Consider the following 56,491-nt stretch of genomic DNA (forward strand, 5'->3'; position numbering starts at 1 on the left):
GAACTATTCGGCGCGTACCCATCCCGTGAAGTGCGGCCGCCGGCGCTCGGCCGACCAGCCCATCACCTCGACGAGCCCTCCGCCGACGCCGGCCCCGCGGTCCTGCTGCTCACGCGTGAACGAGGTCGTCACGGTCCCGGGGAGCAGGACCGGCGTGGTGAAGTCGATCCGCCAGTCCAGCGCCCCGGACGGCGCCGGTACGGCCTCGTCCACCATGCGGGCGGCGAGGTACATGCCGTGGGCGATGGCCCGCTTCATGCCCAGCGCCCTGGCGGACGTCGCGCTCAGGTGGATGGGATTCCAGTCCCCGGACACCGCGGCGTACTGCCGGCCCGTCCCGGCGTCGAGCCGCCAGAGACCCGTCGGCACGGGCGCCGCGAACGGCGGGCGATCCTCGTCACCCCGGGGCTCCGCGGTCCCGCCGTCGAACCGCACGCCGCGGGCGAGGTAGACCGAGCGGCCGGTCCAGACACGCTCGCCGTCCACGCTCGTCTCCACGACGACGTCCACCTGCGTGCCGGCCGGGTGGGGACGCAGGTCCTCCGCCCGGGCCATGACGTCGAGGTGCTCGAACGCCCCGACCTGCCGGTCCTGGTGCACCTCGTTGCTGAGGTGGACCATGCCCAGCAGGGGCAGCGGGAAGTCCGCCCGCGCGAGGACGCTCATGGCCACGGGGAAGGCGAGGGTGTGGAGGTACGCCGACGGCAGGCGGTCCCGCGCCGTGGAACCGATCAGGTGCTGGAACCGCGTCAGGGCGCCGAGGTCCACGGCGACGCCGTCGGCGCGGTGCCGCACGGCCGGCAGGACGGTGGGCAGGGCCTCCCTCCGGATCCTGCGCCGCACGGTGAGCGCCAGCGCCTGACGGTAGAGCTGCGGGAGGTTCGGCACACCGTCGAGGGGAACGTCCTCCGTCAGCGCCCCGCTCACGCGCCCACCAGGTTCTGCCCGCACACCCGGACCACCTGCCCGTTGATGCCCGCTGCCGCGTCGGAGGCCAGGAAGGCGATGGTCTCGGCGACGTCGACGGGGAGCCCGCCCTGCTGCAGGCTGCTCAGGCGCCGCGCCACCTGACGGGTGAGCGGCGGGATCTTCGCCGTCATCTCCGTCTCGATGAAGCCCGGCGCCACGGCGTTGATGGTGCGGCCGGCGCCGTCGAAGGCCACGGCCTGTGCGCGGACCATGCCCATCACCCCTGCCTTGGAGGCGGCGTAGTTGCTCTGCCCTCGGTTGCCCGCGATGCCGCTCGTCGAGGCGAGGCTGATGATCCGCCCCGTGTCCGAGAACACGGGCGAGGCGAGGAGCTGCTCGTTCATCGCCAACTGGGATGCGATGTTCACGGCGATGACCGAGTCCCAGAGGGACGCGTCCATGTTGGCGAGCAGCTTGTCCCTCGTGATGCCCGCGTTGTGCACCACGATGTCCAGCGTCCCGAAGCGCCGGCCCACGTGGTCGAGGATGCGGGCGGCTGCATCGGGGGCGGTGATGTCCACCTGCAGGGCGGTGCCGCCCACGTCGTTGGCCACCCTGGCGAGCTGCTCGCCCGCCGCGGGGACGTCGACGGCGACCACGCGGGCGCCGTCGCGGGCGAGGACCTCGGCGATCTTCGCGCCGATGCCGCGCGCGGCGCCGGTCACCACGGCGGTCCTGCCCGCGAGGGGCTGGTCGGGGACGCCCTCCCACTCCGACATCGAGCGGTTCGCCGCGGCGAGGTCCGCGACCCCCTCGGCGGGAGCGGAGGTCACCTCGATGAACTGGCCGTCCACGTAGGCGCTCCGGCCGGACAGGAAGAACCGCAGGGCACCGAGGGCGGTGGGGTCGGTCGTCGGGGTGGTGCCGCGCAGCACGATCCCGTTGGCCGTCGCGCCACCGCGCAGCTCGTGCGCCACGGACCGGAGGGCGCCGTCGATCCCCTGGCGGGCCGCGGCCTCCGCGGGATCAGTGGTGTCGGCGGCGGATCGGAGGAACCCGACGACGCGCCCGCCCGGCACGAGCAGCCTCACGGCCTGCCCGAGTTCGAGCATCGGGGCCGCGAGGTCGGCCGGGGTGCCCGCGCGGTCGAGGACGACGACGGCGGCGCTCAGCTTCTCGCCGGGCAGCACGTGCCGCCGGACCTCGACGTCCCAGCCCAGCAGGGCATCGGCGAGCGCGTCGGCTCCGGCGCCAGCTCCGGTCACGAGGACGGGTTGCGGGGCGAGGACCTCCACCGGGAAGTAGCGCCGCAGTACCGAGGGCCGCGGCAGGCCGAGGGCCTTGGCGATCCTGCCGGGCAACGGCGTGTTGACGAGGTCCAGGTAGGCGTCGGCCATCAGTTCCTGCCCTCGAGGATCGCGACGACGCCCTGGCCGCCCGCGGCGCAGACGGAGATCAGCCCGCGGCCGCCCCGCTCGGAGAGCATCTTGGCGAGGGACGCGACGATGCGCCCGCCGGTCGCGGCGAAGGGGTGCCCGGCCGCGAGGGAGGAGCCGTTGACGTTGAGCTTGGAGCGGTCGATGCTGCCGAGGGCGCCGTCGAGCCCGAGGACGCGCTTGCAGTAGTCGGCGTCCTCCCAGGCCGCGAGCGAGCTGAGGACCGTCCCGGCGAAGGCCTCGTGGATCTCGAAGAAGTCGAAGTCCTCGAAGGTGAGGCCGTTGCGCTCGAGCAGGCGGGGCAGTGCGTGCACCGGGGCCATGAGCAGTCCCTCGCCCCCGTGGACGAAGTCCACGGCCGCCGCCTCGGCGTCGACGACGTTCGCGAGCATGGGCAGGTTGTTGGCCGTCGCGTACTCCTCGCTGCCGAGCAGGACGACGGCCGCGCCGTCGGTGAGCGGGGTCGAGTTGCCCGCCGTCATGGTCGCCGGCGTCCCCAGGGACGTGCCGAAGACGGGCTTGAGGCTCGCCAGCTTCTCGAGCGAGGTGTCCGCGCGGAGGTTGGCGTCCCGGGTCACCCCGCGGTACGGGGTCATGAGGTCGGAGAAGAAGCCGCGGTCGTAGGCGGCCGCGAGGTTCCGGTGGCTGCGGAAGGCGAGCTCGTCCTGCGCCTCGCGGGTGATCTCCCAGGCCGCCGTCGTGAGGGCCTGGTGCTCGCCCATGGACAGGCCCGTGCGGGGCTCGCCCGTGCTGGGGGCATTGGGTGCGAGGTCCTTCGGGCGGAGCTTGGCGAGGGTGGTGAGCTTCTGCTGCGTCGTCCTGGCGCGCGAGAGGTCGAGCAGCACGCGCCGCAGTCCCTCGCTCACGGCGATGGGGGCGTCGGAGGCGGAGTCGACGCCGCCGGCGATGCCCGACTCGATCTGGCCGAGCCTGATCTTGTTGGAGAGCCCCACCACCGTCTCGAGCCCCGTGGCACAGGCCTGCTGCAGGTCGTAGGCGGGGGTCTCGGGCGAGAGTGCGGAGCCGAGCACGGCTTCCCGGGTCAGGTTGAAGTCGCGCGAGTGCTTGAGCACGGCGCCTGCGGCGACCTCGCCGATGCGCTCGCCCTGGAGGCCGAAGCGGGCGACCAGTCCGTCGAGGGCCGCGATGAGCATGTCCTTGTTGGACGAGTAGGCGTACGCCCCGCCCGAGCGGGCGAAGGGGATGCGGTTGCCGCCGATGACGACTGCCGTGCGGGGTGTGGGGGCAGCGTTGCGCGCCCCGTGCTGATCTGCCATGGAGTGCTCCTGGTGCGAGAGGGTGGATTACCGATACCTAGCGTACCTGATACGCTAGGTATCATGAAGCTGCGCACTGCCCTCAAGAGTGCCTCCACGGTGCCCGACGGGCAGACGGCCCCCGACGGACGCTCCAGCCGCTGGGAGAAGCACCGTGCCGAGCGGCGACGGCAGCTCATCAAGACCGCGCGGCGCGCCGTCAGCTCCCTCGGCCCGAAGGCGTCGATGGAGGACATCGCCGCCGCCGCCGACACCTCCAAGTCGGTCTACTACCGCTACTTCGGCGACAAGACCGGTCTGCAGCGGGCCATGGCGGAGGTGGTCATCGGGCAGATGCAGCAGAAGGTGATCGACGCCGCGAAGGCCGCAGCCACGCCCCGCGAGGGCCTCCATTCGATGGTGCTCGCCTACCTGCAGATGGCCCAGACCTCGCCCAACGTCTACGCCTTCGTGACGCGGGTGGGGATCGCCGAATCCGCGGCGGCCGACGACGGCGACCAGGACACCCTCGCCCATTTCCTCGCCGCCATCACCGAGATGGTCGCGCGGCCCATGCGCGCCTACCTGCTCTCCCCGGACCGGGCGGCCGGCCCCGACGACGCCGCGCCCCGGTACTGGCCCGCGGCGGCGATCGGCATGGTCCGCGCCGCCGGCGAGCACTGGCTCTGCACGCCCGACGGACCCGACAAACCGAGCGAGGAGCAGATGGCCCGCCACATCACGGACTGGCTCTTCGACGGCATCAGCCGCTACGAGGACCTCGTAGCGCCGGCCGCCCGGCACTCCCCTGCCGCCCCCTCCCGGACCTCCCCCGCAATCCGCCGACCAGCGAAGGACACGCCATGACCGACACCATCTCCAGGCCGCAGCAGATCCCCGCGACGGCCGACATCAGGGACGACGACCAGGCCACCGTCGACGTCGCGGAGCTCGGGGAGCTGCTCCTCGGCCGCTGGGCCCATGTCCGCCGGATCGCCCGGGAACTCGCCGGACGCCCGGAGCTGCACAAGATCGAGGGCCTCACGCACACCGAGCACCGCCTGCGCTGCTTCGACCAGCTCCACTACCTCGTGGGACAGAAGGCCGTCCACCGCGCCTTCCCGAAGGCTTTCGGCGGCGACGGCGACAACGGCGGGAACATCGCCGGGTTCGAGGAGCTCGTGGTCGCCGACCCCTCGCTGCAGATCAAGGCGGGCGTCCAGTGGGGCCTCTTCGGCTCCGCCGTGCTGCACCTCGGCACCGAACGGCACCATGAGGCGTGGCTGCCGGGCATCATGGACATGGAGATCCCGGGCTGCTTCGCCATGACCGAGACCGGCCACGGCAGCGACGTCGCGAGCATCGCCACCACCGCCACGTTCGACCCTGCCACCGACGAGTTCGTCATCGACACCCCCTTCCGCGCCGCCTGGAAGGACTACATCGGCAACGCCGCTGTGGACGGTCGCGCCGCCGTGGTCTTCGCACAGCTCATCACCAACGGCGTGAACCACGGCGTGCACGGCCTCTACGTGGAGCTGCGCGACGCGGACGGCACCTTCAAGCCCGGTGTGGGCGGCGAGGACGACGGCGTCAAGGGCGGCCTCAACGGCATCGACAACGGGCGGCTGCACTTCACCGGCGTCCGGGTCCCGCGGACCAACCTGCTCAACCGCTACGGCGACGTCGCCGAGGACGGCACGTACAGCTCGCCCATCGCCTCGCCGGGGCGCCGCTTCTTCACGATGCTCGGCACCCTCGTGCAGGGCCGGGTCTCGCTCGACGGCGCCGCCGTCGCCGCCAGCAAGCTGGCCCTGACCGCGGCCATCACCTACGCCACGCAACGCCGCCAGTTCAACGCGTCGTCGAACCTGAAGGAGGAGGTGCTGATGGACTACCAGCGGCACCAGCGCAGGCTCCTGCCCCGCCTCGCCGCGACGTACGCGGCGTCCTTCGCGCACGAGGAACTCCTCGAGAAGTTCGACGGCGTCTTCTCCGGCGAGCACGACACCGACGAGGACCGCCAGGACCTCGAGACCCTCGCCGCAGCCCTGAAGCCGCTCAGCACGTGGCTGGCACTCGACACGCTGCAGGAGTGCCGCGAGGCGACGGGCGGGCAGGGGTTCCTCATCGAGAACCGCTTCGCCTCGCTCCGCGCGGACCTCGACGTGTACGTGACCTTCGAGGGCGACAACACCGTCCTGCTGCAGCTGGTTGCCAAGCGCCTGCTGACGGACTACGCCCGCGAGTTCAAGGGCGTGGACTTCGGGGTGCTCGCCCGGTATGTCGTCACCCAGGCTGCGGGCAGGACCCTGCACCGCTCGGGGCTCCGGCGGGTCGCCCAGACCGTCGCCGACTCCGGCTCGGAGAAGAAGTCCGCGATCGCCCTGCGCGACGAGGACACGCAGCGCGAACTGCTGACGGACCGCGTGCAGGCCCGCGTGGCCGAGCTCGCCGCCGTCCTGCGCGGAGCGAAGGGCATGTCGCAGGAGAAGGCTGCCGCACTGTTCAACGAGCACCAGGACGAGCTCATCGAGGTGGCCCACGCGCACGCCGAACTGCTGCAGTGGGAGGCCTTCACGCGCGGACTGAAGAAGCTCGAGGACCCGGGCACGCGGGAGGTCCTCACGCGACTGCGCGACCTGTTCGGCCTGTGCCTGATCCAGAAGGACCTCGCCTGGTTCCTGATGAACGGCCGGTTGTCCTCGCAGCGCGCCCGGACGCTGGACGGTTACATCAACCGCCTGCTGGTGAAGATCCGCCCGCACGCCCTGGATCTCGTCGAGGCGTTCGGCTACGGCCCGGAGCACCTGCGCTCCGCCGTCGCCGGTGGCGCCGAGCAGGAGCGCCAGGAGGAAGCGGCCGAGTACCTGCGACGCCACCGCGCCAGCGGTGACGCCCCGATCGACGAGAAGACGCTCCTGGCCCGCGAGGCCAAGGAGAAGAAGGCCAGGAAGGCCAGGAAGGCCACGAAGACCGCGAAGGTACGCGCGCCGCGCTGACCGAAGGGTCGGGTGGAGGAGCCGGGATCGGCAGCCCGGCTCCGTCGGGTCGCTCCCGGCACGAGGAAGGCCCGGGACGTCACGTCCCGGGCCTTCCTCGTGTCGTGGGCTTTCCTGCCCCGGCGAGACGGCCGCGTCAGAGGACGCTGCGGTACACCCCGAGCGTCGTCTCCGCGATGGAGTCCCAGCCGAAGTGCTGCTCCGCCCGCTGCCGCCCGGCCTCGCCCATGGCGCTGGCCCGGGCCGGATCGGCGACGAGGGCGTTCAGGGCCGCCGCGAAGTCGGTCACGAACCTCTCGGGATCGAGCGGGGTGCCCGTGCCGTCCTGCACCTGCTCCAGGGGCACGAGGGTGCCGGTCACTCCGTCGTCGATGACCTCGGGGATCCCGCCGGTCGCGGAGGCGACGACGGCGGCGCCGCAGGCCATCGCCTCGAGGTTCACGATGCCCAGGGGTTCGTAGATGGACGGGCAGGCGAAGACCGTGGCGTGGCTGAGGATCTGGATGACCTCGCGCCGCGGCAGCATCTGCTCGATGAGGACCACGGAGCCCCGCCGCTCCCGCAGGTCCGAGATGAGCACCTCGGTCTCGGCTGCCAGCTCGGGGGTGTCCGCGGCGCCCAGGCAGAGGACCAGTTGGACGTCGGCGGGCAGGTGCGCGGCCGCCCGCAGGAGGTAGGGCACACCCTTCTGGCGGGTGTTGCGCCCTACGAAGATCACGCTGGGCCGGTCGGGGTCGATGCCGTGGGCGCGCAGGGCGTCGTCGTCCTCGTCGCGCGCCCACAGGGAGACGTCGATGCCGTTGTGGACCACGTGTACCTTGCCGGGGTCGACGTCGGGGTAGCTGCGCAGGATGTCCGCCCGCATGCCGGCGGAGACGGCGATCACGGCGGCCGCCGCCTCGTAGGAGGTCTTCTCCACCCAGGACGAGAGCGCGTAGCCTCCGCCGAGCTGCTCGGCCTTCCAGGGGCGCAGCGGCTCGAGGCTGTGGGCGCTGAGCACATGCGGGATGCCGTGCAGGAGCGAGGCCAGGTGGCCCGCCATGTTGGCGTACCAGGTATGCGAGTGCACCAGGTCCGCGCCCGCCACCCCGCCGAGGATCTGCAGGTCTGTGCCCAGGGTCTGCACGGCCGCGTTGGCGCCCGTCAGGCCTTCCGGGACTCCGTAGGAGAGCACCGTGGCGCCGTGGTAGTCCTCCGGGCGTGGCGCGCCGAACGCGTGGACCCGCAGGTCCACCTGCGGCGCGAGGACCCGGCTCAGCTCGGCGACGTGCACCCCCGCTCCACCGTAGATCTCGGGCGGGAACTCCTTGGTCACAATGTCTATTCGCACCACCCCAACGTAGTGCAGTGCGTCGGAGTCCTCTAGTGTGAGGAGACCGGAAGGCTTCCGGAGGCATGGACCGGCCCCTGGCCGGCCGCCGCCCGGGCACGCAGAACACTCGAGGAAGAGCGGGGGGTCAGAAGTGGCACCGAAGAAAGTACTAGCCGTCGTGTTGGCGGGCGGGGAGGGCAAGCGGCTGATGCCGCTGACCGCGGACAGGGCCAAGCCGGCCGTGCCGTTCGCGGGGAGTTACCGGCTCATCGACTTCGCGCTGTCGAACCTCGTCAACTCCGGCTACCTGCAGATCGTGGTGCTGACCCAGTACAAGTCCCACAGCCTCGACCGGCACATCTCCGAGACGTGGAGGATGTCCACGCAGCTGCAGAACTACATCGCCTCCGTGCCGGCGCAGCAGCGCCGGGGCAAGAGCTGGTTCCTCGGCAGCGCGAATGCGATCTACCAGTCGCTGAATCTGATCCACGACGCCCAGCCGGACATCGTCGTCGTGATCGGCGCGGACCACGTGTACCGCATGGACTTCGAGCAGATGGTGGACGCCCACGTGAAGAGCGGCGCGTCCGTCAGCGTCGCCGCCGTGCGCCAGCCCATGAACCTCGTGGACCAGTTCGGCGTGATCGAGACGGCGCAGGACGATCCCGGCCGGATCGCCGCGTTCGTCGAGAAGCCGGCGACGACGCCCGGCCTGCCCGACGACCCCGACAGCTTCCTCGCGTCCATGGGTAACTACGTGTTCACGACGGAGGCCCTCGTGAAGGCCCTCGAGGACGACGCCGCGCGGCTCGACACCAAGCACGACATGGGAGGGGACATCATCCCCTACTTCGTGGAGCGCAACGACGCCGCGGTGTACGACTTCACGACGAACGACATCCCCGGGGCCACCGACCGCGACCGCCAGTACTGGCGTGACGTCGGCACCATGGACTCGTACTACGACGCGAACATGGATCTCATCTCGCCCCTGCCGCTGTTCAACCTCTACAACCTGCAGTGGCCCATCTACACACGGCAGAGCGTCTCACCACCGGCGAAGTTCGTCCGTAGCTCCTCGGGGCGGTCGGGCGAGGCCCACGACTCGATCGTGTCCGCGGGCGTCGTGGTCTCCGGCGGCGCTGTCCAGAGTTCCATCCTCGCGACGGACGTGTTCATCGACGAGGCGGCCGAGGTGACCGGCAGCGTCCTCCTGGACAAGGTCACCGTGGGCTCCGGTGCGGTGGTGCGCCGGGCCATCGTCGACAAGAACGTGCGGATCCCGGCAGGTGTGCAGATCGGCGTGGACGCCGAGCTCGACCGCCGGCGCGGCTTTTCGGTGACCGAGTCCGGGTTGACGATCGTGAGCAAGGGCCAACTGGTCACGCCGGCCTGACCGGGGCGATCCCGCTCCATACAAGAGGAAGGCCCGGCGATTCGCCGGGCCTTTCTCATATATGCAGGCAGGGCCCTAGGCGACCCGCGTGATCGCCACCGTCACGTTGAGGGTGGAGCCTCCACCGCCGGACAGGATGCCCTTGAGCGGGGAGACGTCCCGGTAGTCCCGCCCGCGGGCCACGGAGACGTGGAAATCGCTCACCGGTCCGCTGTTGGTCGGATCCCAGCCCCGCCACTCGCCGTCGTACCACTCCACCCAGGCGTGCGACTGGCCGGCGACGGTCTCGCCGATGCCGGCGCTCCGCCTCGGGTGCAGGTAGCCGGAGATGTACCGGGCGGGGATGCCGAGGCTCCGCAGGGCTCCGATCGCCACGTGCGCGAGGTCCTGGCAGACGCCCTTCCGTTCCTCCCAGGCGTCCCGCGCATTGGTCTGCACACCGGTGGCCCCCTGCACGTAGTCCATCTGCGTCCGCAGCCAGTCGAAGACGGCGCGAGCGGCCTCGTGGGGGTTGAGGCCCTTCACGGCGTCGGCGACGAGTTCCCGGACCTCCTCCCCGGGCTCGCTGAGGGCGGTCTGGCTCAGCCAGTCCGCGAACCCGTCCGTGAGCGCCGGCGAGGCCAGATCCTGCCAGGACATGATCTCGTCCTCGCCGGGCACGCGCTCGGTCCGGCTCACCTCGACGGTGGAGACGGCCGTCACCTCCAGGTGCTCGTGCGGCACGTGGACGTCGAAGGACGTCACGCGGGTGCCCCAGTAGTCGCGGTAGGTCGCGACGGCCGCGCTCGAGGGGCTGACCTTCAGCGTGGATTCCAGGACCACCTGCTGCGGATCGGTGAGCGGCGTCATCCGGGCCTCGTTGTACGACAGGGAGACGCGCCGAAGGTAGTCGTAGCCGGTGCGGTGCTCGATCAGCAGGCGTGTCATGACACCTCTCCGACCCAGGCCAGCTCGTCGGCCTGGGAGAAGTACGTACGGGAGACCGCGTCCGAGGCACGGGCGCAGGCCTTCTGGATGCGGTCCATGTGCTCGGGCAGTTCGGACATCAGGTCCCGTGTCTGGTGGAACTCGAGGAACGTCCTGGCCTGGCCGACGATCCGGCTCGCGTCGTTGATGAAGCCGACGCGCTGGTAGGCCGGGTTGAGCTGGGTAAGGCACGTCTCGGCGTCGCTGAGGGCATAGACGATCGAACGCGGGAACAGACGGTCCAGCAGCAGGAACTCGGCCGCCTGCTGGTCGCCGAAGGAGGCCCTGCGCGTGCGCAGGAACGACTCGTACGCGCCCGCACACCGCAGCATGTTGACCCAGGAGAGACCCGCGGCGTGCACGTCATGGGTGGAGAGCATCCGGGCCGTCATGTCGGCGCGCTCCAGGCTGCGCCCGAGGACGAGGAACTGCCACGACTCGTCGTGGCTCATGGTGGTGTCCGAGAGCCCGCGCACCATCGCGGTGCGCTCCACCACCCAGTGGCAGAACCGGTACGTCCCGACGACGTCCTTGCGGTGCTGGGTCAGGCCGTACCAGGTGGTGTTCAGGGACTCCCAGACGCTGCTGGAGACCGTCTCGCGGGCGCGTCGGGCGTTCTCGCGCGCCGCACCGAGGGCACCGGCGATCGACGTCGCGCTGGAGCGGTCGTAGGCCAGGGCCTGCAGGAGGTCGGAGAGGTCGGTGTCCTCCTTCTCGGGCCTGCTGCCCATGACGCCGAGCAGCTGCCGGGACGTCTCGCGCTGCTGCGGCAGGGGCATCTGGTTGAGCCGTTCGAGGTGCACGTCGAGGATACGCGCCGTGCCGTCGGCCCGCTCGACGTAGCGGCCGATCCAGAACAGCGATTCAGCGATGCGGCTGAGCATGGGTTCCGCCTTTCGGGAGGTCTGTGGTGGGGGTCGTCACTGCTGCTGCTGCTCGGACTGCTTGTCCTGCCAGTTCGTCTCGATGGGCCACACACTCGTGCGCTCGCGCACCGCGGCGGGGCGTTCGTCCTGGAGGGCGCCCCGCGCCGGCCCGCGGACCTCGCCGTCGACCACCCACGTGTCCTTGGATCCGCCGCCCTGGCTGGAGTTCACGATCAGCGAGCCCTCCTTCATGGCGACGCGCGTCAGGCCGCCGGGCAGCACCCACACGTCCTCGCCGTCGTTCACGGCGAAGGGGCGCAGGTCCACATGCCGGGGGCTGAACTGGCCGCCGGACATCGTTGGGACGGTGGAGAGCTGGAGGACGGGCTGCGCGATCCAGCCGCGCGGGTCCTCGAGGATCTTCGCCCGCAGGGTGGCGAGTTCTGCCTTCGTGGCGTCCGGGCCGATCACGAGGCCCTTGCCGCCGGAGCCGTCCACGGGTTTCACGACCAGCTCGTCGAGGCGGTCGAGGACCTCCTCGCGGGCGGGGGCGTCCTCGAGCCGGTAGGTGTCCACGTTCGCGATGATCGGGTCCTCGCCGAGGTAGTAGCGGATGAGGTCGGGCACGTACGTGTAGACGAGCTTGTCGTCGGCGACGCCGTTGCCCACGGCGTTGGCGATGGTGACCATGCCGGCGCGTGCCGCGTTGACGATCCCAGGGCACCCGAGCACCGAGTCCGCACGGAACTGCAGCGGGTCGAGGAACTCGTCGTCGATGCGCTTGTAGATGACGTCGACGCGCTGCTCCCCCGCCGTGGTGCGCATGTAGACGCGGTTGCCGCGGACGATCAGGTCCCGGCCCTCGACGAGTTCGACGCCCATCAGGCCGGCGAGCAGGGTGTGCTCGAAGTACGCGGAGTTGAACACGCCGGGCGTCAGAACCACGACCGTGGGATCCTCGACGCCGGGGGGTGCGGTCTTCCGCAGTGCGGCCAGCAGGCGGCGGGGGTACTCCTCGACGGGGCGGATGTGCTGCTGGCCGAAGGCCTCGGGCAGGCCCTTGGCCATGGCGCGGCGGTTCTCGAGGACGTAGCTGACGCCGCTGGGGACGCGGACGTTGTCCTCGAGGACCCGGAACGTCCCCTGCTGGTCCCGGACGACGTCGATCCCGGAGATGTGCACCCGCACGCCGCCCGCGGGCGTGAAGCCGGCGACCTCACGGTGGAAGTGCGCACTGGAGGTGATCAGGCGGCGCGGGATGACGCCGTCGGCCACGACGGTCATCCTGTCGTAGACGTCGTTGAGGAACGCCTCGAGGGCCTTCACGCGCTGGGCCACCCCACGTTCGAGCGTGTCCCAGTCGCTGCCGGCGATCACGCGGGGGACGATGTCCAGCGGGAACGGGCGCTCCTCCCCCGCGAAGTCGAACGTGACGCCGCGGTCGAGGAAGGTGCGGGCCATGGAGTCGGCGCGGGCGGTCACGTCGGCGAGGTTCAGGGCATCCAGCGCGGACGCCACCTGGCCGTACTCGGTGCGTGGCAACTGGCCGGCGTCGAACATCTCGTCGAAGGCGGGCGTCTTGCGTGCGGCGGCTGCATAGTCAGCGAAGAGCTCGGACATGGGGACTACAGTGCCATGGATCACCCCTCGGTACACATCAGCACACACCGGTACACGCGCTGTTAACACGCCGGAAACGGCACGCCCGAATGGTTGAATGGCCGGATGAAGAACGAGAACCTCTCGCGGGACGAGGCAGCCACCCGATCGGCCCTGCTGGAGACCGAGAGCTACGCCGTCGAGCTGGATCTGAGCGACGCGAAGGACCCCGCGGCGCGCACCTACCGCAGCACCACCACCGTGGTGTTCTCCTGCCGGGAGCCGGGCGGCTCGGTGTTCCTCGACTTCATCGGCGACGTCACGGCGCTGGAGCTGAACGGGCGGACACTCGACCCCGCCACCGCGAGCGACGGCGCCCGCGTCACGCTGCACGGCCTCGCCGCCCGCAACACCGTGACGGTGGAGGGACGGGCGCGCTTCAGTTCCAGCGGTGAGGGTCTGCACCGGTTCGAGGACCCCGCGGACGGGGAGACCTACCTCTACACGCAGTACGAGCCGGCCGACGCCCGCCGTGTCTTCGCCTGCTTCGAACAGCCGGACCTGAAGGCGTCGTTCTCCTTCGGCGTCCTCGCACCCGCGGACTGGACCGTGGCCTCCAACGGCGCCGAGGTGGCGGCGGCTCCGGTCGAGGGTGCGGACGGCGGGACCCGCCGGTGGACCTTCGCGCCGACGCAGCGCATCTCGACGTACATCACCACGGTGCTGGCCGGCCCCTACCACCGGGAGACCGGTTCCTGGACGGGCCGGGACGGGACGGCGGCCGAGGGACTCGAGATCCCGCTCGCGCTGTACTGCCGGCGCTCCCTGGCGCCGTCCTTCGACGCCCCGGAGATTTTCGACACCACGCGGCGCGGTCTGGACTTCTTCCATGACCTCTTCGACTACCCCTACCCCTTCGGCAAGTACGACCAGGCGTTCGTGCCCGAGTACAACCTCGGCGCCATGGAGAACCCCGGCCTCGTGACCTTCACCGAGAGCTACGTGTTCCGGTCCGCCGCCACCGAGGCGCAGCGCGAGGCACGCGCCAACACGATCCTGCACGAGATGGCGCACATGTGGTTCGGCGATCTCGTGACGATGTCCTGGTGGGACGACCTCTGGCTCAAGGAGTCCTTCGCCGACTACATGGGCGCCCTCGCGGTCGCCGAGGCCACCCGCTGGGAGACCTCGTGGGTCAGCTTCGCGAACCGCCGGAAGTCCTGGGCCTACGTGCAGGACCAGCTCCCGACGACGCACCCGATCGTCGCCGACATCCCGGACCTCGAGGCCGCGAAGCAGAACTTCGACGGGATCACCTACGCCAAGGGCGCCTCGGTGCTGAAGCAGCTCGTGGCCTTCGTGGGCCGCGACGCATTCACCGCCGCCACGCGGCAGTACTTCCGGAAGCACGCGTACGGGAACACGACGCTCACCGACCTCCTCGACGTGCTCGCCGCCGCGACCGGTCAGGACCTCGCCGGGTGGTCACGATCATGGCTGGAGACCTCGGGCGTACCGTCGCTGCGCGCGGAGGTGACCGCCAAGGACGGTGTCCTCGCGGAGGTGACGATCGTCCAGGAGGCCGTCGATCCCGTCACGGGTAGGGACGAGCCCCGGCCCCATACGATCCGCGTGGGCCTGTACAGCTTCGACGACGCCGGGTGGCTGGTCCGCACGGCGTCCGAAGCGGTGACCGTCGAGGGCGGGCGGACGTCGGTGCCCGCACTCTCCGGGGTGGCGCAGCCGGACCTCCTGCTGGTCAACGACGACGACCTCACCTACGCGAAGCTCTCCTTCGACGAGCATTCCCTGTCGACGCTCCTGACCTCGGTCCACCGCCTCCAGGACCCCCTGGCGCGGGCCACGTGCCTCACGGCGCTGTGGTCCGGTACCCGGGACGCAGTGCTGCCGGTGGACTCCTACCTCGACGCCGTGATGCTCGCCGCACCGGCCGAGACGGGTGTGGGTGTGCTGCAGGTCCTGCTCGGCAATGCGCGCACCGCCGTCGAGAGTCTCGCACCCGCGGAGCGGCGGGGCGCGCTGCGCGACCGTCTGAGCGGTTTCCTGGCCGACGGACTTCGGGCGGCCGGGGCCGGGTCCGATCTGCAGCTCGCGTGGGCGCGGGCCCTCGCGTCGGCCGCCCGCACCTCGACCGGCGCGGCCGGCGTCGTACGGTCGGTGCTCGACGGCGACGAGGAGATCGCGGGCCTGCGCCTCGACGCCGAGCTGCGCTGGTTCTTCCTGCAGGGGCTCGCCGCGCAGCAGTGCGTGCGCCCCGGGGAACTGGAGGCCGAGCGGACCACGGACGCGACGGCGTCAGGCCGCGTGGGCTTCACGCTGGCATCGGCCGCGATCCCCGACGCCACCATCAAGGAGGCCACCTGGCAGGAGGCGGTCCACGGCGAGAGGCTGTCCAACGAACTGCTCGGCGCCGCCATCGAGGGGTTCATGATCGGTCCCCGCCAGCTGCTGGGGCGGTACGAGGAGCCCTACTTCGAGGCGATCCGCGGGGTGTGGGCGACGCGCGGGATCGAGATGGCCGGCAGGATCGTCCGGGGGCTCTATCCGGGTCACCAGGACCTCGACGGCTCACCCGACGGGGATCCCGCCCGGCACGCCGTCGTCGTGCGGACGGACCGGTGGCTCGCTGCGCATGCCGATGCCCCGGCCGCGCTGCGCCGGATCATCGTCGAGGAGCGCGATCACCTGCTGCGGTCGCTGCGGTCGCAGGCTCAGGGCACGCGGTAGAGCCAGTCCTCCGTGCCGAACTTGCGCTCCACGAGCTCCTCGGCGCGGCGTAGTTCGTCGTCGCTCAGGGTGGCGTCCACCGCACCGTAGCGCCGGCGGAACGTGGAGATCAGGACTTCGATGATCTCCTCGCGTGTCCTGCCCGTCTGGCGGCGCAGCGGGTCGACGCGCTTCTTCGCGCTCCTCGTGCCCTTGTCGGACATCTTCTCCTTGCCGATGCGCAGCACCTCGAGCATCTTGTCGGCGTCGATGTCGTAGCTCATGGTCACGTGGTGGAGCATGCCGCCGTTGGCCAGCCGCTTCTGTGCAGCCCCGCCGATCTTGCCCAGGTCGGTGGCGATGTCGTTGAGCGGCTGGTACCAGGCCGTGATGCCGAGCTCCTGCAGTGCCTCCATGACCCAGGCGTCGAGGAACGGGTAGGAGTCCGCGAAGCTCATCCCGTCCACGAGGGACTGCGGGACGTAGAGGGAATAGGTGATGGCGTTGCCGTGCTCCATGAACATGGCGCCCCCGCCGCTGATCCTGCGCACCACGGTGACACCGTGCCGGGCGGCGCCCTCGGGGTCCACCTCGTTGCGCATGGACTGGAAGCTGCCGATCACCACGGAGGGTGACTGCCACTCCCAGAAGCGGAGGGTGGGGTTGCGGGCGCCGGTGCCGACGTCGTGCGTGAGGACCTCGTCCATCGCCACGTGCATCGCGGTGGACAGCGGGGTGGGCGGGATGATCTCCCACTGGTGGTCGGCGAAGCCCGTGGCCCTGCCGAGGGCCCGGCGGACCGCCGTGGCGATCGCCTCCGGTGAGAACCCGAACAGGACGGCCGACGGGTCGAGGCGCGCCGTCACGGCCGCGGCGAGTTCCCCGGGTGCCGTGTCGGCGGGGAGTCCCTCGAGCGCCGCGTTGATGTCGAGCAGCGCCTCGTCCGGTTCGAGGAAGAAGTCACCGTTGACCGAGACGTCGGCGAGGCGGCCGTCGCTGACCGTGAGGTCGACGGCGGTGAGCTTGCCGCCGGGGGTCTTGAACTCGCCGTGCAGGCGCCCCGTGTACGATGCCTGTGCCATTCCTGGACCTCCGGTTCCGCCCGCTGCCGGGCACTGGTGTGGTGGATCGCGGTTCGTGCCGTCTTAAGCGGGAAAAGCCACGCCGTGGCGGCGTGGCTTTTCCTCGGAAGGATACGGACTCTCGCCCGGGCGTCCAGTCCGGAGCTGGACTACTTCTTGCCGCCAAAGCCCTTGAAGCGGGCGTTGAAGCGCTCGACGCGGCCGGCGGAGTCCATGATGCGCTGCTTGCCCGTGTAGAACGGGTGCGACTCCGAGGAGATCTCGACCTCGATGAGGGGGTAGGTGTTGCCGTCTTCCCACTCGATGGTCTTGGGCGAGCCGACCGTGGACTTGGTCAGGAACGCCTTGTCGGAGGCCAGGTCGCGGAACACGACCGACTGGTACTTGGGGTGGATATCAGACTTCACGGGACTACCTTCTCTGGTGGCCTGGATTTTGCCAGGCACGGAAAATTGAAAGTGTGGCGACAGCGCCAGCTGTCCATACTACCGCAGGAGCCGTGCCGCCGCTAAACGACGGCGTCCACCACCGCTGCTGCGGCGTCCTCGTACCGGCACTCCCAGAACGCGACCGCGGCCGCCGCTGCGACGTTCAGCGAGTCCACGCCCCCGTGCATGGGGATGGTCAGGGCGACGTCGGCCCCGGCGAGCGCGGCGTCGCTCAGGCCGTCACCCTCGGTGCCGAGCAGCAGGGCGAGCCGTTCCTGCTCCCGCCCGGGGAACGTCCCGAGCGCGACGGCGCCGGGTACCAGGGCCAGGGCTGCGACGGTGAACCCGGCGTCACGGACGGTGGCGAGATCCGCCGGCCACGACCCCAGCCGTACCCACGGCACCTGGAAGACGCTGCCCATGCTGACGCGGACCGCCCGCCGGTAGAGCGGATCGGCGCTACGGGGGCTGAGAAGGACGGCGTCGATCCCGAGGGCGGCCGCGGAGCGGAACACGGCCCCCAGATTGGTATGGTCCACCATGTCCTCGATCACCGCGACACGCCGGGCACCGGCGAGGACGTCCTCCAGCGGGAGCGGCGCGGGCCGGTGCATCGCGGCGAGCGCTCCGCGGTGGAGGTGGAAGCCCGTGATCGCCTCGAGGGTGCTCTCGGGCGCCACGAACGCAGGGACGGTCGGGAACCGGGCGAGGACGTCCTCGAGGTCCGGCAGCCATTTGGGTGCAAGTAGAAAGGACCGCGGTGTATGGCCCGCATCGAGCGCGCGGCGCAGCACCTTGGAGCTCTCGGCGATGTAGAGGCCCTCGGCCGGCTCCCGCGCGAGGCGCAGCTGCACGTCCGTGAGATTCCGGTAGTCGCCCAGCCGGTGATCGTCCACGGTGTCAAGGTCGATGACCGGCATCAGCGGACGCTCGCCACCGCGGGATGCGCACTGGAGACGGAGCGAGCGGCAGGGCTGCCGGCCGGGCTCTCGGCAGGGCTCACGCGGCGACCGCGCTGTACCGGCCGTTCTCCTCGGTGACCTTCAGTGCGACGTCGAAGGCGGCGCTCAGGTTCTCCTCGGTCAGGACGCCCTCGATCGGACCGGCGGCGACGACGGCCCCGTCGCGCAGGAGCAGCGCATGCGTGAAGCCCGGCGGGACCTCCTCGAGGTGGTGCGTGACGAGCACCATGGCCGGGGCTGCCTCGTCACGGGCCAGGTCCGTCAGCCGCTTCACGAGGTCCTCGCGGCCGGCGAGGTCGAGACCGGCGGCGGGTTCGTCCAGGAGCAGCAGCTCGGGGTCGGCCATGAGGGCACGGGCGATCTGCACGCGCTTGCGCTCCCCCTCGCTGAGGGTGCCGAACGGCCGGTTCATGAAGCGGGACATGCCCCAGGTGTCGAGCAGGCGGAAGGCGCGGCGCTCGTCGAGCCGCTCGTACTGCTCCCGCCACCGCCCGGTCACGCCGTAGGACGCCGTGACGACGACGTTCAGCACGGTCTCGTGGTCCGGGACCTGGGAGGCCAGGGCCGCAGAGGCGAGCCCGATCCGCGGGCGCAGCTCGAACACGTCGACAGCGCCCATGACCTCGTCGAGGATCCCGACAACGCCGCGGGTGGGATGCAGCCGCGCTCCCGCGAGCTGGAGGAGGGTTGTCTTGCCCGCCCCGTTGGGGCCCATGACCACCCAGCGCTCACCCTCGCCGACCTGCCAGTTGATGTCATCGAGGAGTGTCTTGCCGCCCCTGACGAGGCTCACTCCCGCCAGCTCCAGAACGTTCCACATGGTCCTAGACACTAGGCTAAGGAGCGGCCCCGTGGCGAAACCGCCCGGCCGTGCGGGCCGGGCCGTCGTCGCCCTCGGGCCGGCCGTCGCGCAGACTCCCTCGGCCGGCGTCCAGGGACGAGCCGGCGGGGACGAGTGGACGAGGACGAGCCGACGCGTCCCCCGGGGCGGGCGGAGTGGACAGGAGCGCAGGACACATGCCGGACAACGCCAGGGTGGTCGCTTATGCGCAGCACCTCGACGACGGACACCGCGAAGCCCTCGCTGCCGCCCTGCAGGGCCTGGGCGCCGACGTGGTGGCGGCCTCCTCCGCGGCGTCCGCGACCTATGACGTCCTGACGCTCGATATCCGCCTCCGGTCCGATGCGGCGCAGGTCCGGGCGGGCCTCGGGCGGTGGACCGCGGAGAGCGGCCTCGGCGCGGCCCTGGTCCCGGAGGCCGTGTACGCACCCGGCCCGAAGCTGCTCGTCATGGACGTCGACTCGACGCTCATCAAGCAGGAGGTCATCGAACTGCTCGCCGCCCACGCCGGCCGCGAGGCCGAGGTGGCGGCCGTGACGGAGGCCGCGATGCGCGGCGACCTCGACTTCGCGCAGTCCCTGCACCACCGCGTCCGTGCGCTGGGCGGACTGCCGGTGGCGGTGATCGACGACGTCGTCGCGCGGATCGAGCTGAGCGACGGCGCGGAGCAGCTCGTCGCCGCGTACCTCGACGCGGGACACCGGGTCGGTGTGGTGTCGGGCGGCTTCTCCCAGGTCCTGGCGCCCCTGGCCGAGCGCCTGTGCCTCAGCTTCGCCAGGGCGAACGATCTCGGCGTGGAGGCCGGGGTGCTCACCGGGAAGGTGACGGGCGCCGTCGTCGACCGCCGCGAGAAGGAACGGGTGCTCCGGGCGGAGGCCGGCCGCGCGGGCGTGCCACTCGCGGCGACGGTCGCCGTCGGCGACGGCGCGAACGACCTCGACATGCTCGCGGCTGCAGGACTCGGGGTCGCCTTCCGGGCGAAACCGGCCGTCCGTGCGGCCGCCGATGCCGCGCTCGACCTCCCCGACCTGGACGTCGTCCGGCATTTCGCCTGCCTGTGACGGACCCCGGTGCGTCCGGTCCGCTCGACGTGCCCGATGCCGTCCGGCCTTTCGCCGGCGCACGCCGGGAGCGGGGAGCCCGCCCTCCGCCACCACACCTGGCCTCCCGTGCCCAGAGGAATCTCGGCCCTCGCGTGCCCGCCTCCCGGTGACACGATGGCAGTCCACGGAGGGCGGTGCCGCTGCCGGGTGCCCCACGTGCCCGGGCGTCGCCGGTAGACCACACAGCGGTGCCGGAGCGGCGCCAGGCGGTCGGTCAGGCGGAAGGGCGGGCATGAGCGAGGAACGCAAGCGGCAACTGGGCGAGACCGACGCCCCGGTCGAGGACGAGCTGAAGCAGTCCTTCGACAGGACGACCGGCGAGGGCGCGGAGCGCCTGCACAGGACCCTGAGGACGGTCCTGGTGACGGGGGTCTTCGGTGGCTTCGAGGTGGGCCTGGGCATCATGGCGTACCTGGCCGTGCTGCACGCGACCGGCGACCACCTGCTCGCGGGTCTCGCCTTCAGCGTGGGACTGGTGGCCCTCATGCTGGCCCACAGCGAACTGTTCACCGAGAACTTCCTGATGCCGGTGGCCGCCGTCGTCGCCAAGCAGGGCAGCGTGGCACAGCTCGCGAAACTCTGGGGAGGGACCCTGCTCGCCAATCTCGCCGGCGGGTGGGTGTTCATGTGGATCGTCATGCAGGCGTTCCCGCAGTGGTCCGCGACGGTCAGCACGAGCGCTCACCATTTCGTCGATGCCCCCTTCTCGCTGCAGGTCGTCGCCCTCGCGGTGCTCGGCGGCAGCACGATCACCCTCATGAGCAGGATGCAGCAGGGCACGGAGAACGACGTCGCCCGGATCGTCGCGACCGTCATCGGCGGCTTCCTCCTGGCCGGCCTGCAGCTGTTCCACTCCATCCTGGACTCGCTGCTGATCTTCGCGGCGATCCATTCGGGCGCGGACATCGGCTACGGGCAGTGGCTCGGCTGGTTCGGCTACACGACCCTGTTCAACGTGCTCGGGGGGATCGTCCTGGTGACCCTGCTGCGCCTGGTGCGCACGAAGGAACTCCTGGAGCAGAGCCGGGCCCAGGCGCCGGCGGACCCGGACGCACCCCGTACCTGAGCACCAGGTCCGCCGCCCGGCGGATCAGCTCTTGGCGAGGAAGTCCTCCGCACCGCCCACGTACTCCGTGTGGCCGGTGGGCACGTCGGCCGTCGCCATCCTCACGATCTCGGCGGCGAACTCCGCCACCGAGTAGAGGCGCCCGGCCTCCTGGCGTCGGGCCTCGATGGCGCCGGGGGTCGCGCGATCCAGCAGCGTCGCGGTGACGGTGCCCTCGATCATGTCGCCCGAGACGACCACGAGGGTGATGCCCTTCTCCTCGAGCTGCGGGATGAGGGCGCGGAGCGCGTCCTCGCCGGCGCGCTTGCTGCGGGCCACGGGCTCGTAGGCGTCCATCGTCTCCACCTTCTCGATGAAGTGTGCCTGGTGGCTGGTGATGAACACCACGCGCGACCCGGCCGGCATGACCTCCGCCGCGGCCGTGAGCATGGCCACCTGCGCGTCGCGGTTGAGCCGGAGGGCGTAGTCCTCCCCCATCGAGGTCTCCATGCCGCCGGAGGCGTTGAGCACCAGCAGGTCCAGCCCGCCGAAGCCGGACACGGCGGCGTCGATCAGGGCTGCCGGCCCTTCCGGAGTGGTCAGGTCAGCTCCCACGGCCACGGCCCTGCCTCCGGCCGCCTCGATGCCGGCGACCACCTTGTTGGCGCGGGGTGCCTTCTGCCGGTAGTTGACCACGACGGCGGCGCCCTGCGCGGCGAGCAGCTGCGCGACGTCGGCGCCGATGCCGCGGGACGACCCGGTGACGATTGCTGTGGTTCCCTCGAGGGTGGCCATGGTGCTCCTTCTGCTCAGAATCAGGGATGGTGCCGGCGGCGCCGGCGGTACTGCTCGTGGTGGGGAGGCGTCAGTGGCCCATGCCGAGGCCGCCGTCGACCGGGATGACCGCGCCCGAGATGTACGCGGCAGCGTCGCCGGCCAGCCAGGAGACGACGCCGGCCACCTCGTCGGGGGATGCGAAGCGCCCGGCCGGGATGGTGGCGAGGTAGTTCTTGCGGGTCTCCTCGGGCAGTTCGGCCGTCATGTCCGTGTCGATGAAGCCGGGCGCCACCACGTTGGCCGTGATCCCCCGGGAGCCGAGCTCACGCGTCAGGGATCGGGCGATGCCGACGAGTCCAGCCTTGGAGGCCGAGTAGTTGATCTGGCCCGGCGCGCCGTAGAGGCCCGTCACGCTCGAGATCAGGATGACGCGGCCTCGCCGGAGGCGGATCATCCCGCGGGATGCCCGCTTGACCACCCGGAACGCACCGGTGAGGTTGGTGTCGATCACATCCGTGAAGTCGCTCTCGGTCATGCGCAGGAGCAGGACGTCCCGGGTGATGCCGGCGTTCGCGACGAGCACCTCCACCGGTCCGTGCTCGGCCTCGACCTGTGTGAACGCCGCATCGACCTGCTCCTCGCTCGTCACGTCGGCCCGGACGCCGAGCATTCCCTCGGGCACCTCGCCGCTTCGGTAGGTGATGGCAACCTTGTCGCCGTTGGCTACGAATACCTTTGCGATGGCAAGGCCGATGCCCCGGTTGCCCCCGGTGATCAGGACGCTCCGACCGGATCCTGTGGTCTTGCTGTCTGCACCAGGTGCCAAGGGGAAACTCCTCTGTCGGTGGGCCGGCGACGACCCGCGTTGTTCGTTGTCCATCGTTCGTTGTCGACGGTCGCGGAAGCGGTCCGGAGCGCCCATCGGGTGACCGTGGGCGACGTCGGACCGTCCCGCGGCTCCCCGTCAAACTATCCCGACGATCCTATCGGCGCATCCCTCGACTTCGGGAACGGGACCCGGAGTGAGACAATTGAGGGAGTCTTCATGGAGTGTGATGAGCAAGCAATCGAAGCACAACACAGACGTCCACAGCATCTCCGACGCTCGGGAATCCCACACGGACGAGATGCGGTCGCGCATGATCCGGTACACGGTGTCGATGAGCATCCGCCTCGTCTGCTTCGTCCTGATCTTCGTGGTCCCCTACGTGTGGCTGCAGTGGGTCATGATCGCCGGGGCGGTGTTCCTGCCCTACTTCGCCGTGATCGTTGCGAACGGCGGCAGTGACACGAGCAACATCCGGCACAGCGACGCGCTGATCGATCGCGCCCCGGTCCGCGAGATCGAGGCGAAGGTCCTCGACGCCGGCCCGGACGACACCGACACCGTCCTGAGCGGCGAGATCATCGATGATTCCGCGCGGCCCACGCCGCACGGCTCGTCCGCGGCCGGTTCCGGCAGGGCGACGGGTACCGATGGCTGACGACCTCCCGCCGCTCGGAGGACCCGCGGTCGCCCGGACGGCGGGTCCCTCCTTGTTCCCGCCTGCGGAGCAGCCGGCGGGTGAGGGGCCCGTGTGCTCGCGCAAGGGCTGCCGCAGGACCGCCGACCGGCAACTGCTGTGGAACAATCCACGCATCCACACGCCCGAGCGCCGCAAGGCCTGGGCGTCGTGTCCGGACCATGTCGCGTGGTTCGAGGAGTACCTCCGCGACCGCGGCCTGTGGAAGGAGACGCTCCCCCTCACCGCCGACCGACCGATGGAGACCCGCTAGGTGTACCGCTTCCTCTTCTCCAGCCGCTGGCTCGGCTGGCTCGCGATGGTGATCGTGCTCGCCGCCGGCTGCGTGGCGCTCGGCCGCTGGCAGCTGGACCGCCGCGAGGCCGTCGTCGAGAACATCCAGCGCATCGAGGCGAACTACGACGCCGCGCCGCAACGCTACGTGCCCGGGGTGAACGGGTTCGACAGCTACGAGCCCGGCCGCGAGTGGACGCCGGTCACCTTCGTCGGGACGTACGACGCCGACCACCAGGTGGTGGTGCGCAACAGGCCGCTGAACGGGCAGCCCGGGTACGAGGTCCTGACGCCCCTGAAGCTCGACGACGGCACGGCCGTGGTGATCGATCGCGGCTGGCTCCCGATCGGCAACGCCGAGGCGGGACGTCCGGACGAGATCCCCGCCCCGCCGTCGGGCCAGGTGGAGGTGACCGCGAGGATGAAGCCGGGCGAACCGGCGGTGAACCGCGGCGCGCCCGAGGGCCAGGTCGCGTCGATCCACCTCCCGGCGCTCGCGGAGCGGGTGGACTACCCGCTGCAGGACGCCGCGTACGGGCTCCTCGCCCTGGAACGGCCGGCGGCCGCGCAGACCCCCCTCGCCGCTCCGAAACCCTCGATCGACGAGGGACCGCACCTGTCCTACTCGATGCAGTGGTTCGCCTTCGGCGTGCTGGCCTTCGTGGGCCTGGGCTACGCGGCCCGGCAGCAGCGCAGGAGCGACGCGGAGCAGGACGGGACGGCACCGCAGCGCCCGACCCGGCAGCGCCGTCGACCCTCTGCCGAGGAGGAGGAGGACGCCATCCTCGACGCCCAGGAGATCCGCTAGTCCTGTACGCCTGTCAGGGTCCGGGTTCGGGATGCGGCGTGCCGGACGGCCAGCCCAGTGCGGTACGGTCCGCTGCGGGCAGGGACGCGACCACGAGGTCGTAGGAGTCCTCGATCATGTCGCGCACGGTGGCCGCGGGCAGGTCGCCGTCGAGCCGGACGCCGTTCCAGTGCTTCTTGTTAAGGTGCCAGGCGCCCGTGATCTCCGGGTGGGCCGCGCGGAGCTGCACGGCGAGGGCGGGATCGCACTTCAGGGAGATCGACGGCGGGACGGCCTCGACGCCGCTGAGGGCGAAGATCTTCCCGGGCGTCGGCGTCCGCCCCCGCTGCCGGACCCGGACGCGGAACACCGCCGTCCCGGGGCCGAAGGGGTAGTCCTCGTAGGCACCGGGGAACGCCAGGCACGAGGTCCTGAGCCAGTCGAAGTCCACGCGACCACCCTAGCGGCTCCTCTCCCGGTGCAGACCGTCGCCCAACCTCGTGGGGGGCCGTCCCCGATCAGCGCAGCCCGTCCTCAGCGCGCCAGGACTGCCTCGGCCGTGGCGATGACCGCGTCGAACAGCGGAGCGGTGGGAGGCATCACCTGGGTCATCAGGACGATCGCCGTGTCCTCCTGCGGCCAGCTGTACCAGAGCGTCCCCAGCCCGCCGCCCCAGCCGTACCGTCGGCCGAGATCCCCCTCGTCCACTCCCACGCCGTAGCCCCAGCCGCCGCCGTTCAAGAAGGCGCGGGCCGAGGGGCCAGACCGTTGCTCGGGGGTGAGCCGGTCGGAGGTCATCGCCTCCGTCAGCGCCGGGGACAGCAGCCCTCCTCCGCCGTCGAGCAGCATCCGGGCGAACCGCAGGAGATCGCCCGCCGTCGACACGAGTCCGCCCCTGGCATCCGGGAACACCGGCGGTGCCGACCACCGGCTCTGCGGGGCCCCGTCGAAGAGTGCCAGGCCGTCCCCGGTCCGAACGAACGACGGGACGAGGCCGTGCGGTGGGGCCACGAACCCGGTGTCCTGCATCGCCAGCGGTCCGAACAGGCGCTCGCGCATCAGGTCGTCGAGGGAGCAGCCGGCCGCGCGGGCGAGGACCACCCCGAGCAGCGCGTAGGCCAGCTCGTAGCGCCATACCGTGCCCGGCTGCTCGAGCAGCGGCAATGCCGCGAGGCGCGCCACCCAGTCGTCCGATGCAGGCATTCCGGCAGGGTCGGGAGGTCCGAACCCCAGGCCCGCTGCCGCGGCTGCCTCGGCGGCCGGGCACTCGCCCTCGACCACGAACCCGAAGCCCATGCGCATCGTCAGCAGGTCCTCGACGGTGACGGGGCGTCGTGCCGGCACGGTGTCGTCGAGCGGACCATCGAGCCGGTGGAGGACGCGCCGCCCGGTCAGTTCCGGGACGTACTCCTCGACGGCGTCGTCGAGTGCCAGGACCCCCTCCTCGACGAGGAGGAGCGTGACGGCCGCGACCATCGGCTTCGTGTTGGAACTGATGCGCATCACCGCGTCCACCGGCATGGCGCCGGTGCCGTCGGGCTCGGTGGTCCCTACGGCGCCCAGGGACACGTCCGTGCCCTGCAGGACGCCGACGACGGCACCGGGGACCTCGTCCCCCACCCATGGTCGGATGGTCCGGATCAGCTGCTCGGCATCCACGGACGAAGCGTAGCAGTGGCCATGCGGGCGCGGCGGGCCCCGCTGAGCGGCGGCGCGGCAGCGGCGGAGGTCAGGCCAGGGTGACGAGCTCCAGGTAGTCGGAGTTCCACAGGTCCTCGACGCCGTCGGGCAGCAGGACCACGCGCTCGGGGTCGAGGGCGTCCACGGCTCCCTCGTCGTGGCTGACCATGACCACCGCGCCGCTGTAGTTCTTGAGGGCGCCCAGGATCTCCGCACGGCTCGCCGGGTCCAGGTTGTTCGTCGGCTCGTCGAGGAGCAGCACGTTCGCCGAGGACGCGACGATCGTAGCGAGCGCCAAGCGGGTCTTCTCGCCGCCGGACAGGACCCCGGCGGGCTTGTCGACGTCGTCGCCCGAGAACAGGAACGATCCGAGGATGCCGCGTACCTCGGCGTCCTGCATGTCGGGTGCGGACGACTTCATGTTCTCCAGCACCGAGCGTTCCGTGTCCAGCGTCTCGTGCTCCTGCGCGTAGTACCCGACCTTCAGCCCGTGGCCGGCGATGACCTTGCCCGTGTCGGGCTTGTCCACGCCGGCGAGCATGCGCAGCAGCGTGGTCTTGCCCGCACCGTTGAGGCCGAGGATCACCACCTTGGAGCCGCGGTCGATCGCGAGGTCCACGTCGGTGAAGATCTCCAGCGACCCGTAGGACTTGCTGAGGCCCTCCGCCGTCATGGGCGTCTTGCCGCACGGCGAGGGTTCGGGGAAGCGCAGGGCCGCCACGCGGTCGGAGGCGCGCACGGCGTCGAGGCCGCCGAGCAGGCGCTCGGCCCGCTTGGCCATGTTCTGGGCGGCGACTGCCTTGGAGGCCTTGGCGCGCATCTTGTTGGCCTGGTCCATGAGGACCTGCGCCTTCTTCTCCGCGTTGGCGCGTTCGCGCTTGCGGGCGCGCTCATCGGTCTCACGCTGGAGCTGGTAGCGCTTCCAGCCCATGTTGTAGATGTCGATCGTGGCGCGGTTGGCGTCGAGCTGGAACACCTTGTTGACGGTCGCCTCGAGCAGTTCGACGTCGTGGCTGATGACGATCAGGCCACCCTGGTGGTTCTTCAGGAAGTCGCGCAGCCAGGCGATGGAGTCGGCGTCGAGGTGGTTGGTGGGCTCGTCGAGGAGCATGGTCTCGGCGCCGGAGAACAGGATGCGGGCCAGCTCCACGCGGCGGCGCTGGCCTCCGGAGAGCGTCTTCAGGGGCTGGTTCAGGATGCGCTCGGGCAGCGCGAGGTTCGAGGAGATGGACGCTGCCTCGGCCTCCGCCGCGTAGCCGCCGCCGGCGAGGAACGCGGACTCGATGCGGTCGTAGCGGGCCATCGCCTTGTTGCGCACCGAGGTCTTCTCGCTGGCCATGTCCTCGTGCGCCTGGCGCAGCTCACCGACGACGGCGTCGAGGTTGCGGGCGGAGAGGATGCGGTCGCGGGCGAGCTGCTCCATGTTCGGGGTGCGCGGGTCCTGGGGCAGGTAGCCGATCTCGCCGGAGCGGGAGACCGTGCCGCCGGCCGGCAGCGACTCGCCGGCCAGCACCTTCGTGAGGGTCGTCTTGCCGGCGCCGTTGCGGCCCACGAGCCCGATCTTGTCGCCCTTGTCCACCCTGAAGGACACCTGATCCATGAGCAGGCGGGCTCCGGCGCGGAGCTCCAGGTTCGAGACGCTGATCATGGTGGGGCCTTTCGATGGTGCCGGACACGGCGTTTGTTGTAGGAATCCCACAAGGGAGTCCCTGATGACCGGCGCTAGTCTCGGTACAGAAGCAGTTGCGGCTGGAGGAAATCGACACATCACCGGAATAGCCGGTGCGACTCCCGCCGCCTGAAGGAGGATGTGCCATGCAGCCAGCTGCGAGAACCGCTGCCGGACCGACCGGCTCGGGCCGACCGACGTCCCGCCGGCGGTGGGACACCACCGATCTCTCGCTGGTCGCTGTCTTCGCCGCCCTCATCGCCGCCCTGGCAATCCTACCCGGTATCCCGGTCGGCCCGCTCGGGGTGCCCATCACCCTGCAGACGCTCGGGGTCATGCTCGCCGGGATCGTCCTCGGACCTGCGCGCGGAACGGCGGCCGTCCTGCTCTACCTCGCCGCCGGGCTGATCGGCCTGCCGGTGTTCAGCGGGTTCACCGGAGGATTCGGCGTGCTCGCCGGCCCGTCGGCCGGGTACCTCGTGGCGTTCCCGCTCGCCGCCCTCGTCGCGGGCCTCCTGGCCGTCGCGGTCCTCCGCAGGACGCGACGCTTCCGCACGGCGCTGCTGTTCCTCGCGTGCCTGACCGCCAGCCTCCTGACGGTCCACCCGATCGGCATTGCGGGACTGGTCGTCAACGCGGGCCTGCCCCTGCGGGATGCGATCCTCGTCGACGCCGCCTACCTTCCCGGGGACGTCCTCAAGAACCTGCTCGCCGCGGTGCTCGCCGTGTCCGTCCACCGCGCCTTCCCGCGCCTGCTCGCCGGGAGGCGCAGGAACGCGTGATCGAGTTCGACGGCGCGAGCGTCCGCACCGACGACGGCCGTACGCTGCTCCATCCGCTCACGCTGTCGCTCTCCGAGCGCCGGATCTCGGTGATCGGCGCCAACGGCTCCGGCAAGTCGACCCTCCTGCGCCTCGTCAACGGCCTCCTCGTCCCGTCCGCCGGATCGGTCGCGGTCTTCGGCCGCGACACCCGGACCGAGGGGCACGCCGTCCGCCGCAGCGTCGGTTTCGTGTTCACCGATCCCCTCTCCCAGCTCGTCATGCCGACGGGGCGTGAGGACGTGGAACTGTCCCTGCGGTCCCGGAAGCTGACGGCGGCGGACCGTCGGCGTCAGGGCGAGGCCGTCCTGCGGCGGTTCGGGGTGGACCACCTCGCGGACCGCAGCATCTACGACCTCTCGGGCGGTGAACGGCAGATCCTCGCCCTCGCCGTCGTCCTCGCCGTGGAGCCACGCGTGCTGGTCGCCGACGAGCCGACGACGCTGCTGGATCTCCGCAACGACGCCCGGGTGCGCTCGCTCATCGGCGGCCTCGACCAGCAGGTGGTGTTCACGACGCACAATCTCGACTTCGCGCTCGAGAGCGACCGCACGCTCGTGATCGACGACGGCAGGATCGTGTTCGACGGGCCCCCGCCCGAGGCCGTCGCCAGGTATCGGGAGATCGCCGCGGCCGGGATCGGCGGGACATGAGGGGTTTCGGCAGCACGCTCGGGCTCTACCAGCCCGGTTCCGGTTTCCTGTACCGGACGCCGCTGTCGGTGAAGGCCATCGTGTCCCTGGCGTGCGCCGTCGTCGTGGTCACCTGGCGGTCACCGGCGACCAGCGCCGTCGCGCTCGTGCTCTCCGTGGGTGCCCTGCTGATCGGCGCCCACCGCACATTCGTGCGCGTCCTGCGGATGCTGCTGCCCGCGGCACCGGTGCTCGTCATCCTCGCGCTCTACCAGGGCCTGTCCCAGGGGTGGCTGCAGGCGTTCGCGGTGGTGGGCGGCATCACGGCCTGCCTGCTCGCGGCGCGGGCCGTGACACTCACGACACCCCTGCAGGACCTGCTCGACGGCGCGGCGCAACTGGCACGGCCGTTCCGCGTCGTGGGCGCCCATCCGGAGCGCTTCGCCCTGGCGCTGTCCATCATGCTGCGGAGCATCCCCTACCTCGCGGGACTGTTCGTCGACGTCCGCGACGCGGCCCGGGCGCGCGGACTCGACCGGAATCCACGCGTCGCGGTCACGCCGCTCGTCGTCGGTGCCGTGGCCTACGCGCATCGCACGGGTGAGGCCCTCGCGGCGCGAGGCCTGGGCGACGATGCCGCCGACGATGCCGCCGACGATGCCGCCGACGATGCCTCGGACCGGTCGGACCCCCACGCCGACTGAGCGGGCGCCGGGACTTGACCAGCGTCCGGATGGCCCACGTGGTGGTCGGACGCATCGCCACCCCGTACTCCGCCTACGTCTCCTCGGCGCCCCAACGGCCGAGCGCGACGATCGCCTCGCGCAGAGCGAGCCCGCGATCGGTCAGTGCTTATGCCCGGGTGTTGGGCCGGAGGGGCAGGCGGGCCAGTACGCCGGCCGCTTCAACTTCCTGCAGGCGGATCGCGAGCATGTTCGTCGGCACTCCGAGGTCGCGCTGCAGAGCACCGTAGCGCCGCGGCCCGGCCGGTTCCCAGCGGGAAGGGTGGGCACGGCTCACCGCTCGAACCAGCATCAAGGCAGGCTGTTCGACATCGACCTGCGGGGCGAGGGGTAGAAGGGTAGAACATACGTATGACACCGACTCCCCTGGTCCTGGGCCCCATACTGCGGTACGTCGACGAGACCTCGGCGAGTATCTGGGTGGAGGCCGGCACCGCCGCACGCGTCGTCGTCCGGGCCGCCCAGCGAGCCTGGGAAGCACGCACGTTCGGGGTCCACGGGCACCATTACGCGCTCGTCGAGGTGGACGGGCTCGAGCCGGGAAGCGTCACCCCGTACACGGTGGAGATCGACGGACACCAGGTCTGGCCGGACCCGGGACCGGTCCCCGAGTTCCCGCCGTCGAGCATTGCGACACGCACCCCGGGAAGGCCCCTGCGGCTGGTCTTCGGGTCCTGCCGCACGAGCGTCCCCCACACCAGGGAGGGCAACCGGACCCACGGCGTCGATGCCTTGCGTGCGTACGCGATCAACCGTATGAAGGACGACGGTTCACCGCGGCCGGACCTGATCCTCTTCCTCGGCGACCAGGTGTACGCCGATTCCACCAGTGAGGAGATGCAGCAGTTCATCCGCGGGCGGAGGGACATCGAGGAGGAGCCGGGCGCCGAGCTGAAGGACTACGAGGAGTACGCCCACCTCTACAACCTGGCCTGGTCCGACAGTGCCAACCGCTGGTTGCTGTCCACCCTTCCCAGTGCCATGATCTTCGACGACCACGACATCCGCGACGACTGGAACGCCTCCGCCTCCTGGAAGCGGGAGATGGAGGCCACCTCCTGGTGGCAGGACCGGATCGTCGCGGGTCTGGCGTCGTACTGGGTGTACCAGCACCTCGGCAACCTGTCACCGGACCAGCGCGCCGAGGACCGCTTGTGGCAACGGATCGTCGACCATCACGGCGCCGCCGAGCTCGACCTCAGCGAGGAACTCGACGCCTTCGCCGACCGGGCGGACAAGGACCCGGCCAGCTACCGCTGGAGCTACTGCCGCGACTTCGACGACACGCGCCTGATCGTGGTCGACTCCCGCGTATCCCGCGTGCTGACACCCGATGCGCGGGCCCTGCTCAGCAGGGAGGAGACGGCGTGGCTGGATTCCAGGATGGTGGGCGGATTCCGGCACCTGCTGGTGGGCACCTCGCTGCCGTTCCTCCTGCCGCTGGGACTGCACCACATCGAGTCGTGGGACGAGGCCCTCGCACAGGGTGCGTGGGGTGCGCGGAGCGCCCGGCTGGGTGAGAAGCTGCGGCAGGGCATGGATCTCGAACACTGGGCCGCCTTCCAGACCAGCTTCCGCGCCGTGGCCCTCATGGCGACGGACGTGGCGGACGGCAACCGGGGGGCGGCACCGGAGACGGTGACGTTCCTGTCGGGAGACGTGCACTTCTCGTACGTCGCGGAGGTGGACAGGACGTCCGGCAGCCGTATCCTGCAGGTGGTCTGCTCCCCCATCCGCAATCCGCTGCCGCGGCTCCTGCGCTCCTCCACCGCCATCCTCTCCTACGCCGTGGCCGCACCTTTCGGGGCCCTCCTGGCGCACTCCGGGAGAGTTCCCGATCCACCGTTCCGCTGGCGGAACATCAGGGGACCGTGGTTCGACAACAACCTCGCGTCGCTCGAGGACACCGCGGACGGGCTCACGCTGTCGTGGCAGTCGGGAGCGGTGGACGGTGACCAATATCTCCACCCCCGGCTCAGGGAGGTTGCCGCCATGACGGTGCCGAGGCGGAGGTCCAGCGATGTGCCGGGAGGGGAAGCTGTGCCCGAGGCAGCGCTCGCGACATCCGAGGGCATTCGGGCACGGAGAGGACGGCGGCAGTAAGAAACGCCTCCAGCGCCGTGTCCCCGGTTCCCGCAACCGGGGATGAATGTGTCAGCTGCGGGTAGGCAGGTCGTCTGCCCGGACCAGTGCCTGTAGCGTCTCGGCGTTCCGCACCGCGTTGCCGCCGCCGTCGTTGTTGAAGTAGACATACGCGTCCCGGCCGGCGCCGTGCCATTCCAGGATCCGGTCCGCCCACCAGCGCAGGTCCGCGTCCGAGTACGAGCCCGCGTAGAGATGTTCGTGGTCCGGTCCGTGCAGCCGCACGTACACGAACGGCGCCGTCGCCCTCAGGATGCACGGCAGCCCGGCGCCGCTCATCACGCAGTAGGCGGCCCCGTGTCGCCCGAGCAGGCTGTAGACGGTGTCGTCGTCCCAGCTCGGATGGCGGAACTCCACCGCTACACGGATCCACCCCGGCACGCACGACAGGAAGTACTCGAGGCGGGCGTCGTCCCGCTCCATCGCCGGCGGGAGTTGGACGAGCAGGACGGCTCGTCGGTCGCCCAGCTCATGCCAACAGTGCGCGATCCGCTCGATCCAGACCTCCGGCGCGTACAGCTTCTTGCCGTGGGTCAGCCCGCGCGGCGCCTTCACGGACAGCGCGAATCCGGAGGGAAGGCGGCGCTGCCACCCGGCGAAGGTCGTATCGCGCGGCCAGCGGTAGAAACTGGCGTTCAGCTCCACCGTGTCGAAGCGTGCCGCGTAATGGTCCAGTCGCTTCGCCGGTGCGATTCCCTGCGGGTAACAGACGCCGTGCCAGTGGTCATAACTCCATCCGGAGGTGCCGATGCGGATTTCGCTCACCCTTGCCACACTACTCATGCGTCCCTTACTCCCAGCATCAGGTGCTCGGACGACGTGGCACGATCAGCTGGTCCGGCCGTAGCCGATCGGAGGCGTCACGGACCGCCTCATGGGCTCATACCCGGCAGGGCGGCCCCGGCACATGCCGGAACCGCCCTCAACCGTGGCCCGTCCTCAGATGTTGAACCCGAGGGCGCGCATCTGGTCGCGACCGTCCTCGGTGATCCGCTCGGGACCCCACGGCGGCATCCACACCCAGTTGAGGCGCCACTCGTCCACGACACCGTCCAGTGCCTGGCCCACCTGCTCCTCGAGCACGTCGGTCAGGGGGCAGGCGGCGGTGGTGAGGGTCATGTCGATCAGGAGGGCGCCGTCCTCCGCGTAGTTCAGGCCGTACAGGAGCCCGAGGTCGACGATGTTGACGCCGAGCTCCGGGTCGATCACGTCCCGCAGCGCCTCTTCGATGTCATCCAGGGCGGTCTGCGCCTGCTGCACATCACTCATCCGACTGTTCCTTTCAGGCGATGTATCCGCGATATTCGGGTGCCCGGCACGCGCGCGTGCCGGGCGGGGAGGAAGTCCTAGGCTTCGACCGCGGCCTGGGCCGTAAACCGATCGTAGCCCTCTTCCTCGAGGCGGTCCGCGAGTTCCGGTCCGCCCTCCTCGGCGATGCGGCCGGCGACGAACACGTGCACGAAGTCCGGCTTGATGTAGCGCAGGATGCGCGTGTAGTGCGTGATGAGCAGCGTGCCCATCTCGCCCTTGGAGTGCTCGCGGTTGACGCCCTCCGAGACGACCTTCAGGGCGTCGACGTCGAGGCCGGAGTCGGTCTCGTCGAGGATGGCGAACTTGGGGCGGAACAGCTCGAGCTGAAGGATCTCCACGCGCTTCTTCTCGCCGCCGGAGAAGCCCTCGTTGACGTTGCGCTGGGCGAAGTCCGCGTCGATGCGCAGCTGGGCCATGGCGGTCTTGACGTCCTTGGTCCAGTGGCGGAGGCTGGGCGCCTCGCCGTCGAGCGCGGTCTTCGCCGTGCGCAGGAAGTTCGTCATCGTCACGCCGGGTACCTCGACCGGGTACTGCATCGCGAGGAAAAGCCCCGCACGGGCACGCTCGTCGACGCTCATGGACAGGACGTCCTCGCCATCGAGGGTGATGGAGCCGCTGTCGACCTTGTAGCGGGGGTGGCCGGCGATGGTCGACGCGAGGGTCGACTTGCCGGAGCCGTTGGGTCCCATGATCGCGTGGGTCTCGCCGGTGTTGATGGTCAGCGTGACGCCGCGGAGGATGGGGACGTTGCCCTGCTCCGTGTCGATGCTGACGTGCAGGTCCTTGATCTCAAGGGTGGACATGTGTTCTCCTTCGCCTGCTGTGCAGGAAGTGTGCGGGAAGTGGAGGGTCGGCCTCAGCCGAACTGCGGGGCGGGTGCTCCGTTGGTGACCGTCGCGACGTCCACGTAGACGTGACCGTCGTGGATCTCGAGGGCGAACACCGGCACGGGGTCGTACGCCGGCAGCTGCAGCGGGGCGCCGCTGCGCAGGTCGAACTGGGAGCCGTGGCCCCAGCACTCGATGGCGCACCCCTCGACGTCGCCCTCGGAGAGGGAGATGTCCGCGTGGGAGCACGTGTCGCCCAGCGCGTGGATCTCGCCGTCGGAGTCACGGACGACCACCACGGGGTAGTCGTCGATCAGCACGCGCAGCGCCTGCCTGACCTGGATGTCGTCGACGTCGCAGATCAGCTCGCCGCGGGGTGCATCCGCCATCAGAGGTTGCCTGCCGCGAGCTCGCGCTCGACCGAGGCGGACAGGCGCTCCTCGAGGGCGGGGACCTTGATCTGCTGGATGACCTCCGTGAGGAAGCCGCGGACCACGAGGCGGCGTGCTGCCTTCTCGGGGATACCGCGGGCCATCAGGTAGAACAGGTGCTCGTCGTCGAACCGGCCCGTGGCGCTGGCATGGCCGGCGCCCTCGATCAGGCCCGTCTCGATCTCGAGGTTCGGCACCGAGTCCGAGCGCGCGCCGTCCGTGAGGATCAGGTTGCGGTTGGTCTCGTAGGTGTCGGTACCCTCGGCCGCCTTGCGGATCAGGACGTCGCCCACCCACACGGTGTGCGCGTCCTGGCCCTGCAGCGCACCCTTGTAGGTGACGCGGGACTTGCAGTTGGGGACGGCGTGGTCCACGAGGAGGCGCTGTTCCAGGTGCTGTCCGGCATCCGCGAAGTACAGCCCGTACATCTCGACCTCCGCGCCGGTCGCGGTGAAGATCGACGACGGCGTGAGGCGCACGAGGTCGCCGCCGAGGCTGACGACGACGTGCTTGTAGCGTGCGTCGCGTCCCACCTTCGCCTGCTGCGAGGACACGTGCACGGCGTCGTCGTCCCACTCCTGGACGCTGACGACCGTCAGTTCCGCGCCGTCGCCGACGGCGATCTCGATGTTCTGGGCGAGCGTGGCGGAACCCGAGTGGTCCAGCACGACGACGGCCTTCGAGAACGGCTCCGCGCTGATGAGGAGGTGCTGCGCCGCGGCGTCGGACGACGACCCCGTGACGCTGACCATGACCTCGCCGTCGGCGACCGTCTCCCGGGGGATGGTGATGACGGTGGCCTCGGCGAAGGCGTTCCAGGCCGCGGCGGAGACGCGGTCCTCGGGCGTCGCGGTCGAGCCGAGGCGGGCATCGCCGCGGCCGACGGTCTCCACGGTCACGTTGCCGGCGCCGCCGACCGTGACGGCGGGGGCCGTACCGGTGAGCGCGTCGGTGTGCAGGCCGCGGAGGCGCTCGAGCGGTGTGAACCGCCAGTCCTCCTCGAGACCGGTCAGCGCCGGGAAGTCGGCGAGGTCGAAGGACCGGCGACGCTCCCCGCGGGAGGCCTCGGGGACCACCGGCGCGTTGCCGTGGCTGTGCTTCTTGAAGCCGAGCTGCTCGACCCCGTCGTCACCCCCGGGCAGGCTCTCGCCCTCCTCGGTGAAACCGTCGATGACGGCGCGGGTGTCCACGGCGCCGGAGGGAGCGCCTATGCGTGCCTTGTCGGCAGAACGTCCGAGTTCGGTCCGCTCTCCGTCGGAGGTGGTATCGGGTGAGATCTGGGTGGTATCAGCCATCGCTAGCCCACGGCCCCTTCCATCTGCAGTTCGATCAGCCGGTTCAGCTCGAGCGCGTACTCCATGGGCAGTTCCCGGGCGATCGGCTCGATGAAGCCGCGCACGATCATGGCCATGGCCTCGTCCTCGGGCAGTCCGCGGGACATCAGGTAGAACAGCTGCTCCTCGCTCACGCGGGAGACCGTGGCCTCGTGGCCCATGGTGACGTCGTCCTCGCGGATGTCCACGTAGGGGTACGTGTCGGAGCGCGAGATCGTGTCCACCAGGAGGGCATCGCAGCGCACCGTGTTCGCGGAGTGCGTGGCACCGTCGCGGACCTGGACGAGGCCGCGGTAGGCCGCCCGCCCGCCGCCACGCGCCACGGACTTCGAGATGATCGAGGACTTGGTGTTCGGCGCGATGTGCACCATCTTCGAGCCGGTGTCCTGGTGCTGTCCCTCACCCGCGAAGGCGATGGAGAGGGTCTCGCCCTTGGCGTGCTCGCCGACAAGGTAGACAGCCGGGTACTTCATGGTGACCTTCGAGCCGATGTTGCCGTCGATCCACTCCATGGTGGCGCCCTCGTGCGCGATCGCACGCTTGGTGACGAGGTTGTACACGTTGTTCGACCAATTCTGGATGGTGGTGTACCGGACGCGCGCGCCCTTCTTCACCACGATCTCCACGACGGCCGAGTGCAGGGAGTCCGAGGTGTAGATCGGGGCGGTGCAGCCCTCGATGTAGTGCACGTAGGAGTCCTCGTCCGCGATGATCAGTGTGCGCTCGAACTGGCCCATGTTCTCGGTGTTGATGCGGAAGTAGGCCTGCAGGGGGATCTCCACGTGGACGCCCTTCGGGACGTAGACGAAGGACCCGCCGGACCAGACGGCCGTGTTCAGCGAGGCGAACTTGTTGTCGCCGACCGGGATGATCGTGCCGAAGTACTCCTTGAAGATCTCCGGGTGCTCGCGGAGCGCGGTGTCGGTGTCGAGGAAGATGACGCCCTGGCGCTCGAGGTCCTCGCGGAGCTGGTGGTACACCACCTCGGACTCGTACTGGGCCGCGACGCCGGACACGAGGCGTGCGCGCTCGGCCTCGGGGATGCCGAGCTTCTCGTACGTGTTGCGGATGTCCTCGGGGAGGTCCTCCCACGTGTTGGCCTGCTTCTCCGTGGAGCGCACGAAGTACTTGATGTTGTCGAAGTCGATCCCGGAGAGGTCGGCACCCCAGGCGGGCATGGGCTTCCGGTCGAAGTACTTCAGGCCCTTGAGGCGGAGGTCGAGCATCCACTCGGGCTCGTTCTTCTTGGCGGAGATGTCGCGGACGACCTCCTCGCTCAGGCCGCGGCGCGCATTGTCGCTCGCCTCGTTCTTGTCGGCCCAGCCGTACTGGTAGGTACCGATGCCCTCGAGCTCCGGGTTCTTCTCCAGGATGTCGCTGATCACCGACTCCGGCACTGCCGACGCGACTGGCTTGCGGTCTACTTGATCCGTCATCATGACCTTTCTTGCTGATGGATGGATAGCGTTGCTGGGCTGCTGGGCGACGCCGCTGCGCGGTCCACCGCGGTGGAGCCTGCGGCGTCGGGGGCACCCGGTGCGGGCACCGCCGTCGTCCGTCCCAGGGGAATGTGGGTGGTGCAGACGTGTCCGCCCGCGGCGAGCGTGGACAGGCGTCGCACGTCGACGTCGAGCAGACGCGCGAAGACGCCGGTCTCCTGCTCGCAGAAGGCGGGGAACGCCGAGGCGAGCCCCTGGATCGGGCAGTGGCCCTGGCACAGCTGCACACTGAGCATGACCGGGCGTCCGGCGGGACCGCCCCGTGTGCCGCGAACCTGCGGCAGGCCCACGGTCTTGGTGGACCCGACGAAGCCGTCGGCGGTCAGGGCGCCGGCGAGGGCGCGGGCGCGGGCCTCGAGATCGGGACCGGCAGCCTCGACGATGGGGCGGTAGCGCTCCTCCATGCCGGAGAACCGCGTCCGTGCGAATTCCTCGATGGCCTCGGGACCCGCCGCGGCTCCGAGCTGCGCCAGGGCGGCGGTCGCGATGTCAAGGTAGTCGTTGCCCATCTTGGCCTGGCCGCGCTGGCTGAGGACGTACCGCCGGGCGGGCCGCCCGGCGCCGGAGGCGGAGGTGCGGGCGCGCTTGACCTCGATCAGGCCGTCCTGGGCCAGGGCATCGAGGTGGCGGCGCATGGCGGCGGGCGTGAAGCCGAGTCCGTCACCGAGTTCGGCGGCGCTCACGGGGCCGCGTTCCAGCACGGCGGACAGGACCCGGTCGCGCGTGCGCTCGTCGGGATCGGGCGACACGATCTGTGCCGTGCGGTCGGTCGGGTACGGCACTGTCACAGTCCATTCCTCCCGTCGGCGTCAAAATACACAACATAAGCATGACCTAATGTATTCCGCTCCACCACTTAGGCGAGGCTACCCATCGGCAGCCCCTCGGCCACTACTACCTGCCGTAGAATAAGGGGGTGCCGACACCTCTCCCCGCCCTGACGATCGACGGCCTGATCAAGGATTTCGGTCCCGTCGGCGCCCTTGACGGGCGGATGGTGCGCGTGCTCGAGGGGGTAAGCCTCCAGGCCATCCACGGCGCCGTGACGGTCCTGCTCGGCGCCAACGGCGCCGGCAAGACGACGACGCTCGAATGCGCCCAGGGACTGCAGCGTGCCGACGGAGGCGTGGTGCGCCTCCTCGGCCAGGATCCGTCCCGGGCGACACCGGAGCTCCGCGCGCGGGTGGGCGTGATGCTGCAGGACGGAGGGCTCCCCCCGTCCGTGCGCCCGCTGGCCCTGCTGCACCATGTGGCGTCCATGTACGGTTCCCCGCTGCCCGTCGACGCCCTGGCCGAGCGCCTCGGCCTCGACGAGTTCGGCGCGGCGTCCATCCGCAGGCTCTCCGGCGGGCAGAAGCAGCGCCTCGCGCTCGCCTGCGCCCTCGTGGGACGGCCAGAAGTGGTGTTCCTCGACGAGCCGAGCGCAGGCCTCGACCCCCAGTCGCGCACCATCGTGTTCGACCTCATCCGGGAACTGCGCGCGGACGGGCTCGCCGTCATCCTGACCACGCACCTGCTCGACGACGCCCAGAGGCTCGCCGACTACGTCTACATCCTCGAGGGAGGCCGGACCGTCGCAGAGGGCACCGTGGCGGACCTGACCGCCGACAAGGACGCCGACGGCATGCGTGAGCTGCGCTTCGAGACCGTGCCCGGACTCACGCTCCCGCCGGAGCTCCTCCCCCACCTGCACCAGCGCGAGGACGAGCCCGGACGGTACGTCCTCCGGGGGGCCCTCACGGCCTCCGACGTCGCGCACCTGGCCCAGTGGTGGGACGCGCGCGGCGTGATGCCCACGGCCATCTCCATGGCTCCCCGCTCTCTCGAGGACGTCTTCCTCGACATCTCCGGACGGAGTATCCGATGACCGCGGCCGCGACCCCTGCCCGCACCCCCGGGACCGCGGCGGCGCTGCCGGTCCGCGTGCTGCGCCACGGCGGCTACGAGGCGCTGGCGATGCTCCGCAACGGCGAGCAGCTCGTACTGGCGATCGTCCTCCCGCTGCTGGCGCTGACCGCCCTGGTCATCACGCCGCTGCTCGACGCCTACGGCCCCAGCCGTGTCGACATCGCCGCACCGGGCGTCCTCGCCCTCTGCACCATGTCCACCGCCTTCACGGGACAGGGGATCGCGACCGGCTTCGACCGGCGGTACGGGGTGCTGCGCTTCCTCTCGACGACGCCGCTCGGGCGGTCCGGGCTGATCCTCGGCAAGGCGGTGGCGGTGGCCGCCGTCCTCGCCGTCCAGCTCGTGGTGATCGGTGGCGCGGCCGTGCTTCTGGGCTGGTCGCCCCGCGCCGAGGGTCTGCTGCCCGCGGCGCTCCTGCTGCTCATCGGCTCCGCCGCGTTCACGGCCCTCGGCTTGCTGGTCGCGGGGACGCTGCGGCCCGAGGCCACCCTCGCCGTCACCAATCTCGTGTGGATCCTGCTCGCTGCTGCGGGCGGGGTCATCATCCCGGCGGCGAGCCTGCCCGCCGCCGCGGAGCCGTTCGTCGCCGTCCTCCCGTCCGCCGCCCTCGGCGACGGGCTGAGGAGTGCGCTGGCGGACGGCGTCCTCGATCCCATCGCGTGCCTGGTGCTCCTCGCCTGGGCCGCCCTCGCCGGACTGGCGGCCATCCGCTGGTTCAAATGGAGCTGATCCCGTGACCCTCCCCCTGCCCTCGCCGTCCCGACTGCGGGACGCCCTTCCCCGCACCACGACGCCGGTGGTGCGCCGGCTGGCGGTCGCCTCCCTGGTCTCGCAGATCGCCATCGTGGTCACCGGCGGCGCCGTCCGGCTCACCGCCTCGGGACTGGGGTGCCCCGAGTGGCCGCGCTGCACCGCCGACTCGATCGTCACCACGCCGGAGATGGGCTTCCACGGTGTGGTGGAGTTCGGCAACAGGCTCCTGACCTTCGTGCTGGTGATCATCGCCGTCGCGATGATCGTCGCCGTCCTCGGGATGCGGCGGGACCGCAAGGACCTCTTCCGCCTGTCCGTCGCGCTCTTCCTGGGCATCCCCGCGCAGGCCGTCATCGGCGGCATCACGGTCTGGACGGACCTCAACCCCTGGGTCGTGGGACTCCACTTCATCGTCTCCATGGTCCTGGTGGCCCTCGCGACCGTGCTGGTCAACCGGGCACGGCTCACCACCGAGCAGTACCGGGAGCAGCGCGCTCCGGCCGCCCCGCCGCTGCTGCGCCGACTGCTCGTCGCCGCGACGGTCCTGACGTCGATCGCGGTGCTCCTGGGCGTGGTCGTGACCGGGTCCGGCCCCCACGCCGGTGACCATGGCGCTGCCCGGAACGGGCTCGATGCGCTCCTCGTCACGCGGCTCCACGCGCTCCCGGTGTACCTGCTGGTGGCCACGGTGGCCCTCGCCGTCGTCGTCGCCTACCGCAGCGGAGTGCACGCGAAGCTGCGCAAGGCCCTCATGATGCTCGCCGTCGTCGTGCTGGTCCAGGGCGCCATCGGGTACACCCAGCACTTCCTGCACCTGCCCGTCGTCCTCGTGGCGCTGCACATGCTCGGGGCATCCCTGCTCATGGCCGCCGCGGTCCACGCGCAGTACACCGGGACCACCGCAAAGCCGCTGCCGGGCACCGCCGATGCGCGGGTGCCGCAGGCCATCGCCTGACCTGTCCGGTGACCGCCCGCGGCCGGTCGGCTGCGCGTGAGCACCGCGTGGTCGCCGTTCCGAGTCTCGGCTCCTGCGGCGCTGCCGCGCCCCGGCCCCGACGCCGGGGCATCCGTCGATGACATGGAGTGACGGCGGGGCTGCCGCCGTCGATCGACGCGCCCTCAGTCGTCCTCGAACTCCGCCTCGAGCAGATCGAGGAGGCGCCCGAGCTCGCGCAGCTCCGAGCCGGGACTCGGCAGCAGGGGCGGGCGGGGATCTCCCGCGGCGATGCCGCAGGCACGGGCGAGCAGGTGCAGCCCGCTGATCTTGCGCAGGCCTGCCACATGGTCCACGAGGGGGACGAGGACGCGCCGCACGCGGTCGATCTCGGAGCGGTTCCCGGCGACGACGGCGGCACGCAGACGCGCGTAGTACGCCGGCAGGAGCGCGGCCGGGCCGCTGTGCCAGGCATCGGCGGCGACCTCCCCCGTCATCATGAGCGCGTCCCCGCTGACGCCATGGCTGAAGCCGTCCGGCACGAGCGCCGCGAGCTCGACGTGCCGGGCGTTGAAGGTCACGGCGTCGGAGGCCGTGTCCTTGAACGCGACGACCTGCGGCAGGGCGGACAGCTCCGCGACCACCTGCAGCGAGTAGTCGAACTGCGTGGTGCCCGGGTTGTTGTACAGGCAGATCGGCAGATCTGTCACGGAACATACGGCGCGCACCTGCGCCAGGACCTCGTCGTCGGTCAGGGGGACGTAGGACACCGGCGAGAGCACGAGCCCCGCGGCGCCGGCCGCCTGGGCGTCGGCGGCGGCATCCAACACCTCGCGCGTTCCCACGGAACTGATCCCGACGGCCACGGGCAGCCGCCCGTCGACCGCCTCGATGGACGTCCTGGCGACGAGGGATCGTTCCGCGCGGTCGAGGTAGGCGAAACTGCCGGAGGACCCCAGGACGGTGACTGCGTCGACCGGCGCAGCGGCCAGGCCGCCCACGAGCGCGTGGAGGTCGTCCCGGCCGACGGAGCCGTTGGGAGTGAACGGCGTGACGGGATAGGCGATGAGCCCGGTGAAGTCCATGGCAGCAAGCCTAGGTGGAGAGGCAGCCGTTCCCGGCATCGGGGTCAGGCGAGGACTGCGGACCCGACGAAGGGGTCGACGGCCAGGGCCAGGAAGAGCACCGTGAGGTAGCTGATGGAGCCGTGGAAGACCTTCATCGCCGCCTTGTTGCTCAGCTCGCCCTGCTGGGCCAGGGAATGCAGACGGTGGGACTCCCGGATGAACCAGGCGCCTCCCACGAGCGCCGCCATCGAGTACACCCAGCCCGCACCCGCGGGGACCAACAGGAGCGAGCACGCCACCATCGCCCACGCGTAGAGGACCACCTGCACGGACACCACGCGCGCACCGGCGATGGCACCGAGCATGGGGACGCTGGCTGCCCGGTAGTCGTCGCCGTACTTCATGGACAGCGGCCAGTAGTGCGGGGGCGTCCACAGGAAGATGATCAGGAACAGGACGACGGCGGGCCACTCGATCGAGTTGGTGACCGCGGCCCAGGCGATGAGGACGGGCATGCATCCCGCGGCACCGCCCCACACGATGTTCTGCGACGTGCGGCGCTTGAGCACCAGCGTGTAGACCACGACGTACAGGAAGATGGCCCCGACACCGAGCATCCCGGCGAGCGGGTTCGCGCCGAACCACAGCACGGCGATCGCCACCACCCCGAGGATCCAGGAGAAGACGAGGGCCTCGCGCGGCGAGACCTCGCCCGTGACGAGCGGGCGGTTCTCCGTCCTGTGCATGAGCTTGTCGATGTCGCGGTCGATGTAGCAGTTGAAGGCGCCGGCGCTACCGGCCGCGAGGGCACCACCGACCATGGTGGCGAGGATCAGCCCGAGGGGCGGGAATCCGCCCTGCGCGAAGATCATGGTGGGAAGAGTGGTCACCAGCAGCAGCTCGATCACGCGGGGCTTCGTCAGCGCGAGGTAGGCCTTCGCCTTGCGGCCGAAACCCTGACGGGCCTGCGGGGAACGTGCCGGAGCAGGAGCCTGCTGGGTCTTCACGAGGCAACACTTTCGTTTCTTCCGGAGTAAAAGACAAAGCCCATCATACCCTTTTACGTCCTGTAGAAATCGGCGCCGTCCTGCGCCCCGCAGTCATCCCGGGGCGACATGGAGCGGGCGGGCCTTCCCGGTCCGCCTCCTGCCGGGCGGTGTGCCCCCTGCCGGACCGCCGTCGTCGGCGCCGCACCCCGGAGCGCCCGCCGGCGGACGGCGGATCGGCAGGTCCCGGCGGCGGGGGCCGCGCAACCCCGGGATGTGAGTCATGACATTCTTCGACTCCCACGGCCCAACGCGGTGCGGAAGGGATAGTGTGGATTCGAAAGCCAGCCTCGGAAGCACGACCGGACCTCGTCGTCCGGCCTCCGTGCTGTCCCCGGTCGGCGTGGACTTTGCTGGACCGAGCAGGATTCAGCAGGACTGAGCAGGATTCAATGGTGAACGGCCGGCCTGACGGCGTGCCTGGAGGCACCCGTCGGCTACGGGGCCGTTCCGGACAGAAAGGGGCCCTTAAACGTGCCGCAGACGCAAGAGCAGGAATTGACCTGGACCGAGCTCGACCAGAGGGCTGTAGACACCGCCCGCATCCTCGCCGCCGACGCCGTGGAGAAGGTGGGCAACGGCCACCCGGGGACGGCGATGAGCCTCGCCCCCGCCGCCTACCTCCTCTTCCAGAAGCTCATGCGGCACGATCCCTCGGATCCGGAGTGGACGGGCAGGGACCGGTTCGTGCTCTCCCCCGGCCACACCTCGCTGACCCTCTACATCCAGCTCTTCCTCTCCGGCTACGGGCTGGAGCTCGACGACCTGAAGGCGCTGCGCACGTGGGGCTCCCTGACCCCGGGCCACCCCGAGTACCGCCACACCAAGGGCGTGGAGATCACCACCGGCCCTCTCGGCCAGGGCCTGGCGACGTCGGTCGGCTTCGCGTACGGGCAGCGTCGCCAGCGCGGCATGTTCGACGCCGACGCCCCCGCGGGCACGAGCCCGTTCGACCATACCGTCTGGGTCATCGCCTCGGACGGCGATCTCCAGGAGGGCGTGACGGCCGAGGCGTCCTCGCTCGCCGGGCACCAGGAACTCGGCAACCTCGTCGTGATCTACGACGAGAACCACATCTCCATCGAGGACAACACGGACGTGGCCTTCACCGAGGACGTCCTCAAGCGCTACGAGGCGTACGGCTGGCACACGCAGCGCGTCGACTGGACGAAGACCGGCGAGTACGTCGAGGACGTCGCCGAGCTCTACTCCGCACTGGTCGCGGCGAAGAACGAGACCTCCCGCCCGAGCATCGTCTCCCTCCGCACCATCATCGGTTTCCCCGCGCCGACCAAGCAGAACACCGGCAAGATCCATGGGTCCGCCCTCGGCAAGGACGAGGTCGCAGCACTCAAGGAAGCGCTCGGGTTCGACCCGGAGAAGCACTTCGACGTCGACCCGGAGGTCCTGGAGCACGCACGCGGCGTCGTGCAGCGCGGCGCGGAGGCGCACAGCGAGTGGCAGGAGGGCTTCGACGCCTGGACGGCAGCCCACCCCGAGGAGACCGCACTGCTCGAGCGCATCCAGCAGCGTACGCTCCCCGAGGGCTGGGAGACGAGCCTGCCCACCTTCGAGGCGGGCAAGGACATGTCCACCCGCGCGGCCTCGGGCAAGGTCCTCACGGCCATCGGTCCGGTACTGCCGGAACTCTGGGGTGGCAGCGCCGACCTCGCGGAATCGAACAACACGACCATCGAGGGCTCGCCGTCGTTCATCCCCGAGAGCCGGCAGACCAAGGCCTGGTCAGGTAACCAGTACGGGCGCGTCCTGCACTTCGGCATCCGCGAGCATGCGGCGGCGGCGATCGTCAACGGCATCGTCATGCACAGCAGCACGCGCGCCTTCTCGGGCACCTTCCTGATCTTCAGCGACTACCAGCGCCCCGCGGTGCGGCTCGGCGCCCTCATGGGCGTCCCTGCGATCTACGTGTGGACGCACGACTCGATCGGCCTCGGCGAGGACGGACCCACCCACCAGCCGGTCGAGCAGCTCTCCTCGCTGCGTACCATCCCGGGACTCGACGTCGTCCGCCCCGGTGACGCCAACGAGGTGGCGGTCGCGTGGCGGACCATCCTGGAGAACACCGAGAACCCGGCCGGCATCGTGCTGACCCGCCAGAACATCCCGACCTACGAGCGGGGCGAGGGAGCAGCTGACGGCGACACCTTCGGTTCCGCCGAGGGCGTCGCGAAGGGCGGCTATGTGCTCGCCGAGGCGAAGGGCGGCACGCCCGACGTGATCCTCATCGGCACGGGCTCGGAGGTCCAGCTCGCCGTCGAAGCGCGCGAAGCCCTCGAGTCCCGGGGCATCGCCGCCCGCGTCGTCTCCATGCCGTGCCTCGAATGGTTCAACGCGCAGGACGCCGCCTACCGCGAGAGCGTGCTGCCCCGCAGCATCCGCGCCCGCGTGTCCGTCGAAGCCGGTGTCGCGCAGAGCTGGACCGGGGTGGTCGGCGACGCCGGACGCAGCGTGTCCCTCGAGCACTTCGGCGCGTCCGCCGACTACAAGACGCTCTACCGCGAGTTCGGCATCACCGCCGACGCCGTCGTGGCGGCCGCCAAGGACTCTCTCGAGGCCGTAGCTGCCGACCCGCTGGCGCCCAACGGCACGGCGGCGATGCCCTCCGGTGAGCGTGCCACCGAGACCGGCGACCAGCAGTAGCCGGTGCCGCTCCCGGGCGTACCCCGCCCGGGAGCGGCCCCCTCTTCGATCCGTCCCGAACACATCTCCGCGGAAGCGGAAAAGGAGCACACCATGACCGCATCACCCACTGCCGACCTCTCGGCTGCCGGAGTCTCCATCTGGCTCGACGACCTCTCCCGGGAACGCATCAACTCGGGCGCCTTCAAGCACCTCATCGAGGACCTGAACGTCGTCGGCGTCACGACCAACCCGAGCATCTTCGCCGCGGCACTGAAGAACGGCGAGTCCTACGCCTCCCAGGTAGGGGCCCTCGCCGAGGCCGGCGCCGACGTGGACCAGGCGGTCTTCGACATCACCACGCACGACGTCGCGCAGGCCTGCGACCTCTTCGCTGCCGAGGCCAAGCGCACCAACGGCGCCGACGGCCGCATCTCCATCGAGGTGGACCCCCGCCTGTCACGCGACACGCAGGGCACCGTCGCCGAGGCCAAGCGCCTGCACGCCAAGGTGCAGCGCACGAACGTGCTCATCAAGATCCCCGCGACGGTCGAGGGCCTCGAGGCCATCACCGAGACGATCGCCGCCGGCATCAGCGTCAACGTCACCCTGATCTTCTCCCTCGAGCGCTACCGTGCCGTCATCAACGCGTTCATGCTCGGCATCGAGCAGGCGAAGGAGAACGGGCACGACCTGACGAAGATCACCTCGGTCGCATCCTTCTTCGTCTCCCGGGTGGACGCGGAGATCGATGCGCGGCTCGACACGATCGGCACCGACGAGGCCGCGGCCCTGAAGGGCAAGGCCGGCCTCGCCAACGCGCGGCTCGCCTACCAGATCTTCGAGGAGCAGTTCGCCTCCGAGCGCTGGCAGGTCCTCGCCGCGGCGGGCGCCAACGCGCAGCGCCCCCTGTGGGCGTCGACGGGCGTCAAGGACCCGAACCTGCCCGACACGCTCTACGTCACGGGCCTTGTGGCCCCGAACGTGGTCAACACCATGCCGGAGAAGACGCTCCTCGCGACCAGCGACCACGGCGTCGTCGAGGGTGACACCGTGACCGGCACGTACGAGGAGTCCAACGAGCTCCTCAACCGGCTCGACGCCGTCGGCGTCTCCTACGACGAGGTCGTGGAGCAGCTCGAGACGGAGGGCCTGGACAAGTTCGTGGCCAGCTGGGCGGAACTCCTCGAGACCGTCCAGACCGCCCTCGACGCCGCGAAGGGCTGATCCCATGGGTTCCTTCGCTCTCACCGCATCGGGAGATGCCCTCGCCGCCGTCGACGCGGCCGTGCCGGCACTCGTGAACGACCGCATCGCCTCACGCCTGATGGCCAAGGACGCCACCCTGTGGGGCGCCGACGCCGAACCAGAGGCCTCGATCCGCCTCGGCTGGATCGACCTCTTCGACGGCTCCCGCGCCCTTCTGCCGGAGATCGCGGGCCTCCGCGCCGACCTCCACGCCGAGGGCGTGGACCGCGTCGTGCTCTGCGGCATGGGCGGCTCGTCCCTCGCGCCCGAGGTCATCACCAAGGAGGCCGGCGTCCCGCTCGTCGTCCTCGACGCCACGGACCCCGAGCAGGTCCGCGCGGCGCTCGAGGTGGACCTGCAGCGCACCGTGATCGTGGTGTCCTCGAAGTCCGGGTCCACCGTGGAGACGGACTCACAGCGCCGCCTGTTCGAGCAGGCGTTCACCGACGCCGGGATCGACGCCGCCTCGCGCATCGTCGTCGTCACCGACCCGGGCTCACCGCTCGAGGAGGCATCGCGCAAGGCGGGCTACCGCAGGGTCTTCACGGCCGACCCGGAGGTGGGCGGCCGCTACTCGGCGCTCACGGCCTTCGGCCTCGTCCCGTCCGGGCTCGCCGGCGCGGACGTGGAGGCGCTGCTCGACGACGCCGAGGACGCCGCGGAGTTCCTCGGCGACGACGTCCCCAACAACGTGGGCCTGCAGCTCGGGGCCGTCCTCGGCGGGACCACCCCGCTGCGGGACAAGATCGTCTTCGCGGACGCCGGATCCGGCCTGCCCGGCTTCGCCGACTGGGCGGAGCAGCTCATCGCGGAGTCCACCGGCAAGCTCGGCACGGGCCTGCTCCCCGTGGTCGCCTCAGCCGACGCCCCCGAGCTGGCCGAGGTGGCGGACGACGTCCTGCCCGTCCTCCTCGCACCGTTCGACGAGGCCCCGAGCGACGAGACGACGGGCGGCACGCGCGTCACGGTCAGCGGGACGCTGGGCAGCCAGCTGTTCGTCTGGGAGTACGCCGTCGCCGTCGCCGGGCGGCTGCTCGGCATCAACCCGTTCGACCAGCCCGACGTCGAGGCCGCCAAGACGGCCGCGCGCGGACTGCTCGACGCGCAGCCCGAACCCGTCCCGGCCGCCTTCGTCGACGGCGCCGTGGAGGTGCGCGGCGACGCGGGCCTGGTCGGCTCCTCCAGCACCGTCGCCGAGGCCCTCGAGGCCCTCCTCGCGGCCCTCCCGGCCAACGGCTACCTCTCCGTGCAGGCCTACCTCGACCGCCACCACCAGGCGGCGCTCGAGGAGATCCGCTCGCCGCTCGCCGCGGCCACCGGCCGCCCGGTCACTTTCGGCTGGGGCCCGCGCTTCCTGCACTCCACCGGCCAGTACCACAAGGGCGGCTCACCGATCGGGGCGTACCTGCAGCTCACCGGGGCAGCGAGCACGGACCTTTCGATCCCCGACCGGCCGTTCACCTTCGGGGAACTCATCTCCGCGCAGGCCGCCGGCGACGCCCAGGTGTTGAGCGACCACGGCCGCCCCGTGCTGCGCCTCCACCTGACCGACCGGGCCGCCGGTGTCGCGCAGCTGCGCGACGTCGTCGCCTCCCTGGCCGCCGGCCAGGGGCACGGGAACGGTTGAGCATGCCCGACAGCACCCCGGCGAGGCCGGCCAATCCCCTGCGGGATCCGAGGGACCGGCGGCTGAGCCGGATCGCCGGTCCCGCCTCCCTGGTCCTGTTCGGCGTGACGGGCGACCTCGCCCGGAAGAAGCTGATGCCGGCCATCTACGACCTCGCGAACCGCGGGCTCCTGCCTCCGAGCTTCGGCCTGGTGGGTTTCGGCCGCCGTGAGTGGAGCGACGAGGAGTTCGTGGAGCAGGTCCGGGAGTCGGTGACGCAGTACGCCCGGACGCCGTTCAACGAGACGGTGTGGGAGCAGCTCTCCGCCGGTATCCGCTTCGTCCAGGGCAACTTCGACGACGACGAGGCATTCAAGAAGCTCAGGGAGTGCCTCGACGGGCTGGACCAGAGCAGGGGTACGCGGGGCAATGCCGCGTTCTACCTCTCGATACCGCCCAAGGCGTTCGAAGCGGTCTGCGAGAAGCTCTCCGAGCACGGCCTGGCGAAGCCCGACGACGGCCAGTGGCGCCGCGTGGTGATCGAGAAGCCGTTCGGGCACGACCTCGCATCGGCCCGTGAGCTCAACGGGATCGTCGAGGAGGTCTTCCCGCCCGACGCGGTGTTCAGGATCGACCACTACCTGGGCAAGGAGACCGTCCAGAACATCCTGGCGCTTCGCTTCGCGAACCAGCTCTTCGAGCCGCTGTGGAACGCCAACTACGTGGACCACGTGCAGATCACCATGGCCGAGGACATCGGGATCGGCAGCAGGGCCGGCTACTACGATGGCGTGGGCGCGGCGCGCGACGTCATCCAGAACCACCTGCTGCAGCTGCTCGCCCTCACGGCGATGGAGGAGCCGATCTCGTTCGACGCCGACCACCTGCGCTCGGAGAAGGAGAAGGTGCTCGCGGCCGTCTCCCTCCCCGAGGACCTCGCGGGACGGTCGGCGCGCGGACAGTACGAGGCCGGCTGGCAGGGCGGTGAGCGCGTCAACGGCTTCCTCGAGGAGGAGGGCATCCCCGACGACTCGACGACCGAGAGCTTCGCAGCGGTCCGCCTCGACATCAACACGCGCCGCTGGTCCGGGGTGCCCTTCTACCTGCGTGCCGGCAAACGCCTGGGACGCAGGGTGACCGAGATCGCCGTCGTCTTCAAGCGCGCCCCGAACCTCCTGTTCCGCGACCACGGCTCCGAGGACTTCGGGCAGAACGCCGTGGTCATCCGGGTGCAGCCCGACGAGGGCGTGACCATCCGCTTCGGATCCAAGGTTCCCGGCACCCAGGCGGAGGTCCGCGACGTCACCATGGACTTCGGCTACGGCCACTCCTTCACGGAGTCCAGCCCCGAGGCCTACGAGCGGCTCATCCTCGACGTGCTCCTCGGCGAGCCACCGCTGTTCCCCCGGCAGCAGGAGGTGGAGCTGTCCTGGAAGATCCTCGACCCGTTCGAGGAGTACTGGGCCTCCCTCGACGGCCAGCCCGAACCCTACGTACCGGGCAGCTGGGGACCGGCCTCCGCCGACGAGCTGCTCGCGGCCGACGGACGAACCTGGAGAAGACCATGATCGTGGACCTGCCCGACACCACCACCTCGAAGGTGTCGAAGGAACTGATGGCGATGCGCGATCGCGGCGGCGTCGTCGCGCTCGGACGCGTCCTGACGCTCGTCGTCATCACCCGCTCCGGCTACGAGGAGGAGGCCATCGACGCCGCGAACGAGGCGAGCCGCGAGCACCCGTGCCGGATCATCGTCCTGGCCGAGGGCTCCGCCGACGAGGATACGCGCCTCGACGCCCAGATCCGGGTCGGCGGTGACGCCGGAGCCTCGGAGGTGGTGGTCCTGCGCGGATACGGCGAGCTCTCCGAGGAGAACGAGTCGCTGGTCTCGGCGCTGCTGCTCCCCGATGCGCCGATCGTGGCCTGGTGGCCGCACGGCGTACCCGAGGCGGCGTCGCAGTCGTCGATCGGCAGCATCGCCCACCGCAGGATCACCGACTCCGCCAACGAACCGGACCCCACGGCGGCCCTGTTCAACATCAGCAGCACCTACACCGCCGGCGACACCGACCTCGCCTGGACGCGCCTGACGAACTGGCGCATCCAGCTGGCGGCGGTCCTCGACCAGCTCGAGGGCGACCAGCCCATCACGGCCGTCATGGTGGAGGGGGCGTCCGACTCCCCCAGCACCGTGCTGCTCGCCGCGTGGCTGACGAAGGCCCTCGAGGCGCCCGTCACGATCACCGCGGGTCCGGCCGGGACAGGGCTGAAGCGTGTGCGCCTGACCCGCCGCGGAGGCGACGTGGAGCTGCACCGCCCCGGCCACGACGTCGCCGAGCTGCACCAGCCGGACCAGCCGGTCCAGCGCATCTCCCTGCCGCGGCGGGGTCTGCGCGACTGCCTCGCCGAGGAGCTCAGACGCCTGGATCCGGACGAGACCTTCGGCGAAGTGATCACGGAGGGCTTGGCCCGGACCAACCTGAGGAGTGTGCGATCGAATGAGCGCTGAGCCGAGAGTCAGCATCCATCCCTCCCAGACCTCCCTCGCGGCGGCCGTGGCGGCGCGCCTCATTACGCGTCTGGTCGACGTGCAGGGCGAACGCGGGACGGCGACCGTCGTACTGACCGGTGGGTCGATCGGGACGGCCGCGCTGCAGGCGGTGGCGGAATCACCGGCGCACACGGCCGTCGACTGGGCCAACGTGCACTTCTGGTGGGGCGACGAGCGTTTCCTGCGCGCGGAGGACCCGGACCGCAACGCCGTGCAGGCCCGCGCCGCGCTCCTCGACCGCATCGAGGTCGACCCGGTGAAGATCCACGAGTTCGGGTCGCGGGACGAGTTCCCCGACGAGGACGCGGCCGCTGCGGACTACGCGGAGCAGCTCGCCGCCGCCGCGCGTGCCGAACTCGCGGCGGACGAGAACACGGTCCAGCCGGATCCGCGCCTCCCCCGCTTCGACGTCCTCCTCCTGGGGGTCGGGCCGGACGCGCATGTCGCCTCGCTGTTCCCCGAACTGGCCGGGATCCGCACCAAGGGCGCGACGACGGTGGGCGTGCCCGACGCCCCGAAGCCGCCACCGCAGCGCGTCTCCCTGACGCTGGAGGCCATCACCACGGCGCAGGAGGTGTGGCTCTCGGTCAGTGGCAGCGACAAGGCCGGCGCCGTGGGGCTCGCCCTCGCCGGAGCCGGGCACGTCCAGGTGCCCGCCGCGGGCGCGCGCGGCCTCAGCAGGACGCTGTGGCTGATCGACCAGGACGCGGCGCAGAAGCTGCCCGGCCGCCTGATCAACCACGACGACGACACCGTTGACTGACGCACCCGGTTCGTCCCGTCCCTGCACGACCCGTTGCACGACGAAGCCCCCGTCTCCTCGAGGAGACGGGGGCTTCGTCGCGGGTGCTGCGGGGCCTACGACTCGCCGGCGAACCGCTGGATGAGGCCGAGGGCAACGATGACCACACCCCACGCGAGCCCGAGGGCCACGGTGAACCGGTTGAGGTTGCGCTCGGCGACGCCGGAGGACCCCATGCTCGAGGTCATGCCGCCACCGAACATGTCCGACATGCCGCCGCCACGACCCTTGTGGAGGAGGATCAGCAGGGTCAGCAGGAGGCTGGTGATCCCGAGCAGGACGAGCAGGATGATACGAAGGATTTCCACGGGGCCCTTTCAAGGCTGGATGGCCGCTGTCCGGAGCGGCCGGCGCACGGAACTAGTCTGTCACCAGATGCTGTTCGAACCTGACAATACTAGCAAACTCGGACACATCAAGGCTCGCACCGCCGACGAGGACGCCGTCGACGTCGCGCTCCCTGAGGATGCTGGCGGCACTGGCCGCCTTGACCGACCCGCCGTACAGCAGGCGCGTGGCCGCGGCGCTCGAGGCGTCGAACAGCGAGTCGAGTTCCGCGCGGATCGCGGCGCACATCTCCTGTGCGTCGCCGGGGCCCGCGACCTCGCCCGTGCCGATGGCCCAGACGGGCTCGTAGGCGATGACGAGGGAGGCAGCCTGCTCGGGCGAGAGCCCGGCCACACCGGCGCGCACCTGCTCGAGCGTGTGCGCCACGTGGGTGCCGGCCTGGCGGACCTCGAGGCCCTCGCCGACGCAGAGGATGGGGACCAGGCCGTGGCGGTAGGCGGCGTGCACCTTGCGGTTCAGCAGCTCGTCCGACTCGGAGTGGAGGGTGCGGCGCTCCGAGTGGCCCACCAGCACGTACGTGCAGTCGAGCCTGGCCAGGAACTGGCCCGAGATGTCGCCGGTGTACGCGCCGGAGTCCTCGGGCGCGAGGTCCTGCCCGCCGTACACGAGCTGCAGGTCGTCGCCCTTGACGAGGGTCTGCACGCCGCGGAGGTCGGTGAACGGCGGGAAGACCGACACCTCGACCCGCGCGTAGTCATGGCCTGCGTCGTCGAGCGTCCAGGCGAGCTTCTGCAGGAAGGTGATGCCCTGCATGTGGTCCAGGTTCATCTTCCAGTTGCCCGCGATGAGCGGCCGGCGGTCGAAGGCGCCGTTGGTTGAGGTGGTCATCGTCCTACTCCATCTGTTCGTTGCATCACTGGTGGTTCCATGACGGCGGGATCCGCGCGGCCTCGGCCCTGCGGATCCCGCCAGTACTGTGCGCCCGTGTCGGGCGGCCGGTCCCGCTAGTCGCGTGCCAGGGCGGTCAACCCGGGCAGCTCCTTGCCCTCGAGGTACTCGAGGCTCGCGCCGCCACCGGTGGAGATGTGTCCGAACTGCTCGTCGGCGAAGCCGAGGCCGCGCACGGCGGCGGCGGAGTCGCCCCCACCCACCACCGTCAGGGCCCCGCTCGCCTGGGCATCGGTGAGGGCCTGCGCGACGGCACGCGTGCCGCCGGCGAAGGCCTCGAACTCGAAGACGCCCATGGGTCCGTTCCAGAACACGGTCCTCGCCTCGGCGATGTTCGCCGCGAAGTCCTCGCCCGTCACCGGGCCGATGTCGAGGCCGATCCCGGAGGCGCCGTAAGTACTGGACTCGATGGCGTCGGCGGCGACGACGCTGTGGCCGGCGTCGGCCGCGAACTTCTCCGCCACGACGATGTCCGTCGGCAGCACGAACCGCGTGCCGTCCTGCGGCCCGCGCTCGAGGTAGCCGCGGACCGTGTCGATCTGGTCCTCCTCGAGCAGGCTCGCGCCCACCGCGTGGCCCTGCGCGGCCAGGAACGTGAACACCATGCCGCCGCCCACGAGGATGCGGTCGGCGGTGCCGATGAGGTTCTCGATCACGGCGAGCTTGTCCGACACCTTCGACCCCCCCAGCACCACGACGAAGGGCCGCTGCGGGTCCTTGGTCAGCCGTTCGAGGACCACGAGTTCCGCGCGGACCAGGTCGCCCTGATAGGCGGGCAGCAGCGCCGCGATGTCGTACACGCTCGCGTGCCGGCGGTGCACCGCACCGAAGGCGTCGTCGACGTACGCACCGTCGGCGCCGGCCAGGTCCGCCAGTTCACGCGCGAAGGTCTGCCGCTCGGCGTCGTCCTTGCTGGTCTCCCGGGCGTCGAAGCGCACGTTCTCGAGGACGAGCACCTCGCCGTCGGCCAGCGCGGCCGCCGCTGTGCGCGCCCCCTCGCCGGTGGTGTCCGCGGCGAGCGTGACCGGGAAGTCGGCGAGCCCGCGGAGGGCGTCGACCGCCGGCCTGAGCGAGTACTTCTCCTCGGGTGCGCCCTTGGGCCGCCCGAGGTGGGCGACGACGATGACCGCCGCTCCCGCCTCGGTGAGCCTGCGCAGCACGGGCAGGGACGCGCGGACCCGTCCGTCGTCGGTGACCCTCAGCGAGGGGACCTCGCCCTCGAGGGGCACGTTGAGGTCCGAGCGCACGACGACACGGCGCCCCCGGACACCTTCGGCGAGGAGGTCGTCGAGTGATGCGTAAGCCACGGTCGGGTCCGCCTAGGAGAGCTTGGCGGCGACGATTTCGGTCAGGTCGACCAGGCGGTTCGAGTAGCCCCACTCGTTGTCGTACCAGCCGACCACCTTGACCTGGTTGCCGAGGACCTTGGTCAGACCCGAGTCGAAGATGCATGACGCGGGGTCCGTGACGATGTCCGAGGAGACGATCGGCGCGTCCGTGTAGGCGAGGTAACCCTTGAGGGAGCCGTCGGCTGCGGCGGCGCGGTAGGCCTCGTTGACCTCGTCCACGGAGACCTCACGGCCTACGGTGACGGTGAGGTCGGTGGCGGAACCGGTGGGGACGGGCACGCGGATCGCGTAGCCGTCGAGCTTGCCCTTGAGCTCCGGCAGGACCAGGCCGATCGCCTTGGCCGCACCCGTGGAGGTAGGGACCATGTTGATGGCCGCTGCGCGGGCGCGGCGGAGGTCCTTGTGGGGGCCGTCCTGGAGGTTCTGGTCGGCGGTGTAGGCGTGGACCGTCGTCATGAGGCCGCGCTCGATGCCGAAGGCGTCGTGCAGCACCTTCGCGAGGGGGCCGAGGCAGTTCGTGGTGCAGGACGCGTTCGAGATGATGTGGTGGTTCTCGGGGTCGTAGTCGCCGTCGTTGACGCCGAGCACCACCGTGATGTCCTCGTCGGAGGCGGGAGCGGAGATCAGGACCTTCTTGGCGCCTGCGTCGATGTGCTTCTGCGCGTCCGCGGCCTTCGTGAAGAACCCGGTGGACTCGATGACGATGTCGACGCCGAGGTCGGCCCAGGGCAGGTTCGCGGGATCGCGCTCGGCCAGCACGCGGACGCGTTTGCCGTCGACCACGAGGTCGCCGCCGTCGACCTCGACGGACGCCTTCAGGCGGCCCGTGACGGAGTCGTACTTGAGCAGGTGGGCGAGGGCCTCAGGGCTCGTGAGGTCGTTGACGGCCACGATCTCGAGGTCGGCGCCCTGCTCGAGGGCGGCGCGGAAGTAGTTGCGTCCGATACGGCCGAAGCCGTTGATTCCAACACGGGTAGTCACTGGGTTCCATCTCCTTCATAGGTGGTGCCGCCGTGGAAACCCTTCTCGGGCGACGCCGGCGACGAATACATCTGGTACCGGGCACACCTTCGTGCCGAAATCAATCGGGTCCTGCTGGGAACCGTGCACGGACTGAGCCGTGCACGGCTCCCACCTTACTCAGCGCGGCGTGTCGCCCGCACCCCTGACGCCGGTTGCGGGACGGGCGCTGATTGATGCACGCGCGGCCCTTCGCGGCGCCGGGCGTCAGGAGCCGGGGGTGATGAGGGTCGATGCGCCGGTGCGTGCCGCCTGGAAGCGGGTCTGGACGTCGGCCCAGTTCACCAGGTTCCACCACGCCTTCACGTAGTCGGGCTTCACGTTGACGTAGTCGAGGTAGAAGGCGTGCTCCCACATGTCGAGCATGAGCAGCGGGATGGTTCCCACGGGCACGTTGCCCTGCTGGTCGTAGAGCTGCTCGATGACGATGTTCTTCCCCAGGGGTTCGTACGCGAGGACGGCCCAGCCGGAGCCCTGCAGCGAGGTGGCCGCGGCGGTGAAGTGGGCGCGGAACGCGTCGAAGGAGCCGAAGGCGTCGTCCAGGGCTGCTGCGAGCTCGCCCTCGGGCTTGTCGCCGCCCTCGGGGGACATGTTCTTCCAGAAGATGCTGTGGTTGATCACACCGCCGACGTGGAATGCGAGGTCCTTGGAGAGCTTCGGGATGGTGCCGAACTCGCCCTTGGCGCGGGCTTCGGCGAGCTGTGCCAGGGCGTCGTTGGCGCCCTTGACGTAGGTGGCCTGGTGCTTGGAGTGGTGGAGCTCCATGATCCGGCCCGAGATGTGCGGCTCCAGGGCGGCGTAGTCGTAGTCAAGATCCGGCAGTACGTATTCGCTCACGTGGTCCTCCATGGGGTGATCGCGGGTGGTCTCGGGTGCCCGCGCTCGGCTGCCCCGTGGGGAGCCCGGACGACGGGCGGCCCGCCTGATACGAAGCGGGCTTGCTGTCCCATCC

Annotated in this window: 52 protein-coding genes and 1 pseudogene; 22 read left to right on the forward strand and 31 right to left on the reverse strand. The window is 70.5% G+C overall.

Translation table 11 applies throughout. From position 1 onward, the window contains the following. Nucleotides 1–3 precede the first annotated feature (3 nt). From CI785_RS03125 to CI785_RS03135, 3 genes are read right to left on the reverse strand one after another with little or no spacing between them, the layout of a single operon-like run. Nucleotides 4–927 (reverse strand): MaoC family dehydratase, encoded by a 924-nt coding sequence (locus tag CI785_RS03125; RefSeq protein ID WP_105030648.1) that lies wholly within the window; start codon nucleotides 925–927, stop codon nucleotides 4–6. Continuing rightward, nucleotides 924–2,306: a 3-oxoacyl-ACP reductase gene (locus tag CI785_RS03130; protein ID WP_105030649.1), complete on the reverse strand. Its 1,383-nt coding sequence runs from the start codon at nucleotides 2,304–2,306 to the stop codon at nucleotides 924–926. Before CI785_RS03130 ends, CI785_RS03125 begins: the two co-directional genes overlap by 4 nt. Continuing rightward, nucleotides 2,306–3,622 carry an acetyl-CoA C-acetyltransferase gene (locus tag CI785_RS03135; RefSeq protein ID WP_105030650.1) on the reverse strand — a complete coding sequence of 439 codons (1,317 nt, stop codon included), beginning with the start codon at nucleotides 3,620–3,622 and terminating at the stop codon, nucleotides 2,306–2,308. Before CI785_RS03135 ends, CI785_RS03130 begins: the two co-directional genes overlap by 1 nt. 63 nt (nucleotides 3,623–3,685) lie before the next feature. On the opposite strand from CI785_RS03135, the gene CI785_RS03140 reads away from it, so the two are divergent. Continuing rightward, complete coding sequence (locus CI785_RS03140) at nucleotides 3,686–4,468, forward strand: TetR/AcrR family transcriptional regulator (RefSeq protein ID WP_105030651.1); 783 nt, start codon at nucleotides 3,686–3,688, stop codon at nucleotides 4,466–4,468. Then, on the forward strand, nucleotides 4,465–6,603 hold the full coding sequence (locus CI785_RS03145; protein WP_105030652.1) for an acyl-CoA dehydrogenase family protein: 2,139 nt from the start codon (nucleotides 4,465–4,467) through the stop codon (nucleotides 6,601–6,603). The genes CI785_RS03140 and CI785_RS03145 overlap by 4 nt, the downstream gene beginning before the upstream one ends. Nucleotides 6,604–6,739: 136 nt before the next feature. Here the strand turns inward: CI785_RS03145 and glgA are convergent, their stop codons facing one another. Continuing rightward, complete coding sequence (gene glgA, locus CI785_RS03150; RefSeq protein ID WP_105030791.1) at nucleotides 6,740–7,933, reverse strand: glycogen synthase; 1,194 nt, start codon at nucleotides 7,931–7,933, stop codon at nucleotides 6,740–6,742. A gap of 133 nt (nucleotides 7,934–8,066) precedes the next feature. Between glgA and glgC the strand changes: the two genes are divergently transcribed. Next, nucleotides 8,067–9,311: a glucose-1-phosphate adenylyltransferase gene (gene glgC / locus CI785_RS03155; RefSeq protein WP_105030653.1), complete on the forward strand. Its 1,245-nt coding sequence runs from the start codon at nucleotides 8,067–8,069 to the stop codon at nucleotides 9,309–9,311. 75 nt (nucleotides 9,312–9,386) lie between these two features. Here the strand turns inward: glgC and CI785_RS03160 are convergent, their stop codons facing one another. The 3 genes from CI785_RS03160 to CI785_RS03170 are packed head-to-tail and all read right to left on the reverse strand — an operon-like array spanning nucleotide 9,387 to nucleotide 12,763. After that, on the reverse strand, nucleotides 9,387–10,238 hold the full coding sequence (locus CI785_RS03160; protein WP_105030654.1) for a transglutaminase family protein: 852 nt from the start codon (nucleotides 10,236–10,238) through the stop codon (nucleotides 9,387–9,389). Further along, nucleotides 10,235–11,161: an alpha-E domain-containing protein gene (locus CI785_RS03165; protein WP_105030655.1), complete on the reverse strand. Its 927-nt coding sequence runs from the start codon at nucleotides 11,159–11,161 to the stop codon at nucleotides 10,235–10,237. The genes CI785_RS03160 and CI785_RS03165 overlap by 4 nt, the downstream gene beginning before the upstream one ends. 36 nt (nucleotides 11,162–11,197) lie before the next feature. Continuing rightward, entirely contained in the window at nucleotides 11,198–12,763 is a 1,566-nt protein-coding gene (locus tag CI785_RS03170; RefSeq protein WP_105030656.1) for a circularly permuted type 2 ATP-grasp protein, read from the reverse strand. A 105-nt stretch (nucleotides 12,764–12,868) separates the two neighbouring features. Between CI785_RS03170 and pepN the strand changes: the two genes are divergently transcribed. Beyond that, nucleotides 12,869–15,490: an aminopeptidase N gene (gene pepN / locus CI785_RS03175; protein WP_105030657.1), complete on the forward strand. Its 2,622-nt coding sequence runs from the start codon at nucleotides 12,869–12,871 to the stop codon at nucleotides 15,488–15,490. Here pepN and CI785_RS03180 read toward each other — a convergent pair. From CI785_RS03180 to CI785_RS03195, 4 genes are all read right to left on the reverse strand, one after another. Next, nucleotides 15,475–16,551: a lipoate-protein ligase LplAB gene (locus CI785_RS03180; protein ID WP_105030658.1), complete on the reverse strand. Its 1,077-nt coding sequence runs from the start codon at nucleotides 16,549–16,551 to the stop codon at nucleotides 15,475–15,477. The two genes, pepN and CI785_RS03180, sit on opposite strands and share 16 nt — an antisense overlap. A gap of 149 nt (nucleotides 16,552–16,700) precedes the next feature. Beyond that, the gene (locus tag CI785_RS03185) at nucleotides 16,701–16,958 is read right to left on the reverse strand and encodes a type B 50S ribosomal protein L31 (protein ID WP_105030659.1); all 258 of its coding nucleotides are present in this window, start codon (nucleotides 16,956–16,958) and stop codon (nucleotides 16,701–16,703) included. A 101-nt stretch (nucleotides 16,959–17,059) separates the two neighbouring features. Next, nucleotides 17,060–17,899 (reverse strand): TrmH family RNA methyltransferase, encoded by an 840-nt coding sequence (locus CI785_RS03190; RefSeq protein ID WP_105030660.1) that lies wholly within the window; start codon nucleotides 17,897–17,899, stop codon nucleotides 17,060–17,062. Nucleotides 17,900–17,978: 79 nt separating this feature from the next. Beyond that, on the reverse strand, nucleotides 17,979–18,761 hold the full coding sequence (locus CI785_RS03195; RefSeq protein WP_105030661.1) for an ABC transporter ATP-binding protein: 783 nt from the start codon (nucleotides 18,759–18,761) through the stop codon (nucleotides 17,979–17,981). Nucleotides 18,762–18,958: 197 nt separating this feature from the next. Here CI785_RS03195 and serB point away from each other — a divergent pair, with 197 nt between their 5' ends. Both serB and CI785_RS03205 read left to right on the forward strand, forming a co-directional pair. Continuing rightward, nucleotides 18,959–19,843, forward strand: coding sequence for a phosphoserine phosphatase SerB (gene serB / locus CI785_RS03200; RefSeq protein WP_105030662.1), 885 nt, complete (start codon nucleotides 18,959–18,961; stop codon nucleotides 19,841–19,843). A gap of 274 nt (nucleotides 19,844–20,117) precedes the next feature. Next, nucleotides 20,118–20,951 carry a formate/nitrite transporter family protein gene (locus tag CI785_RS03205; protein ID WP_105030663.1) on the forward strand — a complete coding sequence of 278 codons (834 nt, stop codon included), beginning with the start codon at nucleotides 20,118–20,120 and terminating at the stop codon, nucleotides 20,949–20,951. Nucleotides 20,952–20,975: 24 nt separating this feature from the next. On the opposite strand, the gene CI785_RS03210 is transcribed toward CI785_RS03205, so the two are convergent. Next, nucleotides 20,976–21,725, reverse strand: a complete 750-nt coding sequence (locus CI785_RS03210) for an SDR family oxidoreductase (RefSeq protein WP_105030664.1) — start codon at nucleotides 21,723–21,725, stop codon at nucleotides 20,976–20,978. Nucleotides 21,726–21,795: 70 nt separating this feature from the next. Then, the gene (gene fabG / locus CI785_RS03215; RefSeq protein ID WP_240614974.1) at nucleotides 21,796–22,533 is read right to left on the reverse strand and encodes a 3-oxoacyl-ACP reductase FabG; all 738 of its coding nucleotides are present in this window, start codon (nucleotides 22,531–22,533) and stop codon (nucleotides 21,796–21,798) included. A 229-nt stretch (nucleotides 22,534–22,762) separates the two neighbouring features. Here fabG and CI785_RS03220 point away from each other — a divergent pair, with 229 nt between their 5' ends. Genes CI785_RS03220 through CI785_RS03230 form a run of 3 tightly spaced genes read left to right on the forward strand, consistent with a single transcriptional unit; the run spans nucleotide 22,763 to nucleotide 24,311 of the window. Further along, nucleotides 22,763–23,191 (forward strand): DUF3099 domain-containing protein, encoded by a 429-nt coding sequence (locus CI785_RS03220; protein WP_105030666.1) that lies wholly within the window; start codon nucleotides 22,763–22,765, stop codon nucleotides 23,189–23,191. Beyond that, a complete protein-coding gene (locus CI785_RS03225) occupies nucleotides 23,184–23,483 on the forward strand; it encodes a hypothetical protein (protein WP_240614975.1) in 300 nt (99 codons plus the stop codon). Before CI785_RS03220 ends, CI785_RS03225 begins: the two co-directional genes overlap by 8 nt. Further along, nucleotides 23,484–24,311, forward strand: coding sequence for an SURF1 family cytochrome oxidase biogenesis protein (locus CI785_RS03230; RefSeq protein WP_105030667.1), 828 nt, complete (start codon nucleotides 23,484–23,486; stop codon nucleotides 24,309–24,311). A gap of 13 nt (nucleotides 24,312–24,324) precedes the next feature. On the opposite strand, the gene CI785_RS03235 is transcribed toward CI785_RS03230, so the two are convergent. The 3 genes from CI785_RS03235 to CI785_RS03245 form a co-directional block, all read right to left on the reverse strand. Continuing rightward, nucleotides 24,325–24,741: an MmcQ/YjbR family DNA-binding protein gene (locus CI785_RS03235; protein ID WP_105030668.1), complete on the reverse strand. Its 417-nt coding sequence runs from the start codon at nucleotides 24,739–24,741 to the stop codon at nucleotides 24,325–24,327. Nucleotides 24,742–24,824: 83 nt separating this feature from the next. Continuing rightward, nucleotides 24,825–25,949 carry a serine hydrolase domain-containing protein gene (locus tag CI785_RS03240; RefSeq protein WP_205753549.1) on the reverse strand — a complete coding sequence of 375 codons (1,125 nt, stop codon included), beginning with the start codon at nucleotides 25,947–25,949 and terminating at the stop codon, nucleotides 24,825–24,827. A 70-nt stretch (nucleotides 25,950–26,019) separates the two neighbouring features. Beyond that, nucleotides 26,020–27,618, reverse strand: a complete 1,599-nt coding sequence (locus tag CI785_RS03245) for an ABC-F family ATP-binding cassette domain-containing protein (protein ID WP_105030669.1) — start codon at nucleotides 27,616–27,618, stop codon at nucleotides 26,020–26,022. 167 nt (nucleotides 27,619–27,785) lie between these two features. Here CI785_RS03245 and CI785_RS17430 point away from each other — a divergent pair, with 167 nt between their 5' ends. From CI785_RS17430 to CI785_RS03255, 3 genes are read left to right on the forward strand one after another with little or no spacing between them, the layout of a single operon-like run. Beyond that, a complete protein-coding gene (locus CI785_RS17430) occupies nucleotides 27,786–28,421 on the forward strand; it encodes a biotin transporter BioY (protein WP_240614976.1) in 636 nt (211 codons plus the stop codon). Then, a complete protein-coding gene (locus tag CI785_RS17435) occupies nucleotides 28,418–29,113 on the forward strand; it encodes an energy-coupling factor ABC transporter ATP-binding protein (protein WP_240614977.1) in 696 nt (231 codons plus the stop codon). The genes CI785_RS17430 and CI785_RS17435 overlap by 4 nt, the downstream gene beginning before the upstream one ends. Then, nucleotides 29,110–29,796, forward strand: a complete 687-nt coding sequence (locus CI785_RS03255) for an energy-coupling factor transporter transmembrane component T family protein (RefSeq protein ID WP_105030671.1) — start codon at nucleotides 29,110–29,112, stop codon at nucleotides 29,794–29,796. The genes CI785_RS17435 and CI785_RS03255 overlap by 4 nt, the downstream gene beginning before the upstream one ends. A 73-nt stretch (nucleotides 29,797–29,869) precedes the next feature. Here CI785_RS03255 and CI785_RS17735 read toward each other — a convergent pair. Then, nucleotides 29,870–30,076 (reverse strand): annotated as a pseudogene (locus CI785_RS17735) (winged helix-turn-helix transcriptional regulator); the annotation flags it as partial. A gap of 110 nt (nucleotides 30,077–30,186) precedes the next feature. Here CI785_RS17735 and CI785_RS03265 point away from each other — a divergent pair. After that, the gene (locus tag CI785_RS03265) at nucleotides 30,187–31,938 is read left to right on the forward strand and encodes an alkaline phosphatase D family protein (protein WP_105030672.1); all 1,752 of its coding nucleotides are present in this window, start codon (nucleotides 30,187–30,189) and stop codon (nucleotides 31,936–31,938) included. 51 nt (nucleotides 31,939–31,989) lie between these two features. On the opposite strand, the gene CI785_RS03270 is transcribed toward CI785_RS03265, so the two are convergent. From CI785_RS03270 to CI785_RS03300, 7 genes are all read right to left on the reverse strand, one after another. Next, a complete protein-coding gene (locus CI785_RS03270; RefSeq protein WP_240614978.1) occupies nucleotides 31,990–32,742 on the reverse strand; it encodes a DUF72 domain-containing protein in 753 nt (250 codons plus the stop codon). Nucleotides 32,743–32,916: 174 nt separating this feature from the next. Continuing rightward, nucleotides 32,917–33,246 carry a metal-sulfur cluster assembly factor gene (locus CI785_RS03275; RefSeq protein ID WP_105030674.1) on the reverse strand — a complete coding sequence of 110 codons (330 nt, stop codon included), beginning with the start codon at nucleotides 33,244–33,246 and terminating at the stop codon, nucleotides 32,917–32,919. A 77-nt stretch (nucleotides 33,247–33,323) separates the two neighbouring features. Then, nucleotides 33,324–34,091, reverse strand: coding sequence for a Fe-S cluster assembly ATPase SufC (sufC, locus tag CI785_RS03280; RefSeq protein ID WP_105030675.1), 768 nt, complete (start codon nucleotides 34,089–34,091; stop codon nucleotides 33,324–33,326). A gap of 53 nt (nucleotides 34,092–34,144) precedes the next feature. Continuing rightward, complete coding sequence (locus CI785_RS03285) at nucleotides 34,145–34,504, reverse strand: non-heme iron oxygenase ferredoxin subunit (protein WP_105030676.1); 360 nt, start codon at nucleotides 34,502–34,504, stop codon at nucleotides 34,145–34,147. Next, nucleotides 34,504–35,841 (reverse strand): Fe-S cluster assembly protein SufD, encoded by a 1,338-nt coding sequence (gene sufD, locus CI785_RS03290; protein WP_105030677.1) that lies wholly within the window; start codon nucleotides 35,839–35,841, stop codon nucleotides 34,504–34,506. Before sufD ends, CI785_RS03285 begins: the two co-directional genes overlap by 1 nt. Before the next feature lie 2 nt (nucleotides 35,842–35,843). After that, the gene (gene sufB, locus CI785_RS03295; RefSeq protein WP_105030678.1) at nucleotides 35,844–37,316 is read right to left on the reverse strand and encodes a Fe-S cluster assembly protein SufB; all 1,473 of its coding nucleotides are present in this window, start codon (nucleotides 37,314–37,316) and stop codon (nucleotides 35,844–35,846) included. Further along, nucleotides 37,316–38,167 carry a helix-turn-helix transcriptional regulator gene (locus CI785_RS03300; protein ID WP_105030679.1) on the reverse strand — a complete coding sequence of 284 codons (852 nt, stop codon included), beginning with the start codon at nucleotides 38,165–38,167 and terminating at the stop codon, nucleotides 37,316–37,318. Before CI785_RS03300 ends, sufB begins: the two co-directional genes overlap by 1 nt. Before the next feature lie 128 nt (nucleotides 38,168–38,295). Between CI785_RS03300 and CI785_RS03305 the strand changes: the two genes are divergently transcribed. The 3 genes from CI785_RS03305 to CI785_RS03315 are packed head-to-tail and all read left to right on the forward strand — an operon-like array spanning nucleotide 38,296 to nucleotide 40,995. Then, nucleotides 38,296–39,246, forward strand: coding sequence for an ABC transporter ATP-binding protein (locus CI785_RS03305; RefSeq protein ID WP_105030680.1), 951 nt, complete (start codon nucleotides 38,296–38,298; stop codon nucleotides 39,244–39,246). After that, entirely contained in the window at nucleotides 39,243–40,016 is a 774-nt protein-coding gene (locus tag CI785_RS03310; protein ID WP_105030681.1) for an ABC transporter permease, read from the forward strand. The genes CI785_RS03305 and CI785_RS03310 overlap by 4 nt, the downstream gene beginning before the upstream one ends. A 4-nt stretch (nucleotides 40,017–40,020) precedes the next feature. Beyond that, complete coding sequence (locus CI785_RS03315; RefSeq protein ID WP_105030682.1) at nucleotides 40,021–40,995, forward strand: COX15/CtaA family protein; 975 nt, start codon at nucleotides 40,021–40,023, stop codon at nucleotides 40,993–40,995. Between the two features lie 164 nt (nucleotides 40,996–41,159). Here CI785_RS03315 and CI785_RS03320 read toward each other — a convergent pair whose 3' ends face one another. Both CI785_RS03320 and CI785_RS03325 read right to left on the reverse strand, forming a co-directional pair. Continuing rightward, nucleotides 41,160–42,059: a dihydrodipicolinate synthase family protein gene (locus tag CI785_RS03320; RefSeq protein WP_157940137.1), complete on the reverse strand. Its 900-nt coding sequence runs from the start codon at nucleotides 42,057–42,059 to the stop codon at nucleotides 41,160–41,162. A gap of 44 nt (nucleotides 42,060–42,103) precedes the next feature. Next, on the reverse strand, nucleotides 42,104–43,048 hold the full coding sequence (locus CI785_RS03325; protein ID WP_105030684.1) for a heme o synthase: 945 nt from the start codon (nucleotides 43,046–43,048) through the stop codon (nucleotides 42,104–42,106). Between the two features lie 513 nt (nucleotides 43,049–43,561). Here CI785_RS03325 and tkt point away from each other — a divergent pair. The 6 genes from tkt to pgl all read left to right on the forward strand — a co-directional run bounded on the left by tkt (nucleotide 43,562) and on the right by pgl (nucleotide 51,895). Beyond that, complete coding sequence (tkt, locus tag CI785_RS03330) at nucleotides 43,562–45,748, forward strand: transketolase (RefSeq protein ID WP_105030685.1); 2,187 nt, start codon at nucleotides 43,562–43,564, stop codon at nucleotides 45,746–45,748. A gap of 93 nt (nucleotides 45,749–45,841) precedes the next feature. Further along, nucleotides 45,842–46,954: a transaldolase gene (tal, locus tag CI785_RS03335; protein WP_105030686.1), complete on the forward strand. Its 1,113-nt coding sequence runs from the start codon at nucleotides 45,842–45,844 to the stop codon at nucleotides 46,952–46,954. A 4-nt stretch (nucleotides 46,955–46,958) separates the two neighbouring features. After that, a complete protein-coding gene (locus CI785_RS03340; RefSeq protein WP_105030687.1) occupies nucleotides 46,959–48,602 on the forward strand; it encodes a glucose-6-phosphate isomerase in 1,644 nt (547 codons plus the stop codon). A gap of 2 nt (nucleotides 48,603–48,604) precedes the next feature. Then, nucleotides 48,605–50,149: a glucose-6-phosphate dehydrogenase gene (gene zwf, locus CI785_RS03345; protein ID WP_105030688.1), complete on the forward strand. Its 1,545-nt coding sequence runs from the start codon at nucleotides 48,605–48,607 to the stop codon at nucleotides 50,147–50,149. Next, a complete protein-coding gene (locus CI785_RS03350) occupies nucleotides 50,146–51,090 on the forward strand; it encodes a glucose-6-phosphate dehydrogenase assembly protein OpcA (protein WP_105030689.1) in 945 nt (314 codons plus the stop codon). Before zwf ends, CI785_RS03350 begins: the two co-directional genes overlap by 4 nt. After that, entirely contained in the window at nucleotides 51,080–51,895 is an 816-nt protein-coding gene (gene pgl, locus CI785_RS03355) for a 6-phosphogluconolactonase (protein WP_105030690.1), read from the forward strand. The genes CI785_RS03350 and pgl overlap by 11 nt, the downstream gene beginning before the upstream one ends. 95 nt (nucleotides 51,896–51,990) lie before the next feature. Here pgl and secG read toward each other — a convergent pair whose 3' ends face one another. From secG to CI785_RS03380, 5 genes are all read right to left on the reverse strand, one after another. After that, a complete protein-coding gene (secG, locus tag CI785_RS03360) occupies nucleotides 51,991–52,242 on the reverse strand; it encodes a preprotein translocase subunit SecG (protein ID WP_043445180.1) in 252 nt (83 codons plus the stop codon). 52 nt (nucleotides 52,243–52,294) lie between these two features. Then, entirely contained in the window at nucleotides 52,295–53,110 is an 816-nt protein-coding gene (gene tpiA / locus CI785_RS03365) for a triose-phosphate isomerase (RefSeq protein ID WP_105030691.1), read from the reverse strand. Nucleotides 53,111–53,226: 116 nt separating this feature from the next. Then, on the reverse strand, nucleotides 53,227–54,477 hold the full coding sequence (locus tag CI785_RS03370; RefSeq protein WP_105030692.1) for a phosphoglycerate kinase: 1,251 nt from the start codon (nucleotides 54,475–54,477) through the stop codon (nucleotides 53,227–53,229). Nucleotides 54,478–54,489: 12 nt separating this feature from the next. After that, nucleotides 54,490–55,500: a type I glyceraldehyde-3-phosphate dehydrogenase gene (gene gap, locus CI785_RS03375; RefSeq protein WP_105030693.1), complete on the reverse strand. Its 1,011-nt coding sequence runs from the start codon at nucleotides 55,498–55,500 to the stop codon at nucleotides 54,490–54,492. A 246-nt stretch (nucleotides 55,501–55,746) separates the two neighbouring features. After that, entirely contained in the window at nucleotides 55,747–56,376 is a 630-nt protein-coding gene (locus CI785_RS03380) for a superoxide dismutase (protein ID WP_105030794.1), read from the reverse strand. Nucleotides 56,377–56,491: the final 115 nt, after the last annotated feature.

It is taken from the genome of Arthrobacter ruber (genome assembly GCF_002954225.1).
GTDB lineage: Bacteria > Actinomycetota > Actinomycetes > Actinomycetales > Micrococcaceae > Arthrobacter_D > Arthrobacter_D ruber.

What these genes read in the sequence shown, in the direction of transcription:
- CI785_RS03160 (WP_105030654.1), bottom strand. Translation starts at nt 10,238, where the DNA reads ATGACACGCCTGCTGATCGAGCACCGCACCGGCTACGACTACCTTCGG.
- CI785_RS03220 (WP_105030666.1), top strand. Translation starts at nt 22,763, where the DNA reads ATGAGCAAGCAATCGAAGCACAACACAGACGTCCACAGCATCTCCGAC.
- CI785_RS03210 (WP_105030664.1), bottom strand. Translation starts at nt 21,725, where the DNA reads ATGGCCACCCTCGAGGGAACCACAGCAATCGTCACCGGGTCGTCCCGC.
- CI785_RS03130 (WP_105030649.1), bottom strand. Translation starts at nt 2,306, where the DNA reads ATGGCCGACGCCTACCTGGACCTCGTCAACACGCCGTTGCCCGGCAGG.
- CI785_RS03170 (WP_105030656.1), bottom strand. Translation starts at nt 12,763, where the DNA reads ATGTCCGAGCTCTTCGCTGACTATGCAGCCGCCGCACGCAAGACGCCC.
- CI785_RS03320 (WP_157940137.1), bottom strand. Translation starts at nt 42,059, where the DNA reads ATGGACTTCACCGGGCTCATCGCCTATCCCGTCACGCCGTTCACTCCC.
- CI785_RS03140 (WP_105030651.1), top strand. Translation starts at nt 3,686, where the DNA reads ATGAAGCTGCGCACTGCCCTCAAGAGTGCCTCCACGGTGCCCGACGGG.
- sufD (WP_105030677.1), bottom strand. Translation starts at nt 35,841, where the DNA reads ATGGCTGATACCACCCAGATCTCACCCGATACCACCTCCGACGGAGAG.
- sufB (WP_105030678.1), bottom strand. Translation starts at nt 37,316, where the DNA reads ATGACGGATCAAGTAGACCGCAAGCCAGTCGCGTCGGCAGTGCCGGAG.
- CI785_RS03245 (WP_105030669.1), bottom strand. Translation starts at nt 27,618, where the DNA reads ATGATCAGCGTCTCGAACCTGGAGCTCCGCGCCGGAGCCCGCCTGCTC.
- pgl (WP_105030690.1), top strand. Translation starts at nt 51,080, where the DNA reads ATGAGCGCTGAGCCGAGAGTCAGCATCCATCCCTCCCAGACCTCCCTC.
- serB (WP_105030662.1), top strand. Translation starts at nt 18,959, where the DNA reads ATGCCGGACAACGCCAGGGTGGTCGCTTATGCGCAGCACCTCGACGAC.
- CI785_RS03195 (WP_105030661.1), bottom strand. Translation starts at nt 18,761, where the DNA reads ATGTGGAACGTTCTGGAGCTGGCGGGAGTGAGCCTCGTCAGGGGCGGC.
- tal (WP_105030686.1), top strand. Translation starts at nt 45,842, where the DNA reads ATGACCGCATCACCCACTGCCGACCTCTCGGCTGCCGGAGTCTCCATC.
- CI785_RS17430 (WP_240614976.1), top strand. Translation starts at nt 27,786, where the DNA reads ATGCAGCCAGCTGCGAGAACCGCTGCCGGACCGACCGGCTCGGGCCGA.
- CI785_RS03205 (WP_105030663.1), top strand. Translation starts at nt 20,118, where the DNA reads ATGAGCGAGGAACGCAAGCGGCAACTGGGCGAGACCGACGCCCCGGTC.
- tpiA (WP_105030691.1), bottom strand. Translation starts at nt 53,110, where the DNA reads ATGACCACCTCAACCAACGGCGCCTTCGACCGCCGGCCGCTCATCGCG.
- CI785_RS03135 (WP_105030650.1), bottom strand. Translation starts at nt 3,622, where the DNA reads ATGGCAGATCAGCACGGGGCGCGCAACGCTGCCCCCACACCCCGCACG.
- CI785_RS03255 (WP_105030671.1), top strand. Translation starts at nt 29,110, where the DNA reads ATGAGGGGTTTCGGCAGCACGCTCGGGCTCTACCAGCCCGGTTCCGGT.
- sufC (WP_105030675.1), bottom strand. Translation starts at nt 34,091, where the DNA reads ATGTCCACCCTTGAGATCAAGGACCTGCACGTCAGCATCGACACGGAG.
- CI785_RS03275 (WP_105030674.1), bottom strand. Translation starts at nt 33,246, where the DNA reads ATGAGTGATGTGCAGCAGGCGCAGACCGCCCTGGATGACATCGAAGAG.
- CI785_RS03165 (WP_105030655.1), bottom strand. Translation starts at nt 11,161, where the DNA reads ATGCTCAGCCGCATCGCTGAATCGCTGTTCTGGATCGGCCGCTACGTC.
- CI785_RS03190 (WP_105030660.1), bottom strand. Translation starts at nt 17,899, where the DNA reads ATGCCGGTCATCGACCTTGACACCGTGGACGATCACCGGCTGGGCGAC.
- CI785_RS03285 (WP_105030676.1), bottom strand. Translation starts at nt 34,504, where the DNA reads ATGGCGGATGCACCCCGCGGCGAGCTGATCTGCGACGTCGACGACATC.
- pepN (WP_105030657.1), top strand. Translation starts at nt 12,869, where the DNA reads ATGAAGAACGAGAACCTCTCGCGGGACGAGGCAGCCACCCGATCGGCC.
- zwf (WP_105030688.1), top strand. Translation starts at nt 48,605, where the DNA reads ATGCCCGACAGCACCCCGGCGAGGCCGGCCAATCCCCTGCGGGATCCG.
- CI785_RS03340 (WP_105030687.1), top strand. Translation starts at nt 46,959, where the DNA reads ATGGGTTCCTTCGCTCTCACCGCATCGGGAGATGCCCTCGCCGCCGTC.
- CI785_RS03310 (WP_105030681.1), top strand. Translation starts at nt 39,243, where the DNA reads ATGACCGCGGCCGCGACCCCTGCCCGCACCCCCGGGACCGCGGCGGCG.
- CI785_RS03350 (WP_105030689.1), top strand. Translation starts at nt 50,146, where the DNA reads ATGATCGTGGACCTGCCCGACACCACCACCTCGAAGGTGTCGAAGGAA.
- CI785_RS03180 (WP_105030658.1), bottom strand. Translation starts at nt 16,551, where the DNA reads ATGGCACAGGCATCGTACACGGGGCGCCTGCACGGCGAGTTCAAGACC.
- CI785_RS03265 (WP_105030672.1), top strand. Translation starts at nt 30,187, where the DNA reads ATGACACCGACTCCCCTGGTCCTGGGCCCCATACTGCGGTACGTCGAC.
- CI785_RS03145 (WP_105030652.1), top strand. Translation starts at nt 4,465, where the DNA reads ATGACCGACACCATCTCCAGGCCGCAGCAGATCCCCGCGACGGCCGAC.
- CI785_RS03225 (WP_240614975.1), top strand. Translation starts at nt 23,184, where the DNA reads ATGGCTGACGACCTCCCGCCGCTCGGAGGACCCGCGGTCGCCCGGACG.